This window comes from Streptomyces sp. NPDC030862 (assembly GCF_055571835.1).
The window spans coordinates 460,583-516,276 of record NZ_JBVIEN010000002.1; the positions used below are offsets into that span (position 1 = coordinate 460,583).

A 55,694-nucleotide genomic window follows, 5' to 3' on the forward strand; every position below is an offset into this window, starting at 1 on the left:
TGCGGCGGCAGCAGCAGTGGCAGCAGCAGCAGTAGCAGTAGCAGCAGCGGCGGCACCGACGGCGGCACCAGCACCAGCGGCGGCTACGACGGCTCCACCGGGTCCACGGACTCCACCTCGGGCTCGACCTCCGGCTACGGCGACAGCGGCTACACCAGCGGCTACACCACCAGCGGCACCTCGACCAGCAGCAGCGGCAGCAGCAGCGGCGGCAGCAAGGCCAAGCCCGGCGACGACAAGGGCGTCTCCATCACCGAGTGCTTCTACGACCCGAGCCGGGGCATCGTGGCGAGCGTCAGCGCCCACAACACCAGCACCTCGGAGCAGTACACCTACAAGTTCCAGGTCCGCTTCACCGACCCGGAGCGCAACGTCCTCGGGACCCGGGACTCCATGATCCCGTGGGTGCAGCCGGGCAAGCTGGAGAAGACCGACGTCGCCACCCCCTACTGGGCCAAGGACGGCGACGGCAGCGGCGGTTCCTGCGAGCTCGTCAGCGTCAGCCGCACCACGCTCTGATCCACCTCGTGCGGCGGCGCGTCACCTCGGATTCGCGCCGCCGCACACCGTCTACGCGTCCCGCCGCTTCAGCACCACGTACCCGCCGGCCAGCGCCGCCGCCACCCACAGCACCATGATGCCGAGCCCGCCCCACGGGCCGTACGGCGCCGGATCGCTGCCCATCGCACCCGGCACCACCTGCATGATCGTGGAGCCCGCCTGGTCGGGGAAGTACTCCGCCACCTCCTTCGCCTTCGGCACGGCCGACAGGATCTGGGAGATGAGGAAGAAGAACGGCACCAGGATGCCCAGCGACAGCACCGTCGAGCGCAGCATCGCCGCCACGCCCATCGAGAACACCGCCATCAGGCCCATGTAGAGACCGCCGCCGACCACGGCGCGCAGGACGTTCTCCTCGCCGATGCCCGTGCGGTGCTCGCCCAGCAGCGCCTGGCCCAGGAAGAACGAGGCGAAGCTCGTCAGCAAGCCGACGGCCAGCGCGAGCACGCCCGCCACCGCGATCTTGCCGAAGAGGAACGTACCGCGCCGGGGCACGGCCGCCAGCGAGGTGCGGATCATGCCGGTGCTGTACTCGGTGCCGACCACCAGGACCCCGAACACCACCATCGCCAGCTGGCCCAGCAGCATGCCGGAGAAGCTGACCACGGTCGGGTCGAACGTCGCCTGCTCGATGGGCGGCATGTCGTCGAAGGTCGCCTTCACCAGCGCGCTGAGCGCCGCGCCCATCGCGACCGTCACCACGAGCGCGCTCGCCAGCGTCCAGACCGTCGACGAGACCGTACGGATCTTGGTCCATTCGGAGCGCAGGACCGCGGGGACCGATGCCATCGTCGTCAGACCTCCCTCGGGGCCCACTGCGGGGCGTCCGCGGCATGCGCGTGGTACTCCACCGCAGCCGCCGTCATCTGCATGAACGCCTCTTCGAGCGAGGCCCGCTGGGCGCTCAGTTCGTGCAGCGTGATCCCGTGCCGGCCCGCCAGCTCGCCGACCGCCTCCGTCGTCGCGCCGTCGACCTCCAGCGTGCCGCCGGCCGTCTCGGTAGCCGTCAGACCGGCGCCGAGCAGGGCCTCGCGGAGCTCGGCGCGCTGCGGGGACCGTACCCGGACGTAACTTCTGGAGTTCTGGTGAATGAAATCCGCCATCGATGTGTCGGCGAGCAGCTTGCCCTGCCCGATCACGATCAAGTGGTCGGCGGTCAGCGCCATTTCACTCATCAGATGGCTGGAAACGAAGATCGTCCGCCCTTCGGCAGCCAGCGTCTTCATCAGATTGCGGATCCAGTGAATTCCCTCGGGGTCCAGACCATTGACGGGTTCGTCGAAGAGGAGAACTTGTGGATCACCCAGCAGCGCGGCGGCGATTCCCAGCCGCTGGCCCATTCCCATCGAGAAACCTTTCGGTTTCTTCTTGGCCACGGCGGTGAGCCCCACAAGATCGAGAACTTCGCCCACCCGGCGCTCCGGAATGCGATTGGACTGGGCCAGGCAGAGCAGGTTGTTGTACGCGCTGCGCCCGCCGTGCATGGCCCTCGACTCCAGCAGCGCGCCGATGTACTTGAGCGGCTCGTCCAGGTCCCGGTAGTGCTTGCCGTCGATCCGGACCGTCCCGCTGGTCGGATGGTCCAGACCGAGCATCATCCGCATGGTGGTCGACTTGCCGGCGCCGTTCGGCCCGAGGAAGCCCGTCACCACGCCGGGGCGTACCCGGAAGGAGAGGTGGTCGACCGCCGTCTTCGTACCGAACCGTTTCGTCAGCCCCTCGAGCTCGATCATCCGACCACGCTACGGGCGCACGAAGCCCCCCGCCACCGGTACGCACCGGAAAGTCGGGGGGCCGTGAGGAGCGATCAGCTCGTACGCCGCCGGGTCAGCGGCCCTGCTGCGCCGGGACGCCGCGCGAGACCGGCTCGTCGTCGACCGGGGAGCCCGCCGCGGCCACCGCCGCGCCGGTCAGCGTGGCCAGCATCTCGCGGACGTTGGTCAGCTGGGCGTTGATGGAGTCGCGACGGTTCGTCAGCGCCGCCAGCTCGCGCTCCGATTCGCTGCGGATCCGGTCCGCCTTGGCGTTCGCGTCGGCCACGATGTCCTCGGCCTGGCGCTGCGCGGTCTCCACCGTCTGGCGGGCCCGGCGCTCCGCGTCCGTACGCAGCTTCTCCGCCTCCAGGCGCAGCTGCTCCGCCCGATGCTCGATCTCGGCGAGGCGCTTCTCCGCCTTGGCCTGACGGGCGGCCAGGTCCCGCTCGGACTGCTCCCGCCGCTTGGCGAGGTTCGTCTCGAAGTCGGCGGCGGCCTGCGCGGCCTTCGCGCGGGTCTCCTCGAAGAGGGCGTCCGCCTCCTCGCGCTTGGACTGCGCGTCCTTCTGCGCCTCGGAGCGCAGCGTGTTCGCCTCGCCCTGGGCCTTCTCGACGATCCGGACACCCTCGTCCTCGGCCTTCGCCTTGCGCTCGGCGGCGAACGCCTCGGCGTCGTTGCGCACCTGCTGCGCGGCCGCCTCGGCCAGCTCGCGGTGCTGCTCGGCGGCGCGACGGGCCTCCTCGCGCAGGTCCTTCGCCTCCTCCTCGGCCAGGCGGAGGATCTTCTCGACCCGGGCACCGAGGCCGGCGTACGACGGCTCGGCGTCGCTGACCTGGGCCTGGGCGTTCTGGGTCTCGAGGTGGAGCTCCTCGATGCGCTTTTCCAGAGAGGTGATACGGGCCAGAGCACTGTCTCGGTCGGCGACGAGCTTGGTAATGCGGTCGTCCACCTGACCGCGGTCGTAACCACGCCGCACGAGCTCGAAGCCGAAGGGGGAGGAAGTGTCGCTCATGGGGTTCCTGTCGAATGAGACCGGTGAGGTGTTAGGGGGAATCCTAGGGGCCGAGGCGGCGTGTCTTCGAGCGGATGCCCGTTCAAACTACAGAATGTCCAGCCTTTTGAGTGGCTTAACCGTCGGATGACTTGCTACTCGAACGGGTAACCCCGGCCGTCGCGCCCGCCTTGACTCCGCTGTCCTTCGTACCCCCTGACGGCGCTTCGAACGACTCCAATGCCTCCAATACGTCCTGAACGCGCGAAATCTCCGCCTGAATGTCCTCGCGCCTGCGCACCAGAACCTCCAGTTCCCGCTTCCCTTCCGAGATCATCTTCTCGGCTTCGCGCTCCGCGTCCGCCTTGATCTTTTCGGCCTGACGGGTGAGCTCGGCCTTCTTCTGCTCGGCCTCCTTGAGCAGCCCTTCCGCCTTCTTCACCGCCGAGATACGGACCTTCGCCGCCTCCGAATTGGCGTCCGACAGCAGCTGCTTCGCCTTCTCCTCCGCCTCGGCGCGCTGCTCGGTGGCGGCCTTGACCAGCTTGTCCACCCGTTCGCCCGCCGACTTCATCTGTTCGGCGGCCTCCCGACGGGCCCGTTCGTGCAGCTCCTCGATCTCCGACTCGGTCCGGGAGCGCAGCTCCTCCGTGCGCTCCCTTATGGCCGTGGCGTCACCGCGCGCCTCGCGCAGCAGCTCGTCCGCGTCCGTCCGGGCCTTCTCCACGAGCGTGTTGCCCTCGACGGTCGCCTCGGAGACGATCCGCTCGGCCTCCTTGCGGGCCACGCCCACCATCGTGTCGGCCTGCGCCTCCGCCTCGGCGGTGGCGCGCAGCGCCTCCTCCTGGGCCTTCGCGATGAGCTGGTCGGCCTGCTCGGCCGCGTCCGCGCGGCGCTTCGCCGCCGCCTCGCGCGCCTCGTCGACCACCCGGTCGGCCTCGGCCCGCGCCTCGGCGCGCATCCGCTCGGCGGCCGCCTCCGACTCCGCGCGGTGCCGCTCGGCCTCCGCCCGCATGCGCTCGGCCGCCTGCTGCGCCGAACCGACCGTCTCGGCCGCCTCCGCCCGCAGCCGCTCGGCCTCGTCGGTCGCCTCGTTCCGTACGCGCTCGGCCTCGCGCTCCGCGTCGGCACGCAGCCGCTCCGACTCGCCCGTCGCCTCGGCGACCAGCCGCTCCGCCTCCGCCGTCGCCTCCGCGACCAGCCGCTCGGCACGCTCGGCCGTCTCGGCGCCGACGCGCTCCGCCTCCGCGGTGGCCTCGCCGATGAGCTGGTCCGCCTGCGCAGCCGCGTCGGCGCGCCGCTTGTCGGCGGCCTTGCGGGCCTCGTCGAGGACCTGCTCGCCGTCCGCGCGGGCGGCGGCGCGCAGCGCCTCGGCCTGCGCCTCGCCCTCCGCCTTGACCTGCTCGGCCTCGGTACGCAGCCGTGCCGCGTCCTGCTCGGCGGTCGACAGCAGCTCGGCCGCCTCCGCCGTCATCCGCTCGGCCTCGCTCGTCGCCTCGCCCACCAGCCGGTCGGCCTGCGTAGCGGCCTCCGACCGGATGCGGTTGGCGTCCTCACGGGCGTCCGCGCGCGTCCGCGCCGCGTCCTGCTCGGCCGACGCGAGCGAGTCGGACGCCTCGGTCCGCACCCGCTGGGCGTACTCCGCGGTGTCCTTCTTCAGCCGCTCCGACTCGGTGATGGCGTCCGCCATCGTCCGCTCGGCCAGCGCCTTGGCGGCGTCCGTCTCCTCCTGCGTACGGGCGCGCAGCTGGGCCGCGTCCTCGGCGGCCCGCTCCCGCTCCGCGTACGCGTCGGCGCGGACCCGGTCCGCCTCCTCCTGCGCCTCGGTGCGGGTGCGCTCCGCCGCGTGCTCGGCGGCCGACCGCAGCCCGGCGATCTCCTCCTCGGCCTGCTCCTGGAGCCCGGCGACCGAGTCCCGCACCTGCTGCGCGGTCTGCTCGGCGGCGGCGACCATCTCGGTGGCCCGCCGGTCCGCCTCCTCCACCAGCCGCTGGGCCTCGGTCTGCGCCTCCTCGACGCGCTTGCGCGCCGACGCCAGCAGCTCCTCGCTCTGCTCGCGGGCCCGCTGCCGCTCCTGGTCGGCCTCCGCGCGCGCCGAACCGAGCGTCTCCTCCGCCTCGCGGCGGCGCCGGTTCGCCTCCTCCTGCGCGGCGGCCAGCTCCTCGGCGGCCTCCGCCGTGACCCGCTCGGCCGCGGCCTGCGCCTCGGCCCGCACCCGGTCCGCCGACTCCTGCGCCTCGCTCTTGAGCCGCTCGGCCTCCGCGGCGGCCTCCGAACGCAGCAGTACCGCGGCGTTCTCCGCCTCCGCGCGGGCGGCGGACGCGTCCGCCGCCGCCTCCGTACGCAGCCGCTCGGCCTCCTGCTCGGCCTGCGCCTGGAGCGTACGGATCCGCTCGGCGGCCTCCGTGCGCTGCCGCTCGGTCTCCTCGGCGGCCTCCCGGCGCAGCCGCTCGGCGTCCGCCCGGGCGTCGGTCAGCGCCTGCTCGGCGGCCGTGAGGCGGGCCTCCGCCTCCGCGTGCAGCCGGGCCAGCTCCTCGGCGGCCTCCGCCTGCCGGGCCGCGATGCCCCGCTCGGTCTCCTCGCGCAGCGCGGCGGCGGCCTCCTCGGCCGCGGCCCGCACCGAGTCGGCCTGCTCCTCGGCCTCGCCGCGCAGCTGGTCGGCCTCCTCGCGGGTGCGCTCCAGCGCCTCCTCGGCCTGCCTGCGCAGGGCCGTCGCCCGCTCGACCGCCTCGGTACGCAGCCGCTCGGTCTCGGCGGCGGCCGCCGTGCGCAGCTCGTCCGCGTCCGCCTTCGCCTTGGTCAGCAGCTCCTCGGCGGTCTTCGCCGCCTCCTCGATCTGCTGGACGGCCTCGCGCCGCGCCTCGCCCCGGATCCGCTCGCCCTCGGCGATGGCGTCGGCCCGCAGCTGCTCGGCCTCCCCGCGCAGCCGGCGCGCCTCCTCCTGGAGCTCGACCGTCTTGGCGCGGTACTCCGCGGTGTCGTCCTTCGCCGCGCCCTTGAGCTCCTCGGCCGTGTCGTGCGCCTCCGCGCGCAGCCGGTCCGCCTCGGCCTCGGCCTCGCGGCGGATCCGCTCCGCCTCCTCGGCCGCCTTGCGGGTGGTCTCCCTCGCATCATCGGACGCCTTGGACAGGACCTCCTCGGCGGTCCGCGCCGCCTTGGCCAGCTGCGCCGCCGAGTCCTCGGCCGCCTTCGTACGCGCCTTCTCGGCGGCCTCCGCGACGAGCTTCTCGGCCGCCGCGCGCGCGTCGGCGAGCGCCTGCTCGGCCTCCGCCTTGAGCGCCTCGGACTCCTTCGTCGCCTCCGCGACCAGCCGGGCGATCTCCGCCTTGGCCGTACGCGTACGCTGCTCGGTCTCCGACTCGGCGGTCGACAGCCGCTTGGCGGCCGCGTCCCGGGCCTCCGTGACGACCTTGTCCGCCTCGGCGCGCGCCTCGCGCAGCCGCTCGTCGGCCTCCTGGAGCCGCTGCTCGGCCGCCCGGCTCAGCTCGGTCGCCTGCTGGCGGGCCTGCTCGGACTCCGCGGTCGTCGCGCTGCGCAGCTGCTCGGCGTGGCTGGTGGCCTCCGCGGCCTGCGTGGAGGCGGCGTTCAGCAGCCGCTCGGCGTCCTTGCGGGCGCGCAGCAGGATCGCCTCGGCCTCGGCACGGGCGGTCTCCGTCTGGGAGCTGAGCCGCTGGCGGGCCTCCTCCGCGAGGCGGGTGGCCTCGGCGCGGGCCGCCGCCAGGGACTGCTCGGCCTCCGCGCGGGACTCCTCCAGCAGGCGGCGGGCCTGCGCCTCGGTGCGGGCGCGCAGCTGCTCGGCCCACGCCACGTTCTCGTTGACGTGCGCCTCGACGGTCTGCCGGCGCTCCGCGAGCTCCTGGTCCAGCTGCTGGCGCCGCTGCACCGCCTCCGCGTGCAACTCCGCCTGGAGCCGGGCCTGGTGCTCGGCGTGCTCCTGGAGGATCCGCTGCGTCTGGGCGCGCGCCTCGCGCAGCTCGCGCTCGGCGTCCGAGCGCAACTGCTCGGCCTGGATCTGGGCGTTGCGCAGCAGCTGCTCGGCCTGGTAGCCGACGTCCGCGCTGTCGTAGGCGGGCCGGGTGGCGATGGTGCGGCGCGCCTCGTGGAGCTTGGCGCGCAAGACCTCGACCTGGTAACCGAGGTCCTCGGCGTGCTGGACGGCCTTCTCCCGCTCGGTCTTCAGCCGGTCCATCTCGGCTTCGAACCGCGAAAGGTGGTCGTCAGCCCGGTGGCTCTCCTGGCGTTCGTAGCCCCGCACTGCGCGGTCCCATCCGTCCCCTGGTCGCAACTCTCTTGTACGAGCACCGTTCGCCGGCGAACGGCCCCCCGGGGAATGGTGTCAGACCACTGTCGGGGACGCGGCGCGGCCCCGGTCCGTCCCCGGCCCGGAGCCGCCCACTCTACCGGGCCGGGAATCCGGAGGTCAGTGCTCCGTTGAGGACTGGTCAGAGGACGGCTTCGCCGATGTGACGAGTTCGGTCAGGACCCCGTGGCAGTCCTTGGGGTGCAGGAACGTGATCCGCGACCCCATGGAGCCGATGCGCGGCTCGTCGTACAGCACCCGCACCCCCTTCTCCCGGATCGCCGCGGCGTCGCCGTCCACGTCCGCCGTGCCGAAGGCGATGTGGTGGACGCCCTCGCCGTTCTTGGCCAGCCACTTCCCGACGGCCGAGTCCTCGCGGGTCGGCTCCAGCAGCTGCAGGTAGGAGGCGCCGCCGTCGGACGTCTCGTTGATCTTGAGCATGGCCTCGCGCACACCCTGCTCTTCGTTGACCTCGGTGTGGAAGACCTCGAAACCGTACGTGTCACGGTAGAACTCGACGGTCTTGTCGAGGTCGAAACAGGCGATCCCGATGTGGTCGATTCGCGTCAGCATGGGACCAGTGGAGCGCCGAAGGAGGTGGTTACGCAACGTGCGCGCGATCACACCGACTGCCCGGTGACCGGGCCCGTACCGCTCAGTACATTGGCAGTAAACCCTCGTTCACTCCTCAGCCCCCGTGCTGGAAGGGGATCGTGCCTCATGTCTGGAACGACCGGTACCACCTCAGTCATCGTCGCGGGCGCACGCACGCCCATGGGCCGCCTGCTCGGCTCCCTGAAGTCCTTCTCGGGCGCGGACCTCGGCGGCTTCGCCATCAAGGCCGCGCTGGACCGTGCCGGGATCGGCGGCGACCAGGTGCAGTACGTGATCATGGGGCAGGTGCTCCAGGCCGGCGCCGGCCAGATCCCCGCCCGGCAGGCCGCCGTCAAGGCCGGCATCCCGATGAACGTCCCGGCGCTCACCATCAACAAGGTGTGCCTCTCCGGGCTCGACGCCATCGCGCTCGCCGACCAGCTGATCCGCGCCGGCGAGTTCGACGTGATCGTCGCCGGCGGCCAGGAGTCCATGACCAACGCGCCGCACCTGCTGCCCAAGTCCCGCGAGGGCTACAAGTACGGCGCGATCGAGATGCTCGACGCCATGGCGTACGACGGCCTCACCGACTCCTTCGAGGGCATCGCCATGGGCGAGTCCACCGAGAAGCACAACACGCGCCTCGCCATCCCCCGTGAGGCCCAGGACGAGATCGCCGCCCTCTCCCACCAGCGCGCCGCAGCCGCGCAGAAGAACGGTGTCTTCGAGGCCGAGATCACGCCCGTCGAGATCCCGCAGCGCAAGGGCGACCCGGTGATCTTCTCCAAGGACGAGGGCATCCGCCCCGAGACCACGGCCGAGTCGCTCGGCAAGCTCCGCCCGGCCTTCGCCAAGGACGGCACCATCACGGCCGGCTCCTCCTCGCAGATCTCCGACGGCGCCGCCGCCGTCGTCGTGATGAGCAAGGCCAAGGCCGAGGAGCTCGGCCTGGAGTGGATCGCCGAGATCGGCGCCCACGGCAACGTGGCCGGGCCGGACAACTCGCTCCAGTCCCAGCCGTCCAACGCCATCGCCCACGCCCTGAAGAAGGAGGGGCTGGAGGTGTCGGACCTGGACCTGATCGAGATCAACGAGGCGTTCGCGGCGGTCGCCGTCCAGTCAATGAAGGACCTCGGGGTGACGCCCGAAAAGGTGAACGTCAATGGTGGCGCGATCGCCCTCGGGCACCCCATCGGCATGTCCGGTGCCCGTCTCGCCCTGCACCTGGCGCTGGAGCTCAAGCGCCGCGGCGGCGGGATCGGCGCCGCGGCGCTGTGCGGTGGCGGCGGCCAGGGCGACGCCCTGATCCTCCGCGTTCCCGGCAACGGCAAGTAAGGGAGTTGTGTAAGTGATGGTGGACGTCCCCGCACTGGTGGCCCAGGCACGGGAGGGCCGGCCGCGCGCCGTGGCCCGGCTGATCTCGCTCGTGGAGGGGGCGTCCCCGCAGCTCCGTGAGGTGATGGCGGCGCTGGCCCCGCTGACGGGCCGGGCGTACGTCGTCGGCCTGACCGGCTCGCCCGGTGTCGGCAAGTCGACCTCGACGTCGGCGCTGGTCTCCGCGTACCGGCGGGCCGGGAAGCGGGTCGGCGTCCTCGCCGTCGACCCCTCGTCGCCCTTCAGCGGCGGCGCGCTCCTCGGCGACCGGGTGCGGATGTCCGAGCACGCGTCGGACCCGGGCGTCTACATCCGCTCCATGGCCACGCGCGGGCACCTCGGCGGCCTCGCGTGGGCCGCCCCGCAGGCCATCCGCGTCCTGGACGCGGCCGGGTGCGACGTGGTGCTGGTGGAGACCGTGGGCGTGGGCCAGTCGGAGGTGGAGATCGCCTCCCAGGCCGACACCTCGGTCGTGCTCCTCGCCCCCGGGATGGGCGACGGGATCCAGGCGGCGAAGGCGGGCATCCTGGAGATCGGCGACGTGTACGTCGTCAACAAGGCCGACCGCGACGGCGCCGACGCCACGGCGCGCGAGCTGAACCACATGCTCGGGCTCGGCGAGTCCCGCGGGCCCGGCGACTGGCGCCCGCCCATCGTCAAGACGGTGGCGGCGCGGGGCGAGGGCGTCGACGAGGTCGTCGAGGCCCTGGAGAAGCACCGCGCCTGGATGGAGGAGCGGGGCGTCCTCGCGGAGCGCCGCCGGGCGCGGGCGGCGCACGAGGTCGAGACCATCGCCGTCACGGCCCTGCGCGAACGCATCGGGGACCTCCACGGCGACCGCCGCCTGGACGCCCTTGCCGAACGCATCGTGACGGGCGGCCTCGACCCGTACGCGGCCGCCGACGAACTGGTGGCGGGCCTGACGGGCAACTGACCGCCGACGCGGCGAGGCCCCGTCGCGGGGCCTCGCCGTGCGCCGGGCGCGGGGCGCGTCAGTCGTCCTGACCCTGGCCCTGGTCCTGGTCGTCGTCGTGGTCGTCGGCCTGGTCCTGGTCGTCGTCCTTGTCCTGCGTGGCCTTCGCCGTCGTCGCGTCGACCGTCCACTCCTGGACCTTGCCGTCCTTGGTCAGCAGCTCGACGTCCCAGCCGTCCTTCTCCAGGTCCAGCGAGACCACCGTCCCGTGGCCCGCCACCGACTTCAGGGCCTGCTCGGCCGTGACCTTCGACGCCTTCAGGATGTCTTCCGAGGCGTCGTCGTCATCGTGGTCGTCCGTGACCACCTGCGTCGCGGTGTGCTTCGCCTTCGGGGCCTCCTCGTCCGTCGACGCGGCGAACGCCGCCGCCGTGCCGCCCGTCAGCAGGGCCGCCGCGGTGACGGTCGCGATGATCAGGTTGCGCTTCATGGAGTGGCCTCCCATGGGTGGGTCGGTGATTCCTGCGGTACGGCAACCACCCTGCGCCCCGGCGGCTGAACGCAGCCTGAAGCCGCCTGAAGCCTTCTTCAGCTTCCGTTTGCGACCCTGAACCCATGCGCCTGTTGATCGTGGAGGACGAGAAGCGGCTCGCCCTGTCCCTCGCCGCCGGACTGCGCGCCGAAGGGTTCGCCGTCGACGTCGTGCACGACGGACTCGAAGGGCTGCACCGCGCCGGCACCGGTTCGTACGACCTCGTCGTCCTCGACATCATGCTCCCGGGCATGAACGGCTACCGCGTCTGCGCCGCCCTGCGCGCCGCCGGGCACGACGTGCCGATCCTGATGCTGACCGCCAAGGACGGCGAGTACGACGAGGCCGAGGGGCTGGACACCGGCGCCGACGACTACCTGACCAAGCCGTTCTCGTACGTCGTGCTCGTGGCCCGGGTGAAGGCCCTGCTCCGGCGGCGCGGCCGCACCGCGTCGCCCGTGCTGCGGGCCGGGCCGCTCACCGTGGACACCGCGAGCCACCGCGTACGCCTGGACGGGACGGAGGTGGGCCTGACGGCGAAGGAGTTCGCCGTGCTGGAGCAGCTCGCGACCCGGCCGGGCGAGGTGGTGTCGAAGGCGGAGATCCTGGAACACGTCTGGGACTTCGCGTACGAGGGCGATCCGAACATCGTCGAGGTGTACGTCAGCGCCCTGCGCCGCAAGCTGGGCCCGGAGCTCATCACGACGGTGCGCGGCGCCGGCTACCGGCTGGAGGAGCGGTGAACCTCCTGCGCTCCGTGCGCGCCCGTACGGCCCTGGGCGCCACGCTCGTCGTCGCGGTCGCGCTCGTCGTCGCCGGGGTGACGCTGCTGGCCGTCCTCCGTTCCCACCTCGTCGACCAGGCCGGGCTCCAGGCCGAGGTCTCCGCGCGGTCCGTCGCCGCCCAGATCGCCGGGGGCACGCCCCTCGGCCGGCTGGACCTGCCCGACGACACCGAGGAGCACCCGGTCCAAGTCGTCGACGAGGACGGCCGCGTGGTCGCCATCGGCGAGGACATCCAGGCCATCGGCGGGACGGCGAGCACGGCGACCCGGGCCGTCCCCCCGGCGGACGGGGAGGGCGAGACGGAGGCCGGCGAGGTCTCCGACGAGGCCGCGTACTCGACCGGCGACGTCACCGTGGACGGCGAGACGGCCACCTACCGCTTCGCCGCCGTGCAGGCGTCCGGCCCCCAGGGCGAGGCCACCGTGTACGCGGGCGCCCCGCTGGCGACCACGTCGGCGACGGTCGCGGGCGTACGCGGCGCGATGCTCGCCGCCCTCCCGGGCCTGCTGCTCGTCGTCGGAGGCGTGACGTGGCTGGTCACCCGGCGGGCGCTCAAGCCCGTGGAGGGCATCCGCCGGGAGATGGCGGCGATCACGGCCTCCGAGGACCTGTCGCGCCGGGTGCCCGAGCCGTCCACGCACGACGAGGTCGCCCGGCTGGCCCGGACGACCAACGAGACGCTGGCCGCCCTGGAGGCGAGCGTGGAGCGGCAGCGGCGGTTCGTCGCGGACGCCTCGCACGAGCTGCGCAGCCCCATCGCCAGCCTGCGCACCCAGCTGGAGGTGGGCGCGGCCCACCCGGGGCTGCTGGACGTGCCGGGCGCCGTCGCCGACACCGTACGGCTCCAGCAGCTGGCGGCGGACCTGTTGCTGCTGGCGCGCCTGGACGCGGGGGAGCGGCCGGGGCGGACGCGCCTCGACCTGGCCGAGCTCGTACGGGAGGAGGTCGCGCGGCGCGGCGGCGACCGGGTACCGGTGCGGGTGGCGGCGGCGCCGGAGGGCGCGGCGGTCGACGGGTCGCGCGGACAGCTGGCGCGCGTGCTGGGCAACCTTCTGGACAACGCCCAGCGGCACGCGGCCACACAGGTGGCCGTGACCGTACGGTCCGAGGGGCGCGAGGTCGTCCTGGCCGTCGAGGACGACGGGGCGGGTGTGCCGGAGGGCGAGCGGGAGCGGATCTTCGAGCGGTTCGTCCGGCTGGACGACGCCCGCAGCCGCGACGAGGGCGGCGCGGGACTCGGCCTCGCCATCGCCCGGGACGTCGCCGCCGGGCACGGCGGCACCCTCGCGGTCCGCCGGTCCCCCTCCGGCGGAGCGCTGTTCGAACTGCGGCTGCCCGGTGCCCGTTAGGGCTTGCCGCGCAGACCGCGCAGCTGTTCCGCGATGGGGTGCAGGGAGGCGTGGAGCTGCTCCAGCGCGTCCGGGTTGAGCAGGTCGATGAAGTGCTTGCGCACCGACTCGACGTGGTGCGGCGCGACCTTCCGCATGGTCTCCATGCCCTGGTCGGTGAGGACCGCGTACAGCCCGCGCCGGTCCGACTCGCAGTTCTCCCGGCGGACCAGGCCCGCGTTCTCCATGCGGGTGATCTGGTGGGAGAGGCGGCTCTTGGACTGGAGCGTCGCCGCCGCCAGGTCACTCATCCGCATGCGCCGTTCGAGGGACTCCGAGAGGTTCACCAGGATCTCGTAGTCGTTGATGGTCAGGCCGAACGGCTGGAGGTCCTTCTCCAACTGGTACGTCAGCAGCCTGTTGACGTCCAGATACGTACGCCAGGCCTGCTGCTCGGCATCGGTCAGCCAGGGGATGGCCGTCTCGGTCTCCATGTATGGATTCTACCTAAGAAGTTGAATGCTGGACGAAATGAGGGTCAGTGACGCCGGGCTTCTCCGGCCCCCCGTCCTCGACGGCTGGGTGGCGGTCCCGTGACAGGGGGTGCCACGGGTGCCAAGGGTGCAGACGTTCGAGGGCGTCACACTCCGCAGACTACCGCTCACAGCCCGAAGCGACGCTGGAGGTCCCCCAGCTGACCGGGAAGGCGCGGTACGGACCCGTGCTGACCGTGGCCGGATCCATGCGTTCCGCCGCCGCCCGGAACCCCCGGCTCATGGGGCACCGCCCCGGTCGCCTGCTCCGCCATCAGCGCTTCCGAGGACTGCAGCAGCACCGTGCCGGCCCCCACGAACTCGAACTGGTGCTCCTCGCCGGACGCCCCGCCGATCCCCGTCAGCTGCCGCAGCCCGCCCATGACCCCGCTCATGTAGCCGTGGTCGTAGTGGTGGCAGGGCGACGGGCAGTCCGCCCAGCCGACCAGCGCCTGCGGGTCCACGCGCAGCGGCGGCTCCATGAAGACCACCGGCCCGTTCGACGCCGCCACGAACTTCCCCGTGCCGATGAGGGTGAGGAACCCCGGCACGATCGACTGCTTCAGGGCGAGGCTCGGCTGGAAGGCCAGGAGGTTGCCGGCCCGGATGGTGAGGTTGCCCTCGTCCAGGTCGTACGAGTTCACGTCGAAGGCCCGGTCCGCCAGCAGCATCTTGCCGCTGCCCTCCGCCACCACCCAGTCGCTCGCGTGGAGCGGCGAGTGGAAGGAGGTGCGCACGAGCCGGTCGAGACGGCCGTGACCGATGCCGTTGAAGTCGATGCGCCCGTAGTAGGCGATCATCTTGCCCTTCTGCAGGAACCACTGGGAGCCCTTCAGCTCCACACAGAAGGTGTACGGATTGACGTTGTCGTCGCTCGGCAGGGTCGAGGGGTCGTGCATGACAAGTGCGCTGCTCACAGCTTCTCCTCCGACGCCTGGACGTACACCACTCCGTTGCCGCTCAGCTCCAGCTGGAACGCCTCGCCCGAGCCGCGCCCCACCATGTCGCGCCAGCCCAGCGCGGTGGAGAGCTTGTTGCGCACGTCGCCGCGGTGGGCCACGTACGCCTGCGGGTCGACGTGCACCGGGCGGGACGGGTCGATCGGCAGTTCGATGACCCCGCCGTGGGCCATCACGGCGACCGCGCCGTGGCCCTTGAGGGTGGTGGTGAACAGGCCCTGCCCGGTGACCTGGCCGCGCACCATGCCCATGACGCCGCCCTGTGCGCCCATGAACATCGTGCCCTGCTCCAGGGTCCCGTCGAAGGCGAGGAGCCGGTCGGCCTCCACGTACAGCGTCTCGCCGGACAGCCGGATCACCTGGATGTGGTGGCCGCCGTGCCCGAACATCACCGTGCCGCTGCCCTCCACCGTCATGAGGGGAGTGGCCTCACCGGCCACGCGGCGGCCGATCATCGACATCAGGCCGCCCTGGCCGCCGGCCATGTTCGGCGTGAAAGTGACGTCACCGCGGTACGCGAGCATCGCGCCGCGCTGGCTGAACATCTTCTGGCCCGGCGCGATCGTCGCCTCGACCATCTTCGCGTTGATCTCGCGGAACGGCATCAGATCTCGCCCCCCACGGTGTTGCGCTCGCTCGGCTGCACGTAGACCAACCCGTCGCCCTCGAAGCGGATCTGGAACGCCTCGCCGCCGCCCTCGCCCAGGAACGTGCGGAACGTCACACCGGACTGGAAGCTCTGCTGCACGTTGCCCTGGTGCGCGATGTACGCGCCGGGGTCCACGGACAGCGGGTACTGCGGCGTCACGCGGAGCACGACCGCCGGGCCGTCCGACATGATCGCCGCCTGGCCCGAGCCCTCGACGGTCGTCGTGAACAGCCCGGTGCCGGTGGCCCCGCCCCGCAGCCCGGTGAAGCTGGTCCCGGTGCGCAGCCCGGCGTCCGCGCACAGCAGGTTGCTGGACTCGACGTAGAGCTTGTCGCCCTGGAGCCGCACGAGGTTGATCTCGGAGGCGCGGTCGGCGAAGAAGCAGGTGCCCTGCCCCTTCACCTCCATCATCTCCATCTGTTCGCCGGTGAGCCGGCGGGTGACCATGCCGCGCAGGCCCTCACCACCGCCGGACATCTTCTTGAAGGCCATCTGGCCGTCGTACGCGACCATCGAGCCGTTCTTCGCTTTGACGGCGTCACCGGTCAGGTCGACGGCGAGCACCTTGCTGCCTTGGAGTCGGAACGTTGCCACGCCATGACGGTAACCGGTGGTCCAAGGCGCGGACAGGGCCCTGGGGAGGATCCCGACCCTGATAAAGCGCAGGCAAAGTCGCCTGGCACAATGGGGCGAACCCGCTTGTGAGTCGATTCACAAGATCGATGACGACGAAGGTGCTGCCCGTGGACATCAAGACCGCCTCCTCCCTCCACCGCCTCCGACTGGTCTCCGGTCCGGAGGCCGTCTCGTTCCTCCTGCTGCTCGTGTGCTCGGTGCTCAAGCGCACGACGGAGTTCAACGCGGTCCCGGTGATGGGTGCGATCCACGGCGTGCTCTTCATCCTGTACGTGCTCTTCTGGCTCGACGCCTGGAACCGCACCAAGTGGGAGCTGCAGACCGCCGCCCTCTACTTCGTCCTGTCGGTGCTGCCCTTCGGCGGCTTCTTCGCCGACCGCAAGCTCAAGCGCGCCGCAGACGACGCGGTCATCGCCTCCCGCGCCCGCCGCAAGGGCGCGGTGGACGCCGCATGATCGTCGCCTTCTCCGTCACCCCGCTCGGCGTCGGCGAGGAGGTCGGCGAGTACGTCGCCGACGCCGTCCGCGTCGTCCGTGAATCCGGCCTGCCGAACCGTACCGACGCGATGTTCACCTCCATCGAGGGCGAGTGGGACGAGGTCATGGACGTCGTCAAGCGCGCCGTCGCCGCCGTCGAGGCGCGCGCGCCGCGTGTCTCGCTCGTCCTCAAGGCCGACGTACGCCCCGGCGTGACGGACGGCCTGACCGCGAAGGTCGAGACGGTGGAGCGGCACCTGTCCGCCTGAGCGTCTCGGTGCGAACCCCGGTCCACGTGGACCGGGGTTTTTCACGCCCCCTGATTGAGCGACTGCTCAAATGCTGTTAGGTTCTTTTTGAGCGGCCGCTCAAAGAGTGGCCCCGGGGGGAGAACGCTGTGCTGTACGTGGAAGCGCGCATCCGCACGGACCTGGACGTGCTCTGGGAACGCACCCAGGACCCGGCCCGGCACCAGCGGTGGGACCTCCGTTTCACGGAGATCACCCCGCTGCCTTCCGCGCCCGGCGCGCCGCAGCGGTTCCGGTACGCCACCCGGGTGCTGCCCTTCCTGACCGTCGCCGGCACCGGTGTCTCCGCGGGGGAGCGCCACCGGGCCGGCGGCGAGCGGGTCTCCGCCCTGCGGTTCTCCTCCCCGCACCCGCTCTCCCTGCTCGCCGAGGGCAGCGGCTACTGGCGGTACATACCGACCCCCGACGGCATCCGCTTCCTCACCGGCTACGACTACCGGCCACGCTGGGGCCGCTTCGGTGCGCTCGCCGACCGGCTGGTGTTCCGGCCCCTGATGGGCTGGGCCACCGCCTGGTCCTTCGACCGGCTCCGCCTGTGGTGCGAGCGCGGCATCAGCCCGGCCCGCTCACTCGCGTACGCGCTCGCGGAGGTGGCGGTCCGGACCGCGGCCATCCTCGCGGGCGCCGCGGGGGTGTCGGCGGGCCTCGCCCCGGGTGCCGGGGGCGGTGGCCCGATGTCCGGGGGCGGTGGCCTGGGTGCCGGGGGCGGTGGCCTGGTGGCCGCCCTCTGCGCCCTCGCGCTCACCGCCGTCGCCCTGCTCGTGCCGCCGTCGCCACGCACCCCGGCCGCCCGCCGCTGCCTGCGCACCCCACCCCCACGGAGCGCGGCGCCCCGCCTCCTCGCCACACTGGAGCACCCCTCGTGACCTCGATCTTCGCCCGCGCCATGGGCGCCGACTTCGACCGCCTCCACCCGCAGCTGCGGCGGCGCTTCTCGGTCGGCCTCGACAGCGGCGAAGCCTGCACCGGCCACGGCGTGATGGACCGGATCTGGCACGGCCGCGCCTTCGTCAAGCCGTTCCTCGCGCTCGGCGGGACGCGCAACATCCTGATCCCGCACACCGGCCGCGACATCCCCTTCACCATCGAGAACGTCCCCTACACCGACTCCCACGGCCGCGAGACGGTCACCTTCGTACGGACCTTCGCGCTGCCCGGCGGGCCCCGGCGCTTCGATGCCACGATGGTGTACAGCGGCGAGCGCGACTGCGTCCTCGACTACCTCGGCACCCACCAGCACCTCGCCAGCGACCTGCGCTTCACCGCCGAGCCCGACGGCTCCCTGCTCATCCGCTCGGGCGAGCACCGCTTCCGTGAGGGGCCCGTGGACGTCCGCGTACCGGAGCTGATCGGCGGTGACGCCGAGGTGCGCGAGTCGTACGACGAGGCGACGGGCCGCTTCCGCATCCAGGTCCGGGTCGCCAACCGCCGCTTCGGGCCGCTCTTCGGCTACGAGGGGTCCTTCACGGCCGCGTACACCGACGTACGCTCACACGGGGTGCGGGCCGGGCTGCGCCCGGTGCGGGAGGAGATACGGGCGTGAGCCAGGACACCAAGGGCCGGGACACCCAGGGCCGGGACGCCAAGGGCCAGGACCGTAATGGCCGGGACGCCAAGGGGCAGGACACCAAGGTCAAGCTGCTGGAAGGCGCGCTGCGCACGCTCGCCGAGCAGGGCATCGCCAAGACCTCCGCCCGCTCCATCGCCGCGGCCGCCGGCGTCAACCAGGCCCTCGTCTTCTACCACTTCGGCTCCGTCGACGAACTCCTCGCCGCCGCCTGCCGCCACGGCGCCGAGCAGCGCGTCGCCCGCCACCGCGACCGCCTCCGCGGCGTCTCCACGCTCGCGGAGCTCCTCGACTGCGGGCGCGAGATGCACGCCGAGGAACGGGCCGCCGGCAACGTCGCCTTCCTGGGGCAGCTGCTCGCCGGCGCCCAGGCCCAGCCGCGCCTGGCACCGGCCACCGCCGCCGGGCTGGACCTCTGGATCGACGAGATCGAGCAGGTCCTCGTCCGCGTGCTGGCGGGGACGCCGATCGCCGAGTTCACCGACTCGGCGGGGCTCGCCCGCGCCGTCGCCGCCTCCTTCATCGGCCTGGAGCTGTACGAGGGCGTCGACGCGGAGGGCGCCGCACGCGCCCTCGGCGCGCTGGAGCAGCTCGCCGCGCTGGCCGCCGCCCTGGAGGAGCTCGGCCCGCTCGCCCAGCGCGCGGTGCGGCACCGGCTGCGCCGTACCGCCCGGTGACCGCGGGCCGGAGCAAGGTCGACCGAAAAGCGAGACGGGGCTGACCAGCATGTGACCACTCGGTAAGGTCGGTGACGTGCCCAAGCCGCTCAGTCTCCCGTTCGACCCCATCGCCCGCGCCGACGAACTCTGGCAGCAGCGCTGGGGCCCCGTCCCCTCGATGGCCGCGATCACCTCGATCATGCGCGCCCATCAGATCCTGCTCGCCGAGGTGGACGCGGTCGTCAAGCCGTACGGGCTGACCTTCGCGCGGTACGAGGCGCTGGTGCTGCTGACCTTCTCCAAGGCCGGCGAGCTGCCGATGTCCAAGATCGGCGAGCGGCTGATGGTCCACCCGACCTCCGTGACCAACACCGTGGACCGCCTGGTCCGCTCCGGCCTGGTGGCCAAGCGCCCCAACCCCAACGACGGCCGCGGCACACTCGCCTCCATCACCGACAAGGGCCGCGAGGTGGTGGAGGCGGCCACGCGCGACCTGATGGCGATGGACTTCGGGCTGAGCGTGTACGACGCCGAGGAATGCGCGGAGATCTTCGCGATGCTGCGGCCGCTGCGGATCGCGGCGCACGACTTCGAGGAGAAGTAGGCTGCGGGTCGGGTCAGCGCGCCTGATCCCCGCACACGCGGGGGTGGTCCGAGGAGAGTGCTCACCCGATACCGGGTGATTGCGTGGTCCCCGCCGACGCGGGGATTTTCGAGCCGGGTAGGCTCGTGGGCATGCGAAAAAGCGTGCTGACCCGCTACCGCGTGATGGCTTACGTCACTGCCGTCATGCTCCTCCTGCTCTGTTCCTGCATGGTGGCGAAGTACGGGTTCGACACGGGCGAGGACGTGACCTTCATGGTCTCCCAGACCCACGGCGTCCTCTACATCATCTACCTGATCTTCGCCTTCGACCTCGGCTCCAAGGCGAAGTGGCCGTTCGGCAAGCTGCTGTGGATCCTGCTCTCCGGCACCATCCCCTTCGCCGCCTTCTTCGTCGAGCGCAAGGTCGTCCGCGACGTCGAGCCGCTGCTGGCCGACGCCGCTCCGGCGGTCGCCAAGGTCTGAGCCCCACCGCCGCGGGCCACGCCCGCGGCGGTCGGCCATCGACATTTACTAGGACGTCCTAGTAAATTCGAAGGTATGGACGCTGACGCCATCGAGGAAGGCCGCCGACGCTGGCAGGCCCGCTACGACGCCGCGCACACGCGCGACGCCGACTTCACCACGCTCTCCGGTGACCCGGTCGAGCCGGTCTACGGGCCCCGGCCCGGAGACACCTATGAGGGCTTCGAGCGGATCGGATGGCCGGGCGAGTACCCCTTCACCCGCGGCCTGTACCCGACGGGCTACCGGGGCCGTACCTGGACCATCCGCCAGTTCGCCGGGTTCGGGAACGCCGAGCAGACGAACGAGCGCTACAAGATGATCCTCGGCAACGGCGGCGGTGGCCTGTCCGTCGCCTTCGACATGCCGACCCTCATGGGCCGCGACTCCGACGACCCCCGCTCGCTCGGCGAGGTCGGCCACTGCGGCGTCGCCATCGACTCCGCCGCCGACATGGAGGTCCTCTTCAAGGACATCCCCCTCGGCGACGTCACCACGTCCATGACCATCTCCGGTCCGGCCGTGCCCGTCTTCTGCATGTACCTGGTCGCCGCCGAGCGGCAGGGCGTCGACCCGTCCGTCCTCAACGGCACCCTCCAGACGGACATCTTCAAGGAGTACATCGCGCAGAAGGAGTGGCTCTTCCAGCCCGAGCCCCACCTGCGCCTCATCGGCGACCTGATGGAGCACTGCGCCGCCCGCATCCCCGCGTACAAGCCGCTCTCCGTCTCCGGCTACCACATCCGCGAGGCCGGCGCGACGGCCGCGCAGGAGCTGGCGTACACGCTCGCCGACGGCTTCGGGTACGTCGAGCTGGGGCTGTCCCGCGGCCTGCACGTCGACGTCTTCGCGCCCGGCCTGTCCTTCTTCTTCGACGCGCACGTCGACTTCTTCGAGGAGATCGCCAAGTTCCGCGCCGCCCGCCGCATCTGGGCCCGCTGGATGAAGGAGGTCTACGGCGCGCAGACCGACAAGGCGCAGTGGCTGCGGTTCCACACCCAGACCGCCGGCGTCTCGCTCACCGCGCAGCAGCCCTACAACAACGTCGTGCGCACGGCCGTCGAGGCCCTCGCGGCGGTGCTCGGCGGGACCAACTCGCTGCACACCAACGCCCTCGACGAGACCCTCGCCCTCCCCTCCGAGCAGGCCGCCGAGATCGCCCTGCGCACCCAGCAGGTGCTGATGGAGGAGACCGGCGTCGCCAACGTCGCCGACCCGCTGGGCGGTTCCTGGTACGTCGAGCAGCTCACCGACCGCATCGAGGCCGACGCCGAGAAGATCTTCGACCGGATCAAGGAACGCGGCCTGCGCGCCCACCCCGACGGGCAGCACCCCATCGGCCCCATCACCTCCGGCATCCTGCGCGGCATCGAGGACGGCTGGTTCACCGGCGAGATCGCCGAGTCCGCCTTCCGCTACCAGCAGGCCCTGGAGAAGGGCGACAAGAGGGTCGTGGGCGTCAACGTCCACACCGGCTCCGTCACCGGCGACCTGGAGATCCTGCGGGTCAGCCACGAGGTGGAGCGCGAGCAGGTCCGGGTCCTCGCCGACCGCAAGGCCCGCCGCGACGACGCGCGCGTCCGGGCGTCGCTGGACGCCATGCTGGACGCCGCGCGGGGCGGCGCCAACATGATCGAGCCCATGCTCGAAGCCGTACGGGCCGAGGCCACGCTCGGCGAGATCTGCGACGCCCTGCGCGACGAGTGGGGCACGTACACCGAGCCCCCGGGCTTCTAGGTCTCCCTAGACTGCGCCGCATGACAGTCCTCCCCGTACCGGTCCCGGGCGTGGCCGTCCGCTACTGGTACGTGGGGGCCTGCGGCCCCTTCGCGCTGTTCGACGCGGACTTCGAGCCGCCGGGACCGGACGGGAAGAGCGAGTTCCTCAACCTGGTCCCGGCGAAGCTGCTGCCGCCCGCGTACGCGGACGCCCTCTGGGAGGGTGTCCGCGAGGGCCTGCGCGGCACGGCCGCCGCCGTGCTGCTCACGCACGCGCGCCACCACGAGCTCGACTCCTCGGAGCGGGCCTTCCGTGACGCCGGCGAGATGGCGGGCCGCGCCGCCCTCGTTCGCGCCGGGCTGCTGCCGGCGGAGGAGGGCCCGCCGGCCAGGTTCGTACGGGCCCCGGCGGCCCGTACCAAGCGCGGGAAGGGCATGCTGGGCCGATGAGGATCACCATCAGGGAAGCCACCGCGGACGACTGGCCCGCCATCTGGCCCTTCTTCCACACCATCGTCGCCGCGGGCGACAGCTTCACCTACCCCGTCGACCTGGGGGAGGAGGAGGGCCGCGGCTGGTGGCTCCTCGCCGCCCCCAACCGTACGGTCGTCGCCGTCGACGACGAGACCGGAGCGGTCGTCGGCACGGCGAAGATGAACCGCAACCAGGCGGGCAACGGCGGCCACGTGGCGAGCGCCAGCTACATGACCGACCCCGCGTACGGCGGGCGGGGCGTGGGGCGGGCGCTCGTCGAGTACTCGCTGGAGTGGGCGCGGGCGGCCGGTTTCCGGGGCATGCAGTTCAACGCCGTCGTGGAGGCGAACGTCCACGCGGTGCGCCTGTACGAGCGGCTCGGCTTCCGCGTCGTCGGCACGGTGCCGGAGGCCTTCCACCACCCCGAGAAGGGGTACGTGGGGCTGCACGTCATGCACCGTCCGCTCTGAGCGGAGCGGTGTGAGGGGCGTCAGTCCCGGGCGGGGGCGGCGGCCGCCGCGAGCCCTCCGAGCAGGAGCGCGGTGAAGCGCTGGACCCAGTCGGCGTCGACGGGTTCGGCGCTCACCAGCGCACGGTGGACCACCGCGCCGGCGATGACGTCGAAGATCAGGTCGTCGGTGCCGGGGGCGGGCCCGGGCGCCGACGGCAGTTCGCCGCGGGCCTGCGCGCGGCGGCGGCCCTCCAGGACGAGCCGCTTCTGGCGCTCGACGATGGAGGTGCGGATACGCTCGCGCAGCGGCTCGTCGCGGGTGGACTCGGCGATGACGGCCATCAGCGCCGTCTTGGTCTCCGGCCGCTCCAGGAGCGCGGCGAACTGCAGGACCACACCCTCGATGTCGGCCATGAGGCTTCCGCGGTCGGGGAGTTCGAGCTCGTCGAAGAGGACGGCGACGGCGTCGACGACGAGTTCGTTCTTGCTCGCCCAGCGGCGGTAGAGGGTGGTCTTGGCGACCTTGGCGCGGGTGGCGACGTCGCTCATCGTCAGCTTGGACCAGCCCAGCTCGACCAGCGCGGCCCGGGTGGCCTCCAGGATCGCGGTGTCGGCCTCGGCGCTGCGGGGGCGGCCGGTACGGCTGCGAGGACTGGTGGGGCTGCTGCACATGACGCCCGACCATACCGGCCAGTAGGTCTCGGCTGCCGGTGCCGCGCGTGTGATCGAGTTCACCGGGGGGTACTCCTGCGGGACCGGCCCGATGCAGTTACGCTACGACCTGTAGCGAAAGGCTTGAGCGGCCCCAGCGACAACCACATCCCGGCGCCACGGTGGGGACCCGGCGCCGAAAACATGTTCAGGATCGCGTACGTCCGTACGCCCGCATTGACCGGCGGAGGGGTTTGCGGACGGCGCGGTTCGGCCGTGGTGGCGTCCGAGTGCGCCATCACGCACCGGTGCTTACCGGTTACGACCGCGGAGGGGGGAGGATGTACCCATGCAGCCTAGGAACATGTCCATGAGCGGCGTCGTCGACCTCGCCGCGGTGAAGGCGGCCGGAGAGGCCAAGGCGAAGGCGGAGCAGGCGCGGGCCGAGGCGGCCCGGCACGGCGGCGCCGGGGCCGTACCCCCGTCCGCGCTGGTGATCGATGTCGACGAGGCCGGTTTCGAGCGCGATGTCATCCAGCGCTCCGCCGAGGTCCCGGTCGTCCTCGACTTCTGGGCCGAGTGGTGCCAGCCCTGCAAGCAGCTCGGGCCGCTGCTGGAGCGGCTGGCCGTCGAGTACAACGGCCGTTTCCTCCTCGCCAAGATCGACGTCGACGCCAACCAGCTGCTGATGCAGCAGTTCGGGATCCAGGGCATCCCGGCCGTCTTCGCGGTGGTCGCCGGCCAGGCGCTGCCGCTCTTCCAGGGCGCCGCCCCGGAGGCCCAGATCCGCCAGACCCTGGACCAGCTGGTCCAGGTCGCCGAGCAGCGCTTCGGCCTCACCGGGCTCACGGTCGACGCGGACGCCGAGGGCGCCGCACCGGCCGCCGCTCCGGCGCGGCCGGCGGGCCCGTACGACGCGCTGCTGGAGGCGGCGGCGCAGGCGCTCGACGCGAACGACTTCGCCGGCGCGATCCAGGCGTACAAGAACGTCCTGGTGGACGACCCGAACAACACCGAGGCCAAGCTGGGCCTCGCCCAGGCGGAACTGCTCGGCCGGGTCCGGGACATGGATCCCCAGCAGGTCCGCAAGGACGCCGCGGACGACCCGGCGGACGTCCGCGCCCAGATGGCGGCGGCCGACCTCGACCTCGTCGGCGGTCACGTGGAGGACGCGTTCGGCCGTCTGATCGAGACGGTGCGCCGTACCGCGGGCGAGGACCGCGACACCGCGCGCCTGCGGCTGCTGGACCTCTTCGAGGTCATCGGCTCGGACGACCCGCGGGTGACGGCGGCCCGTTCGGCGCTGGCGCGCGTGCTCTTCTGACACGCCCGGCGCGTCCGCCCGAGGGCGCGGCGCCCGCCGCCGATTTGGCGACACAGTGATAAAACGCGGCCGCGTTTTGCCAAAACTTGGCAAACGCGGCCGCTGTTACTTCCAGTAAGGCGATGCCAGCCTTATGTCCCTCTTTCTCAGCTGATATCAGCTTCTGTCGAACTGGCCGGTAGCACCCTGAGTGCCCGCGCGACGCCGCCCCGTCGCGGCACGGTTATCCGCCCGTTACTAGTCGGTAACGAGCCCCTTGTGCCCCGGCGCGGAATGCACCACGATCGGCGACGCTCGGTCCAATTCCGTACAGCCCGGCCACCCGCCGGGCCGCGGTCTTGGGTCCCCACCGAGCGGGCCGGCGACGACACGGATGACGCCGGCTCCGGACAGGGGGGTTCCCGCCCTCACCGGCAGGACCTGTCCGATCAGGTTGCGCGAAGGCGTGGCCAGTGGTTGTCGCTCGGGGGTGATCGCCGGTGATCCGGACGCGGCTCGCGCCTGATCCACGGGCGCTCTCCTTCCCGAGGACGTAGCACTTCTCCCATCCCAGGACGGGCCCCCGGCCCTTCCGGAGATGTACGTCCGAGAAGGAGGAACTATGAAGTCCCAGGTTCGTGGTGGGACCAGATGGAAGCGGTTCGCCGTCGTCATGGTGCCGAGCGTGGCCGCGACGGCCGCGATCGGCGTCGGACTGGCGCAGGGCGCGCTGGCGGCGTCGTTCAGCATTTCCGGCCAGGAGTTCAAGGTCAAGGCGAAGAGCCTTGAGGGCACCGGCTTCGTCCAGTACGGCAGCATCGTCAAGGGCAAGGACCTTGAGGGCAAGGGCTTCTGGGAGCCCGTCGCGGTGTCCGGCTTCAAAGAGGCCCACATCACCGAGATGTGCCAGTCCGTCGTGACGCCGATTCCGCTGCTCGGTACGAGCGTCAGCCTGCAGCTGACCGCTGGTACGAGCAAGGAGGCGCTGGCCGGCAACAAGGAACACCAGGTCCACGCCAAGGACATCTACCTGGATGTCTCCGAGCTGGACGCGGACGCCGAGTTCGAGAACATCGACATCGGCGTCGCCGCCGGTTCGCTGGCGAACCCGGGCGTCCAGCCCAACACCGAGGCGAACCCGCACGGCTTCTCCCAGCGTGCGAAGGTCGCGAAGCTCAAGAACGTCGAGCAGAAGGCGTGGGCGACCACGGCCGGCACGTTCAAGCTGCCCGACCTCAGCCTGAAGCTCCACAAGGGCGTCAAGGAGTGCTTCTCCGGCTGACGCCGACAGCCGGGTGGGTGGGGTTGCGCGGTAGGCCGCCCCGCCCACCCGGCGTACCGATGCGCTTTTGTGCCCATCGGTACCTTCTCACCATTTCTTCTCAGCACCACCGCTTCCAGGGAGCTGTTTTCCATGAGCGCCGAGTCCACTGGTTCCCGCGGATTCACCTACTGGCGACTGCGCTTCCGCGCGTGGCGGGGCAACCGGCCCTTCTGGGGCGGGCTGTTCACCATGATCGGTGGCGTACCGATCACCTACTTCCCGTACGCCGACGTGCGGCTCGGCAACATGACGATCGCCATGCAGACCACGGCGGGCTCGGCATCCCTGATCATCGGCGTGCTGCTGATCGCGCTCGGCCTGACGATGTGGTTCCAGCCCATCGTCCGGGTGTTCGCGGGTGTCGCCGCGATCGTTCTGGCGCTCGTGTCCCTTCCGGTGTCCAACATCGGGGGCTTCCTCGTCGGCTTCCTCTTCGCCCTGCTCGGCGGTGCGATGTCCTGCTCCTGGGCGCCGGGCGTGCCGGTGGAGGAGACGGACGCGGGGGAGACCCCGGCAGGCGGCGAGGGCGCTGAGCGTGCCGAGGCGGTCTCCGCGATCCCGGACCAGCGGGCGGGCGGCGTACCGTCCGCCGTCCCGCAGACGAACGCGACCGAAAGCACCATCGAAGCCAACGGCGGGAGGAACAGTGCGGGGTGACGAAACGCAGTCGGCGACGACTGGGGGCGACGACACTCTGGCGAGAAGGGGGCCGCGCCACGCGGCCCCGAAGAAGTCGCTGCTGACCAAGCTCCAGGCACCGGCGGGCAAGGCGATAGCCCTGGCCGCGATGCCCACCGCCGTACTCGTGGGGCTCGGCCTCACGCCCAAGCTGGCGCTCGCCGACGAGAAGGACATCCCCTTCGCGCCCGGCCCGTGCGTGACGCGGTCGGACGAACCGCGGGACGACGAGGAGTCGGCCAAGCCGTCCGCGTCGGAGTCGCCGTCGCAGTCGCCGTCGCCGAAGCCGTCCGCGAGCGCCGGCACGGGTGCGGGCGACGACGACACGGCGACCGAGGAGCCGGCGCCCGGCGCCAGCCCCTCGGCGAGTGCGAGCGCGAGCGGCACGGCGAAGCCGAGCGGGCAGCCGCCGGCCGACCCCAAGACCGGCGCGACGGGGTCCACGGCCCCCAAGCCCACGCCGACCCCGACCCCCACGCCGACGGAGACCAGGAATCCGCTGGATCCGCTGGGCGTCGGTGACGCGATCAAGGACATCTTCGACGGTCCGGACGACGACGAGCCGACGGCCACCCCGTCGACGAGCGCGCCCACCCCGACCACCTCGCCGGCGGCGAAGCCGTCCGCCAAGCCGTCCGCGCAGCCCACCACGCAGCCGGCGGCCAAGCCGTCCACCAAGCCCGTGGACGACAGCCTCGACAAGACCAAGCAAGCCATCAAGGACGCCGCCGACGAGGCCGGCGCCACGGTGGAGGAGCTGCCCGAGGACGTCAAGGGACTCGACCCCAAGAAGGACGAGGACATCCCCGAGGGCGCCAAGCCCCGCTTCCCCTGCCCGACCCCCGACCCCGAGGCCCTCGCGGACGCCGAGCTGGAGCCCGGGATCCCGCTGCTCCCGGACGACCCGTGGAAGCTGGAGAGTTCGCTGCTCACCCTGCGCGGCCTGGACTACCACGGCATCGTGGAGGTCAGGACGAGCAGCGGCAAGGTGAAGAAGGTCCTGAAGTTCACCGCCGACGAGGCCGACATCCACGACCTGCACCAGACGACGGTCCACTCCGAGGGCCGCACCGGTCACGTCACCTCGCGCCCGGGCTCGAAGTCCACGATCCGCGGTGGCACGGTGACGATGTACACCGAGGAGCTGAAGGGCAACCTCTTCGGCATCATCCCGATCACCTTCAGCCCCGAGACCCCGCCTCCGCTGAACGTCCCGTACGCCTTCTTCACCAACGTGAAGGCCACGCAGGCCGCCCAGTTCGGCGGCACGCTGACGGTGCCGGGCCTCAAGAACTTCATCGAGGGCTGACCGGAACGGCCCTGATCGGAATCTCGCAATGCCGTGGCCTCCTTGCCCGAGCCGGGTGGGGAGGCTGCGGCAATGGGCCGTTGCGACAGAGACGTTGACGCAAGCTGTCCCCCGGCGAGATCGCAGGCGACATCGAGTACGGTGCCGGCACGGTGACCATCGTGGAGCGCGGCCGCAGCTTCAGCCGCGCCTGCAACGCTGCCGGAGTGGCGGTCACCACCTGACGGGGACGGAGAACGGCTGTGGGGGCGCTGCCCCGGTTCCCTGCGAAACCGGGGTGGCGCCCCCGTACGCGAGGGGAAACCATGAGCACGCTCTTCGACGATCTCGGCCGGCTGGACCTCGACGCGCATGTGCGCCGGTGGTCGGGCCCCGATGTGGCCGCTGCCGATGGCGAGGTCAACGACTGGATCGCGGCGGCCCAGATGTTCGCCCGCCGACTTCAGGCGGAGTGCGGACAGCTCACAGGCGAGCAGTGGCAGGCCGCGGCCGCGGCCTGGTCGTCCCTGCTGGGAGCGGCCGAGCGGGCGACGGGCCGCCTGGGCAACGAGTGGCTGCTGCGGGACCTGTGGCTGCGTGTGTCCCTGGTGGACAGCGTGGGCCCACGCCCCGACGTTCCGCTGCTCGACGCGGGACGGGTCCTGGACAAGGCCCTCGACGCCATGCCCATGAGCCGGCAGGCCGCATCCGAGCTCGCGGCCCCGGGCTGGCGCACGCTCGATCGTGGGCAGATGCTGGAGCTGCGCAGGATCAAGCAGCTCCTCGCTCCCCCTCGTCACATCGCGCACCTGCTGCGGGAACACCCGCGCAGCGGCGAGTTCGAGGCATGGGAGGACATGGTGCCGCTGCTGCCGTGACGAACGCGATGGTGCCCCTGACGTCCGACCGGACGGCAGGGGCACCGTTACGTTGCGGCGGGAGCCGGACCGTCAGTCCCGGTGCTCCCCGCCCAGGTGGTGCACCCGGACCATGTTCGTGGTGCCCGGGACGCCGGGGGGCGAGCCCGCCGTGATGACCATGGTGTCGCCCGCGTTGAAGCGCTGGAGCTTGGACAGCTCCGCGTCGACCAGGTCGACCATCGCGTCGGTGTTGTCGACGTGGGGGACCACGAAGGACTCGACGCCCCAGCTCAGGGCGAGCTGGTTGCGGGTCGAGGTCTCCGTCGTGAAGGCCATGATCGGCTGGGCCGCGCGGTAGCGGGAGAGGCGGCGGGCCGTGTCGCCGGACTTGGTGAAGGCGACCAGGGCCTTGCCGTCGAGGAAGTCGGCGATCTCGGCGGCCGCGCGGGCGACCGAGCCGCCCTGGGTGCGGGGCTTCTTGCCGGGGACCAGGGGCTGGAGGCCCTTGGCGAGGAGCTCCTCCTCCGCCGCGGTGACGATCTTCGACATCGTCTTGACGGTCTCGATGGGGTACGCGCCCACCGAGGACTCCGCCGACAGCATGACCGCGTCGGCGCCGTCCAGGATCGCGTTGGCGACGTCGGACGCCTCGGCGCGCGTCGGGCGCGAGTTGGTGATCATCGACTCCATCATCTGGGTCGCGACGATCACCGGCTTGGCGTTGCGGCGGCACATCTCGATGAGCCGCTTCTGCACCATCGGGACCCGCTCCAGCGGGTACTCGACGGCCAGGTCGCCGCGCGCCACCATCACGCCGTCGAACGCCATGACGACGTCCTGCATGTTCTCGACGGCCTGCGGCTTCTCCACCTTGGCGATGACCGGGACCCGGCGGCCCACCTCGTCCATCACCTTGTGGACGTCCTTGACGTCGTTGGCGTCGCGCACGAAGGACAGCGCGACCAGGTCGCAGCCCATCCGCAGCGCGAAGCGCAGGTCGTCGACGTCCTTCTCGGAGAGGGCCGGGACGTTGACGGCGGCACCCGGCAGGTTGATGCCCTTGTGGTCCGAGATGACGCCGCCCTCGACGACGATCGTCCGGACGCGGGTGCCGTCGACCTCGGTGACGCGCAGCTCGACGTTGCCGTCGTTGATCAGGATCTGGTCGCCCTTGGAGACGTCGCCGGGCAGGCCCTTGTACGTGGTACCGCAGATGGACTTGTCACCGGGGACGTCCTCGGTGGTGATGGTGAACTCGTCGCCGCGGACCAGTTCGACCGGCCCCTCGGCGAAGGTTTCCAGACGGATCTTCGGGCCCTGGAGGTCGGCGAGCACGCCCACGGCGCGGCCGGTGTCCTCGGCGGCCTGGCGGACGCGGTGGTACCGCTCCTCGTGCTCAGCGTGGGATCCGTGGCTCATGTTGAAGCGGGCCACGTTCATACCGGCCTCGATGAGCGCTTTCAGCTGCTCATACGAGTCGACGGCGGGGCCCAGTGTGCAGACGATTTTGGAACGGCGCATAAGGCGGATCCTATCGGTTTGTTTCACTGCGGAATATTCCGTCTGGTGGAATGTACAAATGGGCGCGTGTGCGCTCAGTCGTCGACCGCGGAGTTGACCAGCGAGTAGGTTTGCCGGGCGATTTCGAGCTCTTCGTCCGTCGGGACCACCGCCACCGCCACCCGCGCGTACTCCGGCGAGATCAGCCGCGGCTCGCCGGACCGTACGGCGTTGAGACCCGCGTCCACCGCCAGGCCCAGCTCCTCCAGCCCGGCGACGGCGGCCTCCCGCACCGGGGCTGCGTTCTCGCCGACGCCCGCCGTGAACGCCACCGCGTCCACCCGGCCCAGCACCGCGTAATAGGCGCCGATGTACTTCTTCAGCCGGTGGATGTAAATGTCGAAGGCTAGCTGCGCCCGCTGATCACCCTCGTCGATCCGGCGTCGGATCTCACGCATGTCATTGTCACCGCAAAGCCCCACCAAACCGCTCTTCTTGTTCAGCAGCACATCGATCTCATCGGTCGACATTCCGGCGACCCGCTTCAGGTGGAACACCACCGCCGGGTCGATGTCACCGGAGCGCGTACCCATGACGAGCCCCTCCAAGGGGGTCAGTCCCATCGAGGTGTCCACGCACCGGCCGCCCGCCACCGCCGACGCCGAGGCGCCGTTGCCCAGGTGCAGCACGATCACGTTCACCTCGGCCGGGTCCTTGCCCAGCAGCTGCGCGACCTTCCGCGACACGTACGCGTGCGACGTGCCGTGGAAGCCGTACCGGCGGATGCGGTGCGCGTCCGCGGTCTCGGCGTCGATCGCGTACCGCGCCGCGTACTCCGGCATCGTCGTGTGGAACGCCGTGTCGAAGACGGCGACCTGCGGCAGGTCCGGCCGCAGCGCCTGCGCGGTGCGGATGCCCGTGATGTTCGCCGGGTTGTGCAGCGGCGCCACCGGCACCAGCCGCTCGATCTCGGCGAGCACCTCGTCGGTGATGACCGTCGGCGCGGAGAACTTCAGACCGCCGTGCACCACCCGGTGGCCGATCGCCGCCAGTTCCGGCGAGTCCAGGCCCAGCCCGTCCGCCGCCAGCTCCTCCGCGACCGCCTTCAGCGCCGCCTCGTGGTCCGCGATCGGAGCCGTACGCTCGCGCTGCTCGCCGCCGTCCGTCAGCGGGGTGTGCACCAGGCGGGACGTTTCTTCCCCGATGCGCTCGACCAGCCCGACGGCCATGCGGGCGCCGTCGTGCATGTCGAGCAGCTGGTACTTCACCGACGACGAGCCGGAGTTGAGGACGAGGACGCGGGTGGCGCCGGTGGCGGAGTTCGAATTCGGGTTGCTCACGACTGCGTTGCCTTCTGCTGGGACTGGATCGCGGTGATCGCGACCGTGTTCACGATGTCGCTGACGAGCGCGCCGCGCGACAGGTCGTTCACCGGCTTGCGCAGGCCCTGGAGCACCGGGCCGACGGCCACGGCGCCGGCCGAACGCTGCACGGCCTTGTACGTGTTGTTCCCCGTGTTCAGGTCCGGGAAGATCAGCACCGTCGCCTGGCCCGCCACCTCCGAGCCCGGCAGCTTCGTCGCGGCGACCGACGGCTCGACGGCCGCGTCGTACTGGATCGGGCCCTCGATCTTCAGCTCCGGGTACCGCTCGCGCACCAGCTTCGTCGCCTCGCGCACCTTGTCGACGTCCGCGCCCGAGCCGGAGGTGCCCGTCGAGTACGACAGCATCGCGATGCGCGGCTCGACGCCGAAGCGGGCGGCCGTCGCCGCCGACTGCACCGCGATGTCGGCGAGCTGCTCGGCGTTCGGGTCCGGGTTGACCGCGCAGTCGCCGTACACCAGCACCTTGTCCGCCAGGCACATGAAGAAGACGGAGGAGACGATCGACGCCTCCGGCTTGGTCTTGATGATCTCGAAGGCGGGGCGGATGGTGGCGGCCGTGGAGTGCACCGAGCCCGACACCATGCCGTCGGCCAGGCCCTCCTGCACCATCAGCGTGCCGAAGTAGTTGACGTCCGACACCACGTCGTACGCCAGCTCCACGCTGACCCCCTTGTGCGCGCGCAGCGCCGCGTACCGCTCCGCGAACAGCTGGCGCAGCTCGGACGTCGCCGGGTCGATCAGCTGTGTGTCCGCGCCGAGGTCGACACCCAGGTCGGCGGCCTTCTTCCGGATCACCTCGACGTCGCCCAGCAGCGTCAGGGCGCACACGTCACGGCGTACGAGCACGTCGGCGGCGCGCAGCACGCGCTCCTCGGTGCCCTCGGGCAGGACCACGCGGCGGCGGTCGGCGCGCGCCTGCTCCAGCAGCTCGTGCTCGAACATCATCGGCGTGACCCGGCCGCTGCGCGCCACCGACAGCCGCTTGAGCAGGTCGGCGGCGTCGACGTGCCGCTCGAAGAGGCCCAGCGCGGTCTCCGCCTTGCGCGGCGTGGCGGCGTTCAGCTTGCCCTCCAGCGAGAACAGCTCGGCGGCGGTCGGGAAGCTGTTGCCGCTCACCGACAGCACCGGCGTACCGGGCGCGAGCCGCGCCGCCAGGTTGAGGACCTCCCGGCTGGGGCGCTCGTTCAGCGTGAGCAGCACGCCCGCGATGGGCGGGTTGCCGGCGGAGTGCGCGGCCAGCGCGCCCACGACCAGGTCGGCGCGGTCGCCGGGGGTGACGACCAGGCAGCCGGGGGTCAGGGCGTTGAGGAAGTTCGGCAGCATCGCGCCGCCGAAGACGAAGTCCAGCGCGTCGCGCGCGAGCCCCGAGTCGTCGCCGAGGACGACCTCGGCGCCGAGGTGGTGCCGGATCTGAGCGACCGTCGGCGCGGAGAGCGCGGGCATGTCCGGCAGGACGTACACCGGCACCGGCAGGCGCGTGGCGAGCCGCTCGGCCAGGGCGTCGCGGTCCTCGGGCGCCACGCGGTTGGCGACCATGGCGAGGACGTCGCAGCCGAGGCTCTCGTACGCCCGGAAGGCGTTGCGCGTCTCGGCGCGCACGGAGTCGGCGTCCTGGCCCTTGCCGCCGACCACGGGTATGACGGAGGCGCCGAACTCGTTGGCGAGGCGGGCGTTGAGCGCGAGCTCCTCGGGCAGCTGCGTGGCGTGGAAGTCCGTACCGAGGACGAGCACCACCTCGTAGTCGCGCGCCACCGCGTGGAACCGGTCGACCAGCCGGGAGACCAGCTCGTCGGTGCCCTTCTCGGCCTGGAGCGCGGACGCCTCGTGGTAGTCCATGCCGTACACCGTGGCGGGGTCCTGGGAGAGCCGGTAGCGGACCCGCAGCAGGTCGAAGAGGCGGTCGGGACCGTCGTGCACCAGTGGCCGGAACACCCCCACCCGGTCCACTTGGCGGGTCAGGAGCTCCATGACTCCCAGCTCGACGACCTGGCGGCCGTCCCCCCGGTCGATCCCCGTCACGTACACGCTGCGCGCCACGCAAGCTCTCCTGTCAGGCCGGTGCGGATAAAAAATCTCTGTTCGGGTGCCCGATACCCTCTTGACAATACCTCTGGCGGTGGGTAGAGCGCCCACCCGGCGCCTGGCTCCGAGGGCGGCGCGGAGAACACGCTGCGTGGCCGAGCCGTGGGACAATTCGGTAAGGCTCACACGTACCACTACGAGCAGGAGACACAGCACGATGCGCATCGGAGTCCTCACCGCAGGCGGCGACTGCCCCGGGCTGAACGCAGTGATCCGGTCGGTCGTGCACCGGGCGCTCACGGGACACGGCGACGAGGTCATCGGCTTCGAGGACGGCTTCAAGGGTCTCCTCGACGGCCACTACCGGCCCCTCGACCTCAACGCGGTGAGCGGCATCCTCGCCCGCGGCGGTACGATCCTCGGCTCCGCCCGCCTGGAGCGGGCCCGGCTGCAGGAGGCCGCCGAGAACTGCGAGGAGCTGCAGAAGCGCTACGGCATCGACGTCCTCATCCCCATCGGCGGCGAGGGCACGCTGACCGCGGCGCGCATGCTGTCGGAGGCGGGCATGCCGGTTGTCGGCGTACCCAAGACCATCGACAACGACATCTCCTCCACCGACCGCACCTTCGGCTTCGACACGGCCGTGATGGTCGCGACCGAGGCCATAGACCGTCTCAAGACCACCGCCGAGTCGCACCAGCGCGTGATGGTCGTCGAGGTGATGGGGCGGCACGCCGGCTGGATCGCGCTGGAGTCCGGCATGGCGGGCGGCGCGCACGGCATCTGTCTGCCGGAGCGGCCGTTCGAGGTCGACGACCTGGTGAAGATGGTCGAGGAGCGCTTCTCGCGCGGCAAGAAGTTCGCCGTCATCTGCGTCGCCGAGGGCGCGCACCCGGCCGAGGGCTCGATGGAGTACGAGAAGGGCGCCATCGACCAGTACGGTCACGAGCGCTTCCAGGGCATCGGCAACCGGCTCGCGAAGGAGCTGGAGCGGCGCCTCGGCAAGGAGGCCCGCCCGGTCATCCTGGGCCACGTCCAGCGCGGTGGCACTCCGACCGCGTACGACCGCGTCCTCGCGACCCGCTTCGGCTGGCACGCGGTGGAGGCGGCGCACCGCAAGGAGTTCGGCAGGATGACGGCCCTGCGGGGCACGGACATCCACATGGTGCCGTTGGCGGAGGCGGTCACGCAGCTGAAGACGGTGCCGGCGAACCGGATGTACGAGGCGGAGTCGGTCTTCTGACCCGCTCCCCCCCGCCCCCTGTGCGTGCGGCCCCGGTCGGCTCCCCCGTGGAGGACCGGGGCCGCGGCCTTTCCGTCGGCCGACGGACGTCGACCGGAATTGCCGGTTTCCACTCTTGAGCCGCGTCGCCGATTCAACAAGGCTTACGCCTGTCCGGGACATGTCCCAGAACGGGGGAGGGCCGAGGTGACCGACGGGGAGAGAGCAGCTCCCGACCCCAGGGAGGCCCGGGACCCTGCCGCGTTCATCGCGCTGCTGCAGGACCTCAAGGGCTGGTCGGGCCTCACCTACCGGGAGCTGTCGGCGCGCGCCGAGGCGCTCGGGGAGGTGCTGCCCCGCTCGACGGTCGCGAACATGCTGGCCCGTACGACGGTGCCGCGCGAGGAGCTCTTGTCGGCCTTCGTCCGGGCGTGCGGGGTGGGCCCCGAGGCGTTGGAGTCCTGGCTCGCGGTCCGCAAGGAGCTGGCGGGCCGCGAGCGGTGGTTCGAGCTGTCGGAGTCGGAGTCGGAGTCAGGGGCGGAGCCGACGTCGGAGCTCGCGCCGGGTTCCGGTCCGGAGACCGGGGAGCGGGAGGAGGAGCCGCAGGCCGCGGGCCGCAGTGCGTTACAGGCGTGGTTCGTCCCGCTCGTCGCGGTGCTGGCGCTCGTCGTGGCCGCGACGACCGTCGTGGCGTTCCTGCGGGGTGGCGACGAGGAGCACGTGAAGGAGGACGCCGCGGCCCCCGCGCCCGGCCCCGTACGGATACGGGCGGTGCACTCCGGGCTCTGCCTGAACGAACGGCCCGGTCAGCAGAGCGGGCAGGTCTACCAGGTGCCGTGCGCGGGGGCGACCGTGCCCCGCTACGCGCTCGTACGGCTCGGCGGCGGACTGTGGCGCATCCGCTCCGACCACCCCGAGTTCGGGTCCGGCTGCTCGGGCATCCCCGTCGAGGTGACGGAACAGCACGGCGCGCCCCTGATCGACCAGGAGTGCGGCAAAAGGGGCCCGCGCGAGGCCTTCCGGATCGAGGGGTTCGGCGACCCCGTGGCGGGCTACCGCCTCAGGTCCGCGCACTCGGACCTGTGCCTGCGCATACGGGACGCCTCGCGCGAGCCGTGGACGGACGTGATCCAGGAGGCGTGCCGGGAGGATGGCGAGGGTCAGCTGTTCAGCCTGGACCCCGCCGACGCGCGGTGATCGGTGATCAGTACTGGACCAGCGCCCAGAAGTGCTCGTCGATCCGCTCCAGGAACTCCTTGCCCGCCTGGCCGTCGCTGCTGTCGGTGAGGTCCACGCCCCAGCTGTTGGTGGACACCATCCGCGCCTGGTAGTCGGCGTGCAGCTGCTGGAGGACCTGCTCCAGGCGGCCGCGGTCGATGGGCAGCAGCTTCGCGAGCGGCCGGACGTACGCCTGCCAGCGGGTGGTGGCGGCGCTGCGCAGCAGGTCCGCGAGCTGCGCGTGGCGGCCCGTGACGGTCAGCAGCTCGCGCGGCCCGAGGGCCAGCGCGTCGGCGAGCGCCGCGGTCTGCCGTTCGTTGCCGCGCCAGCGGCCGGACTCCTCCATGCGGAGGTACGCCTTGGTGTCGAGCCCGATCCGGCGGGCCAGGTCCTCGGGCGCCATGGCCCGCGCGATGCGGTGCTCGCGCAGGGTCGTCGCCGCGGCCAGCAGCTCGCCCGGCGAACACCACAGGACCCCGGCGAGCGCGGTGAGCTCCTGGGAGGTGGGCGCGGCGGTGCCGCGTTCCCAGGCCATCACCGTCTCGGGTGGGACGGCGAGTCCGTACTGCGCGCGCAAGCCGTACGCGACGTGGGCGGGCCCCATGCCGAGCGCCTCGCGCAGTCGGCGCGCGGCGAGCGCGTTGAACGGGGGTGTGGGTGGGGAGGGGTGCACGCGGCACACGGTAGGTGCGGAGGGTCACCTCTGGCTACGGTGCGTTCAGCCAACGCCGAAAGTCGTAGGAACGTCCAGATAAACCACTACCTATTGGTATACCTACGGGTAATTTACCGTACCGCGGTGATCCACCGGTATTGCAGCTCCGGCCGTCCCACCTGCCCGTACTGGGGGCTGCGCGCCGCCCGGCCCGTCTCCACTAGATGCTCCAGATAGCGCCGCGCCGTGATCCGCGAGATGCCGACCGCCGCGCCGGCCTCGGCGGCGGTCAGCCCGCCGGGCGCCTCCCGCAGGGTGCGCGTCACGGCCGCCAGCGTCGGCGCGCTCAGCCCCTTCGGCAGCGCGGCCGGCCGGGGCGTACGCAGCACCGCGAGCGCCCGGTCCACCTCCTCCTGGCCCGACGCCTCGCCGGCCGCCGCCCGGAACTCGGCGTACCGGGCCAGCCGGTCCCGCAGCGTGGCGAAGGTGAACGGCTTCAGGACGTACTGGACGACGCCCAGCGACACCCCCTCGCGGACGATCCCCAGGTCGCGCGCCGAGGTGACGGCGATGACGTCCGCGTGGTGCCCGGCCGCCCGCAGCGAGCGCAGCAGGTGCAGGCCGTGCCCGTCCGGCAGGTAGAGGTCGAGCAGGATCAGGTCGACGGCTACGCGCTCCAGCAGCCGCCCGGCGGCGGCGCGCGTGTGCGCGACCCCGACGACCTCGAAGCCCGGCACCCGGCCGACGTACAGCGCGTGGGCGTCGGCGGCGACCGGATCGTCCTCGACCACCAGGACCCTGATGGCCCCGGCCGCGGTCATGACACCACCTCCACCGGGCGCAGGGGCAGCCGTACGGTGAACTCCGCGCCCGCGTCCGGCCCGTGCCCCAGCTCGATGGTGCCCCGCCCCCGGTGCGCCGCCTGCCGTACGAGCGCGAGGCCGAGGCCGCGGCCCGGGCCCCGGGTGGACCAGCCGCGCTCGAAGACGGCGTCGTGGTCGTCGGTCCCGATGCCGGGGCCGCTGTCGGCGACGCGCAACAGCACCTCGCCGCCGTGGTCGTCGGCGCGCGCGGTGACCGTGACGCGGGCCAGCCTGCTGCCCTGCGCGGCCTCCACGGCGTTGTCGACCAGGTTGCCGAGGATGGTGACCAGGTCCCGGGCGGGCAGGCTCGGCGGCAGGACGCCGTCGTCGATGCGGCTGTCCTCCGTCAGGACCAGCTCGACGCCCCGCTCGTTGGCCTGCGCCGCCTTGCCGAGCAGCAGCGCCGCGAGGACCGGCTCGGCGACCGCGTCCACGACCCGGTCCGTGAGCGCCTGCGCCAGCTCCAGCTCGGCCGTCGCGAACTCCACCGCCTCCTCGGCCCGCCCCAGCTCGATGAGCGACACGACGGTGTGCAGCCGGTTCGCCGCCTCGTGGGCCTGCGAGCGCAGCGCCTGCGTGAACCCGCGCTCCGAGTCCAGCTCGCCCGAGAGCGCCTGGAGCTCGGTGTGGTCCCGCAGCGTCACCACGGTGCCGCGCCGCTCCCCGCCGACCACCGGCCGGGTGGAGACCACCAGCACCCGGTCGGCCGTCAGGTGCAGCTCGTCGACGCGCGGCTCGGCGCAGAGAAGCGCGCCGGTGAGGGAGGGCGGCAGCCCGAGCTCGGCGACGGGCCTGCCCACGGCCTCCGGGTCCAGGCCCAGCAGCTCCCGCCCCCCGTCGTTGATCAGCGCGATGCGCCGTTGCCCGTCGAGCATCACCAGCCCCTCGCGCACCGCGTGCAGCGCGGCCTCGTGGTAGTCGTGCATCCGGCTCAGCTCGGCGGCGTTCATGCCGTGCGTGTGGCGCCGCAGCCGCGCGTTGATCACGTACGTACCGAGCCCGCCGAGCGCGAGCGCCGCGCCCGCCATGCCGAGCAGCGCGGTGACCTGCTTGCTCAGCTGCTCGCTGATCCGGTCGACGGTGATGCCCGCGCTGACGAGGGCGACCACGCGCCCGCCGTCGTACACCGGCACCACCGTCCGCACGGACCGCCCGAGCGTGCCGCGGTACGTCTCCGTGTACGTCTCCCCGCGCCGCGCCTGGTCGATGCTGCCCAGGTACGTCCCGCCGATCCGGTCCGGATCCGGGTGCGTCCAGCGGGTCCCGTCCGGCGCCATGATCGTCACGAAGGTGACGCCCGTGGAGCCGGTGAGGGAGGCGGCGTACGGCTGGAGCGCGGCCGTCGGGTCGGCGGAGCGCGCCGCCGCGACGACGGCGGGGGAGCGGGCGACGGCGGTCGCGGTCGCCGTCACCTGGCGGCGCGCGGTCTCCTCGGCCTGGCGCCGGTCGGTGAGGTACGCGAAGAGCGCGCACCCCGCGACGACGGCGGCCATCAGCACGACCTGCATCGCGAAGAGCTGGCCGGCGAGGCTGCGCGGGCGCGGGCGCGGGCGCGGGCGTGGGCGGCTGCGGGGGCGGGATACGCCGGGTACGCGGGGTACGCGGGGTCTGCGCATGGCGGTAAGTCTGCCTGGCGGGAAAACGCGGCCGGAATCGTATGAACGAAAGGTACGCAACGGTGACCGCGGCCACCGGGTGAGAGATGGTCTCCGGGATCTGATCCAGCAGGGACAGGTCCGAAGGGACGGCTCCACCGGGACAGTGGAGCGACTCACCGAGGAGGGACCCGTGGCCGCACGCCGGGACCGTACCCACTATCTGTATCTGGCCGTCATCGGGGCGGTCGTGCTCGGCATCGTCGTGGGCTTCGCCGCCCCCGGGGTGGCCGTCGAGCTCAAGCCGCTCGGCACCGGCTTCGTGAACCTGATCAAGATGATGATCTCGCCGATCATCTTCTGCACGATCGTGCTGGGCGTCGGCTCGGTACGCAAGGCGGCCAAGGTGGGCGCGGTCGGCGGACTGGCGCTGGGCTACTTCATGGTCATGTCGACCGTGGCCCTCGCCATCGGCCTGCTCGTCGGGAACCTGCTGGAGCCGGGGGCCGGACTGCACCTGACGGACGCGGCGCGCCAGGCCGGCGAGAAGCAGGCGGCGGGGGCGAGCGAGGGCACGGTGGACTTCCTCCTCGGCGTGATCCCCAAGACGCTGGTCTCCGCCTTCACCGAGGGCGAGGTCCTCCAGACGCTGCTGGTCGCGCTGCTCGCGGGCTTCGCGCTGCAGGCGATGGGCCGGGCGGGCGAGCCGGTGCTGCGCGGGATCGGGCACATCCAGCGGCTGGTCTTCCGGATCCTCGCCATGATCATGTGGGTGGCTCCGGTGGGCGCCTTCGGCGCGATCGCCGCCGTGGTCGGCGAGACCGGCGTCGACGCCCTGAAGTCGCTCGCCGTCATCATGATCGGCTTCTACCTCACCTGCACGCTCTTCGTCTTCGTCGTCCTCGGTCTGCTGCTGCGGCTGGTGGCGGGCGTGAACATCCTGGCACTGCTGAAGTACCTGGGGCGCGAGTTCCTGCTGATCCTGTCGACCTCGTCGTCGGAGTCGGCGCTGCCGCGGCTCATCGCCAAGATGGAGCACCTGGGCGTGAGCAAGCCGGTCGTCGGCATCACCGTGCCGACGGGCTACTCCTTCAACCTGGACGGCACCGCGATCTACCTGACCATGGCGTCGCTCTTCGTCGCGGAGGCGATGGGCAACCCGCTCTCGGTCGGTGAGCAGGTCTCGCTCCTCGTCTTCATGATCATCGCCTCGAAGGGTGCGGCGGGCGTGACCGGCGCGGGCCTGGCCACGCTGGCCGGCGGCCTCCAGTCGCACCGGCCCGAGCTGGTCGACGGCGTCGGGCTCATCGTCGGCATCGACCGCTTCATGAGCGAGGCCCGCGCGCTGACGAACTTCGCGGGGAACGCGGTCGCGACGGTGCTGGTCGGGACCTGGACGAAGGAGATCGACAAGGCCCGGGTGGCGGAGGTCCTCGCGGGGCGGGTGCCGTTCGACGAGCAGACGCTGGTGGACGACCACGGGCCGGCGGCGGCCGAGGCGCCGGAGGAGCGCGAGGGCCGCGAGCCGGTCAAGGTCTGAGGGACGCGTGAGACCGCGCGGGAGGAGCGCCCCGAGGGGTGGGCTCCCGCGCGGTTTCGTTCCCGGGCTTACCGCCGGTAACGGAACCGTGTCATCGTGGTGCCGAGCCATTTGGCATGCCCATGAAGGGATGGTCCGATGTTGCGTCTCCCCACCCTGCTCGCCCTCACCCTCACGCTCGCCCTGGGCTCCGTGACCACCTCCACCGCCACGGCGGCCGAACAGCCCCTCAGGGACGTCGTCCTCGTCGGCAACAGCGCCGACGGCACGGTCAGCTTCCTCGACTCCCGCACGTACGAGAACCTCGGCTCGCTCGACGTCATCCCCGACCTCGACGACGTCCTGGACGGCATGGGCCCCCTGCGCCGCGCCGCGTACGAGATCGTCAAGCAGCAGGCGGGCGGCGACAAGTTCGTCGACGACGCCCACCTCTCGCCCGACGGCCGCACCCTGTACGTCTCCCGCGGCAACCTCGGCGACGCCGCCGCGTACGACATCGCCTCCGGCCGCCAGCTCTGGCGCACGCACCTCGACGGCCTCAAGGCCGACCACGCGGCGCTCTCGGCGGACGGCTCCACCTTCGTCGTCTCGGCCATCACGGCCGCCAAGAGCCAGACCCTGGACACCGCGACCGGCCGCATCACCGGCGAGTTCCCGACGGGTACGTACCCGCACGAGAACATGTACTCGCCCGACGGCAGCCGCATCTACAACATGTCCATCGGCGTCACCTCCCTGCCCAAGGCCCTCGACGCCCTCAAGGGCGCCAAGCAGGTGACCGTCGCCGACGCCAGGACGCTGAAGGTGCTGCGCACGTACACCTTCGACAAGGGCGTCCGCCCGGCGGTCATCACGCCCGACGAGAAGACGATGTACGCCCAACTGTCGTACCTCAACGGCTTCATCGAGTACGACCTGGTCGCCGGCCGCACCGTCCGCACGGTCCAGATGCCGTTCAGCGCGGCCGGCGCGGCCCTCAAGCCCGACGACTACCCGCAGAACTCCGCCCACCACGGCATGGCGATGAACGGCACCCACGACAAGCTCTGCATGGCCGGCACCATCGACGACTACACCGCCGTCGTCTCCCGCCCGGGCCTGACCACCGACGGCTTCGTCCACTACGAGCCGGGCGCCCTCCCGTACTGGTCCGTCACGGCCCCCGGCGGTACCCACTGCTTCGTCACGCTCTCGAACCGGGACGAGGTCTCCGTCGTCGACTACCGCACGGCCAAGGAGGTCGCCCGCGTGAAGGTCGGCGACTACCCGCAGCGCGAACGGGCGGCCAAGGTCGCAGAGGACGCCCTGCCGGGGCTCAGGCGGTAGGGCCGTCGTAGCCTCGGGGCCATGAGCGAGGACGCCGGTTTCCGGGTGGGTGACGTACTGAAGGTCGCCTGCCCGTTCGTGGAGACGCGGGTGAAGGACCTGAAGTGGGACTACCTGTCGGTCCCCTGGCCCTGGTGGGAACGGGACCTGGACAGCGAGTCCTTCCACTGGAACGGCATCGTCGCCCTCGGGCTGGACGCGCGCACCCGCGTCTGGGACGAGATGACGTTGTTCCGCACCGACCCGGCTCCTGCGTTCCTGGAGCCGGGAGACGTGTGCCGGGTCGGTGTGCCGCCGACCGTGGTCCATGTGACGGCGGTCGACCACTTCGACCCGCCCCAGGAGACGGGCTGGCTCCCCCGCCCACACCTCGCCGTCGCGGTGCTGCCGCGGGGGCTGTCCTACCGCGAGTACCCGGACGGGGGCCACCTCAACGGCAGAGGCAACCACCTGTACCCGGACAACGGCATCCCGTTCGCCTTCGAGCTGCTGTTCCGCCCGTACGCGTTCCTCCACCCCGGCGACGAGGTGGCCGACGCCGCCGACCGCGCCTGGCGGTTCGACGGCCCCTGGGACTGGTACGCCTTCGACGGCGCGCCGCACTCCGAGGTCCCGCAGTGGCCGCTGGTGCTCCTCACCCGCGACGGCTCACAGTGCGCCCCGGAAGCGGCGCAGGAGGTGGCCCGCGCGACGGCGACCGGCTCTCACGCCGAGACGCTGCGGCGCTGGACGGACCTCACGGACGCGAGCCCCACCCCGGCCGGGTGTTCTTGAGGCGCACCGGGGCGACGCGCGTCGGCTACGGAACGGGGAACCTCCACTGGTAGGCGTCGTGCTCCTGGCAGGGGCCCAGGCGCAGCGTCGTTCCCTCGTGGGTCAGGCATTCCTCGACCCACTTCTTGCTTTCGGCGAGCCGGTTGTGCAGCCGGTAGAAGCCGTCCGGGCGGGACTCCAGCCTCCAGGAGGAGTTGTAGTCGCCGCAGGTCCAGCTCCCCACGATCTTCCGCTGGTGGTGGTCCACACCCATGCCCAGACAGGTGTTCTCGTGGGCGATGACGTCGAAGCGGGCGTAGCCGTCGGAATACTGGCGCATCCTCCACTCCGATGCGCCTCCCTCACATCGGTTCAGGACGACCCGCACGGTGTCCGGATGGAAAACGACGCAGGGGGCGTCGCCGCCGCCGGACCCGGCCGTCAGCTCTCCGCCCGCCGTCTCGATCAGGACCGGGTCCCCCGGATCGGCCGGCGCGTCCCGCTTACCGCCGGAATCCGCCAGCAGCACGAGCAGGGCGAGTACCGCGACCACAGTGGAGAAGGCCCGTGCGGGAGCCACGTGGACGTTGTACTGGTCACCAGCCGCCTGATGGACGCGCCCCTTGCCGGATGCCGTGGCCTTCTGGCGCACGGACGGCTGCCGCTCGTCGGTGCTCATCACCCGAAGTTGATCTGATTGTTCACGGCTTGGTTGATGCGGCCGTTGTCGCGGGCCTCGGCGTACATCTCCACGTACTGGGCCCGCTGCTCGCGCGGAAGGTGGGGCAGGAGCTGATCGGTCACCAGCCGGCGCAGCGCGTCGGCGACCTCCTCGTCTCCGGAGCTCAGCAGCCGGTGCAGCCGGCTCTCCCACTCCGCCCGCAGCCGGCGCAGGGCCTCCTCGTCACCGCTCTCGTGGGCGGCGAGAACGAGCCGCCGGTCCTCGGCCAGGTCCTCGCCCACCGCCTCGGCCCGCCCGGGATGCACCCGCTGCCACAGCGCCGTCATGCCGCGAACCGCCTGCCCCCACGCGTCCGTCGCCATGGCACCCACTAACGCGGTGCTGGCGGTCGCTGCGATCACCGCGATGTCCATGCCCCACCCACCTTTCACCTGACGCCCGTCGGCTCTCCGCCGTGCCCTTCGAGACGCGTCCATCGTCCCGCACGGCGGGCGGATCGCGGCCTGCTTTCCGTCATCTGGCGCGGCACGGCGGCGGGGGAGCGGACGGTGACTCAGGCCAGCCGCAGGTCGATCCACGGGATGGTGTCCCCGGGCAGCAGGTAGCGCTCGGTCTCCACGAACCCGTGCTTCAGCGCGAACCGCAGCCCGTCCCCGTTGGACGCCAGCACGCACGTCTCGACCACCTCGGCCCCGAGCTCCCGCGCCCGCTCCAACCCGCGCGCGTACAGCTCCTCGCCGAACCCCCGCTGCCGGTACGCGGCGAGCACCCGCGCGATCACGGTGGCCGTCACCGAGTCCCCCTCGGGCGGGCGCACGGTGCTGCACCCGATCAGCTCCTCGCCGAGGTAGGCGACTTCGAGACGGTGGCGCCGCGCCCGTTCGCGTACGTCGTCGAGGGAGAGGTGGTGCGTCGGGATGACGGTGTTGTGGACGTGCTGCCAGTCCGTGAACGCGACGTCGTCGAGGGGCTGTTCGAAGCGAAGGTCAGACATCGGGTCAGGAAACCACAGAGGCCCCCCGCCCTCACCACCCCAGCAGCGCCAGCTCCGCCTCCTCCAGCACCAGGCCCGCCGCGGCCGCCGAGGAGCGGGCCGATTCCGGGCGGCTCGCGCCCGGGATGGGGATGACCGCGGGGGACCGGGCCAGGGACCAGGCGAGGGCCACCTGCTGGGGGGTCACGCCCCGCGCCCCGGCCACCTCGTGGAAGGCGGAGAAGCGCGGGTCCGGGGACTGGGAGGAGGAGGGGCCGTCCAGGGAGCTGCGGGAGAGGCCGCCGAGGGGGCTCCAGGGGAGGAAGGCGAGGCCCAGTTCGGTGCAGAGCCGCAGCTCGGGCTCGCTGTCGCGGACGGCGGGGGAGTAGCGGTTCTGGACGGAGACCAGCCGGTCGCCGAGGATCTCGCGGGCGAGGCGGATCTGCGCGGTGTCGGCGTTGGAGACGCCGGCCAGGCGGATGGTGCCCGCGTCCAGCAGGTCGCGCAGCGCGCCGAGCGACTCGGCGTACGGCACCGCGGGGTCCGGCTTGTGCAGCTGGTAGAGGCCGATCGCCTCGACGCCGAGGCGACGGGCCGACGCCTCGGCCGCGCGGCGCAGGTGGGCGGGGTCGCCGTCGACGGTCCAGCCGCCGTCGGGGGTCCGGCCCCGGCCGCCCTTCGTGGCGACGAGCACGTGATCGGTGGGGGCTCCGTACGCCGCGAGGGCGCGGGCCACCAGCCGCTCGCCGTCGCCGGGCTCGCCGTCGAGCGGTGCGTGGTACGAGTCGGCCGTGTCGATGAGCGTGGTCCCCGCGTCCAGCGCCGCGTGGATCGTCGCGATGGCCCGCGCCTCGTCGGGGTGGCCCTCGATGGACAGAGGCATCGCGCCCAGGCCGACGGCCCCGACCTCGATGTCGCCGATGGTCCGCTTCATACCGCAACGCCTCCCAGCGTCTCGTCGATCGCCTGCTCCGGCCAGTCGCCGGTGTGGCGGAAGGTGAACCCGAGCCGCGTGGCGCGGGAGTTGTCCATGGGGTACGCGCGCCGGAAGGAGAGCGGCGACACCTCGCCCACCTCCACCTCCTGGAACACGGTCCGGCCACCGACCCGCGCCTCCACCGCCGCGCAGAGGCCGGCGGTGGTGAGGGGGCCGTGCGAGGCGGCGTTCACCGGGCCGGTGAAGCCGGCCCCGGACGCCAACAGGCGCCGGATGAGGCGCTTTCCGGCATAGCGGCTACCGCCGATCACGCATATGTCAAGCATGTGATCAAGTGTTACGTTGACCGGTCGCAGCCTGAAGGGGGAACCATGGGACATCCGGCCGTCGTACCGAAAGAACAACGGCGTCCGCGCCCCTCCGCCAACGAAACCGCGGCAGCCGGTTTCGACCAGGTCGACCGGCAGATCCTGGAGCTCGTCCAGACCGACGGCCGCATCAAGCTGAGCGAGCTCGGCCGCCGGGTCCGCCTCAGTCCGGCGGCCGTCGCCGACCGGGTGCGGCGGCTGGAGGCGTGCGGTGCCATCACCGGCTACGGCGCCCATGTCTCCCCGGCCCGCCTCGGGTACGGCATCCAGGCGTTCATCCGCGTCAACCCGCACGGCGGCTACACCTTCAAGCACCCGCGGACGCTGGAGCTGCTCGCCCGCCCGGAGATCCTGGAAGCCCACCACGTGGTCGGCGAGGACTGCTGGATCCTCAAGGTGGCGGTGACGGACACGGGCCACCTGGAGGACGTGCTGGAGCAGACGTCGGCGCTGGGCCGGACCACCACCTCCGTCGTGCTGTCGTCGCCGGTGCCCCGTAAACCCCTGTTGCCTTGACGCCGACGTCAAGGCTTACGTTCGAGGGCATGCGAATCGGCGAGCTCGCTCGGCGCGCGGGAACGACCACGCGCACCCTGCGGTACTACGAATCCCGGGGCCTGCTCCCCGCCCGGCGGGCGGAGAACGGCTACCGCACGTACGACGAGACCGACCTGCGGCTGCTCCAGCAGATCCGCACGCTCCAGGACTTCGGGTTCGACCTGGAGGAGACGCGGCCGTTCGTCGACTGCCTGCGCGCCGGGCATCCGGCCGGGGACGCCTGTCCGGCGTCGCTCGACGTCTACCGCCGCAAGCTCGCCGAGCTCGACGGCCTGATCGGCCAGTTGCAGTCGATCCGCGCCGAGGTCGCCGCCCGGCTCACGCTGGCGACCGAAACGCCCGAACCACGCTGCGAATTCGGAGGTACCCCATGATCGAGGTGACGGACGCGGAGTTCGGTACGGAGGTCCTGTCGGCGGACCGCCCGGTCCTGGTGAAGTTCACCGCGACCTGGTGCGGCCCCTGCCGCCAGCTCGCCCCGGTGCTGAAGGAGATCTCCGCCGAGGAGTCCGGCCGGCTGAAGGTGGTCGAGATCGACGTCGACACCAACCCGGAGACGGCGTCGCGGTACGCGGTGCTGTCGACGCCGACGCTGATGGTCTTCGACGGCGGTGAGCCGGTGCGCTCGATGGTCGGCGCCCGCCCGAAGCGGCGGCTGCTGCAGGAGCTGGAGGACGTGCTCGTCTGAACGGCCCTCACCGCTTACGGAAAAGCCCCGGTCCGCAATGGCGGCCGGGGCTCTTTCTCGCGTATATTTGATGGTTCGCATGCGCGCATGAAGAAACGCAAGCGGAAGTCGAGTAAGCGAACTCTATCGCAGCAGGAGTCGAATTGTCAACCGAGGACATGCGGAAAGAGCAGCGATTCATCACCGAGCTCTACGCGCGACTCGACCACCTGCGCGACCAGGCCGAGCGCGCCGTCCAGGCCGCCCTCAAGGACCGCGGCAGCGGATTCCAGGCGCGGCTGGAGCGGGACGTGCTCGTGGCCGAGCAGTCCGGGCTGCTCGCCGCCTTCGACGCCGGGGAGAACGGCCTCTGCTTCGGGCGGCTCGCATTCCGGGACGGACGCGACCACCACATCGGGCGCATCGGCATCCGGGAGGACGACGAGGAGCGCACGCCGCTCGTCGTGGACTGGCGCGCCGACGTCGCCCGGCCCTTCTACCTCGCCACCGGCTACGAGCCCATGGGCCTGAAGCGCCGCCGGCACATCACCACCCGCGGGCGCGAGGTCACCGCGCTGCACGACGAGATCCTGGACCTGCACGACCCCACCCGCACCGGCCACGAGAACCCGGACGCCGACGCCGTGCTCCTCGCCGCGCTCGACGCCGCCCGCACCGGGCGCATGGGCGACATCGTGCAGACCATCCAGGCCGAGCAGGACCGCATCATCCGCGCCCCGCACCACGGCGTCCTCGTCGTCGAGGGCGGCCCCGGCACCGGCAAGACCGCCGTCGCGCTGCACCGCGCCGCGTACCTGCTCTACGCGTACCGCGAGCAGCTCGCCCGCCGCGCCGTCCTCATCGTCGGCCCCAACCCCGCCTTCCTCGGCTACATCGGCGAGGTGCTGCCCGCGCTCGGCGAGACCGGCGTGCTGCTTGCCACCCTGGGCGAGCTCTTCCCCGGCGTACGGGCCACCGGCACCGACACCCCCGAGGCGGCCGAGATAAAGGGCCGCGCGAGCATGGCCGAGGTCCTCGCCCGGTACGTGCGCGACCAGCAGACGGTGCCGCCGACCCAGGCACCGCTGGAAATCGACCACGACGACTACGGCACCCTCCTGCTCGACCGGAACACGGCCGAGGACGCCCGCTGGGACGCCCGCGCCACCGGCCTGCCGCACAACCTCGCCCGCCCGCGCTTCGCCTTCCGGATCATCGACGCCCTCACCGAGCAGCTCGCCGAGCGCCTCGGCGCCGATCCCTTCGGCGGCCCCAACCTCCTCGACGCCTCCGACATCACCCAGATGCGCAAGGAGATCGCCGCCAGCCCCCACGTCCACGCCGCCATCGAGGAACTGTGGCCCACGCTCACCCCGCAGGAGCTCGTCGCCCGCTTCCTCGCGGAGCCCGACGGCTACCTCCCGGACGGCGAGGCCGAGTTCGTCCGCCGGGAGCAGGGCGAATGGACCGAGGCCGACGTACCGCTGCTCGACGAGGCCGCCGAGCTCCTCGGGCACGACGACACCGCCGAGCGCGCCGCCGCCGAGCGCGAGCGCAACCTGCGCATCGCGTACGCGCAGGGCGTGCTCGACGTGTCGTACGCCTCCCGGACGTACGAGTTCGAGGACGAGGAGTCGGAGGTGCTCGGCGCCCACGACATCATCGACGCCGAGCGCTTCGCCGAGCGCCACGAGGAGGCCGACCACCGCAGCGCCGCCGAGCGGGCCGCGGCCGACCGCACCTGGGCGTTCGGGCACGTCATCGTGGACGAGGCGCAGGAGCTGTCCGCGATGGCGTGGCGGCTGCTGATGCGCCGCGTCCCCACCCACTCCATGACCCTGGTCGGCGACCCCGCCCAGACCGGCGACGCCGCCGGCTGCGGCTCCTGGCAGGAGATCCTCGACCCGTACGTCGGCGACCGCTACGAGCACGCACGCCTCGGCGTCAACTACCGCACCCCCGCCGAGATCATGGAGGTCGCGGCCCAGGTGCGACGGGCCGAGGACCCCGGCTTCGAGCCGCCGCGCTCCGTGCGCTCCACCGGCGTCCCGCCCTGGGAGACGGAGACCGACGACCTGCCGGGCGCGGTCGCCGGGGCCGTACGGCGCGAACTGCCCGCCGAGGGGCGCCTCGCGGTCATCGCCCCGGCGGGACACCACCAGGCCCTGCGCGCGGCGCTGCCGGACGCCGCGCACGGGCCGGTGCCCGACCTCACCCGGCCCGTCGTCCTCCTCGAACCCCGGCAGGCGAAGGGCCTGGAGTTCGACACGGTGATCGTCGCCGACCCGGACGCCATCCGCGCCGCCGGGCCGCACGGCGTCAACGACCTCTACGTGGCGCTGACCCGCGCGACCCAGCGACTGGGGATCGTCCGGACCGCCGGGAGCGTCACGCCGGCCTGAGGTAGACCGTCGCAAGCGGCGGCAGCGTGAGGCGGATGCCGTCGTGCTCCGCCTCCCGCTGCACCGGCGAGGCGCTGCGCACGTCGCCGCCGCCGTACTGGGCCGCGTCCGTGTTGAGGACCTCCGTCCACGCGGAGACGCCGTCCGGCGTCCACAGCCGGTAGGCGTCGCGCACCACCGGCGAGAAGTTGCTGACCGCCAGCAGCGGCTCGCCCTTGGCGTCGTACCGCAGGAACGCGAAGACGTTGTCGTCCGCCGCGTCGCCCAGCACCCACTGGAAGCCCTCCGGGACGGTGTCCCGCTCCCACAGCGCGGGCGTCGCGGTGTACACGCGGTTCAGGTCGCGCACCAGGTCGCGTACGCCCCGGTGGTCGCCGGCCGAGTGGTAGTCGTCCGCCAGCAGCCACCACTCGGGGCCGTGCGCCTCGGACCACTCGGCGCCCTGGGCGAACTCCTGCCCCATGAAGAGCAGCTGCTTGCCGGGGTGCGCCCACATGAAGCCCAGGTAGGCCCGGTGGGTGGCGCGCCGCTGCCACCAGTCGCCGGGCATCTTCGTCACCAGGGCCTGCTTGCCGTGCACGACCTCGTCGTGCGAGATCGGCAGGACGTAGTTCTCGCTGTACGCGTACACCATCGAGAACGTCATCTCGTTGTGGTGGTACTTGCGGTGCACCGGCTCCTTGGAGACGTACACCAGCGAGTCGTGCATCCAGCCCATGTTCCACTTCAGGCCGAAGCCCAGCCCGCCGCTGTCGGTGGGGCGGGTGACGCCCTCCCAGGCGGTGGACTCCTCGGCGATCGTGACGACGCCCGGGCAGCGGCGGTAGACGGTGGCGTTCATCTCCTGGAGGAAGGAGACCGCGTCGAAGTTCTCCCGGCCGCCGTACTCGTTGGGCGCCCACTCGCCGCCCTCGCGCGAGTAGTCCAGGTACAGCATCGAGGCGACGGCGTCGACGCGCAGGCCGTCGATGTGGAACTCCTCGCACCAGTACACGGCGTTCGCGACGAGGAAGTTGCGGACCTCGGTGCGGCCGTAGTCGAACTCGAGCGTCCCCCAGTCGGGGTGCTCGGCCCGCCGCGGGTCCGGGTGCTCGTACAGCGGGGTGCCGTCGAAGCGGGCCAGCGCCCAGTCGTCCTTCGGGAAGTGGGCCGGCACCCAGTCCACCAGCACGCCGATCCCGGCCCGGTGGCAGGCGTCCACGAAGTACTTGAAGTCGTCGGGCGTGCCGAGGCGGGCCGTCGGGGCGTAGAAACCGGTGACCTGGTAGCCCCACGACGGGCTGTACGGGTGCTCGGCGACCGGCATCAGCTCCACGTGCGTGAAGCCCAGCTCCTTGACGTACGCGGGCAGCTGCTCGGCCAGCTCCCGGTAGGTCAGGCCCGGGCGCCAGGACGCCAGGTGCACCTCGTAGACCGAGAAGGGCGCCTCGTGGACCGGGCGGTCGCCGCGGTGCGCCATCCACGCGTCGTCCTGCCACTCGTGGTGCGAGGCGGTGACGATGGACGCGGTCTCCGGCGGGCACTGGGTGCGCCGCGCCATCGGGTCCGCGCGCAGCGAGCAGCTGCCGTCGGGGCCCGTGACGGCGAACTTGTACAGGGCCCCTTCGCCGAGGCCCGGCACGAACAGCTCCCACACGCCGGTGGCGCCCAGCGACCGCATGGGCAGGCCGGTGGCCTCGTCCCAGTAGTTGAACTCCCCGACCAGCCGCACCCCGCGCGCGTTCGGCGCCCACACCGTGAAGCGCGTGCCCTCCGTGCCCTGATGGGTCATCGGATGCGCGCCCAGCGCCGTCCACAGCTGCTCGTGCCGGCCCTCGCCGATCAGGTGCAGGTCCAGCTCGCCCAGCGCGGGGAGGTAGTGGTACGGGTCGTCGACCTCGACGACGCCCGACTCGTACGTCACCAGGAGCCGGTACTCCGGGACCTCCGTGAGCGGCAGCACGCCGGAGAACAGCCCGTCACCGTCGTCGTGGAGCTCGGTGCGGGACCCGTCGGAGGCCACGAGCACGGTCACGCCGGCCGCGTACGGGCGCAGCGCCCGGATCGCGATGCCGGTGCCGTCCGCGACCGGGTGCGCGCCCAGCAGCGCGTGCGGGTCGTGGTGCTCCCCGGCGAGCAGCCGCCCCCGGTCGCCGGGGTCGAGGGGCGCGGGGACGACGCCGTCGGCGCCCGCGCGGGGCCTGGGCGTCGCGCCGGGCGGCGGTGTGGGCAGGGCGGTGGCCTCCCCGACGGGGGTCTGCTTCACGGGCCGGGGCTTCTGGGCTGCCGGATTGCGGGTCGGGCGACGGGGGGTCACGGGAAAGGGCCTCCTCGAAGGCGTCAGGGCGTCAGGGGGTGGGCTGTGCGGCCAGACGGCGGATCGCCGCCATCGGGACCGGGAGCCAGTCGGGCCGGTGCCGGGCCTCGTAGAGGACCTCGTACACGGCCTTGTCCGTCTCGTATGCGCGCAGCAGCGCGGGCTCGTCGCGCGGGTCGGTGCCGGAGGCCTCGGCGTAACCGGTGCAGTAGGCGTCGCGGCAGCGCTCCGCCCAGTCCGGGTTCCAGGGGCGGTAGGAGCGGGCCGCGTAGTCGAAGGAGCGCAGTATCCCGGCCACGTCGCGGACGGGCGGCTGCGGGCGGCGGCGCTCGGCGAGCGGCTTCGCGGGCTCGCCCTCGAAGTCGATCACCGACCAGTCGCCGTCCTCCGTGCGGAGCGTCTGGCCCAGGTGGAGGTCGCCGTGCACCCGCTGCGCGCGCCACGTGACGTCCTCGGCGGCGAGCTTGCCGACCGCGTCGAAGGCGGCCCGCAGACCGGGTACGAACGGCAGGAGCGCCGGCACCGCCTGGGCGGCGGCGTCGAGGCGGCGGGTCATCTGGATGGCGAGGTTCTCGGTCTGCGGGCGGCCGAGTGCGACGGTCGGCAGGGCGTCGGCGAGCGCGGTGTGCACCTCGGCGGTGGTCCGGCCCAGCGCACGCGCCTCGGCGGTGAAGTCCCGCCCGGCGGCGAGCGCGTCCAGCGCCAGCTGCCAGCCGTCCTGGGAGCCGCGCAGATACGGCTGGAGTACGCCGAGGGTGCTGGCCTCCGGGTGGTTGTTGACGGTCTCGTACCAGGCGACGGGCGCGGGGACCCGGCCGCAGCCGGCGCGGGCGAGCGCCAGTGGCAGCTCCAGGTCCGGGTTGGCGCCCGACCAGATCCGGCGGAACACCTTCAGGATGTAGGCGTCGCCGTAGACGAGGGAGGAGTTGGACTGCTCGGCGTCGAGCACGCGCGGCGCGAGCCCGTCCGGGATCGCCACCGTGCGCGAGAAGCGCAGCGGGCCCATGGGGCCGGGCGTGCGCAATCGTTCCAGCAGCAGCGAGGCGAGGCGCGGGTCGCTCAGCCCCTCGTACACCGTGCGTCCGGCGAGCGGTCCGTCGGTCACGCGGCCGATGAGGGCGGGGGCCAGCTGCGGCGGCAGATGGGTCCGTACGCCGAGGAGCAGCTGGTAGCAGTCGGCCTGCGCCGAGGGGGCGAGGCCGGGCTGCTGGACGCGCACGAGCAGGTGCAGCAGGCCGGGGCCCGTGGTGTCGACACGGAGCAGCTCGGTGGCGGACACCAGGGTGAAGCCGGTGACGGGGCGTCCCTTTCCGGCGAACCAGCGCTGCCTCGGCAGCCATTCGTGGAGCAGGGGCACCAGGGAAGGGAGCAGGGCGACCGGGGCCCGGGCGGTGGATGCGGTCTCCGACATGGCAGCGCGTCCTTTCCCCGGGCACTACAGAATGCACAGAACGTGCAGAGTGTCCCGGAATGCGGCGATTGCTGTCCGGCTGTGCGGGACGTGTCGGGCGGGGATGGTCCGGATAGACCCGTCGACGTATGAGGGGGAGAGTTCCCAGGGCGGCCCGTCGGAAACGCCCGACCGGAAGGAACCGTCCCGCCTTTGGCCGGGGCCTTGCGGAGCGGATATGCCCCCTCGGTATGCCGCCCGCGCGAGGGCCGGGCGGCCGCCGTCCAAGCCCGTTACGCCGTTGCAGTGACGCGTTGGGGCGGGCCTCCGTGACGCCGTCGGCGGCCCTTCATGACGTCGTTGGCGGGCCCGGTGGGGGTCCGCCAACGGGGAGTCAGCTCGTCGCGGCCCGCGGGTCCGTCGGCCCCTGCGCCGCCGGCTTCGGGGCCGTCGCCTGCGCGGCGCCCGGCTTGATGGACTTCGCCGACTTCTGGACCATGTCCTTCCGCAGCCGGAACCAGTAGAAGCCGTGGCCCGCCAGGGTGAGCAGGTACGGCCACTCGCCGATCGCCGGGAAGCGCACCCCGCCGATCAGCTCCACCGGGTGCATGCCGTTGAACAGACGCAGGTCCAGCTCCGTCGGCTGCGGGAAGCGCGAGAAGTTGTGCACGCACATCACCAGGTCGTCGCCGTACTCCCGCAGGAAGGCGAGGACCGCCGGGTTGGACGACGGCAGCTCGGTGTAGGAGCCGAGGCCGAAGGCCGGGTTCTGCTTGCGGATCTCGATCATCCGCTTGGTCCAGTGCAGCAGCGACGACGGCGAGGCCATGGACGCCTCGACGTTCGTGACCTGGTAGCCGTAGACCGGGTCCATGATGGTCGGCAGGTACAGCCGCCCCGGGTCGCAGGAGGAGAAGCCCGCGTTGCGGTCGGGCGTCCACTGCATGGGGGTGCGCACACCGTCCCGGTCGCCGAGCCAGATGTTGTCGCCCATGCCGATCTCGTCGCCGTAGTAGAGGATCGGCGAGCCGGGGAGGGACAGCAGCAGGGCCGTGAACAGCTCGATCTGGTTGCGGTCGTTGTCGAGCAGCGGGGCGAGCCGCCGCCGGATGCCGATGTTGGCGCGCATCCGCGGGTCCTTGGCGTACTCCGCGTACATGTAGTCGCGCTCCTCGTCGGTGACCATCTCCAGGGTCAGCTCGTCGTGGTTGCGCAGGAAGATGCCCCACTGGCAGTTCGCCGGGATCGCCGGGGTCTTGGCCAGGACTTCGGAGACGGGGTAGCGGGACTCCCGCCGCACCGCCATGAAGATGCGCGGCATCACCGGGAAGTGGAACGCCATGTGGCACTCGTCGCCGCCGGCGGCGTAGTCGCCGAAGTAGTCGACGACGTCCTCGGGCCACTGGTTGGCCTCGGCGAGCAGCACGGTGTCGGGGTAGGCCGCGTCGATCTCCTTGCGCACCCGCTTGAGGAAGGCGTGCGTCGCCGGGAGGTTCTCGCAGTTCGTGCCCTCCTGCTGGTACAGGTACGGCACGGCGTCGAGGCGGAAGCCGTCGATGCCCAGGTCCAGCCAGAAGCGCAGCGCCGACAGGATCTCCTGCTGCACCGCGGGGTTCTCGTAGTTCAGGTCCGGCTGGTGCGAGAAGAACCGGTGCCAGTAGTACTGCTTGCGCACCGGGTCGAAGGTCCAGTTGGACGTCTCGGTGTCGACGAAGATGATGCGGGCGTCCTGGAACTGCTTGTCGTCGTCGGCCCAGACGTAGTAGTCGCCGTACGGCCCGTCGGGGTTCGTGCGGGACTCCTGGAACCACGGGTGCTGGTCGCTGGTGTGGTTCATCACGAAGTCGATGATCACCCGCATGCCGCGCTGGTGGGCGGCGTCGACGAACTCGACGAAGTCGGCCAGGTCACCGAACTCCGGCAGGACGGACGTGTAGTCCGAGACGTCGTAACCCCCGTCGCGCAGCGGCGACTTGAAGAACGGCGGCAGCCACAGGCAGTCGACCCCGAGCCACTGGAGGTAGTCCAGCTTGGCCGTGATGCCCTTGAGGTCGCCGACGCCGTCGCCGTTGCTGTCCTGGAAGGAGCGGACGAGCACCTCGTAGAAGACGGCTCGTTTGAACCAGTCGGGGTCACGGTCCTTGGCGGGGGTGTCCTCGAAGGTGTCGTGGACGGGCTCGTTGACGATCATGATGTGGGTGACCCTCCGATCGGCGGGGACGGTCGCAGGACGAGGATGTGCGCGGGCGTGACGCCCGGTTCCAGGCGCACATAGTTGGCCCTGCCCCAGTGATAGGTCTCGCCGGTGAGCTCGTCGCGCACCGGTACGGTCTCGTGCCAGTCGAGGCCGAGCTCCGGCATGTCCAACGAGACCGTCGCCTCGTGGGTATGGTGCGGGTCGAGGTTGACGACCGTCAGAACAATGTTCGAGCCCGACCGCTTGCTGTAGGCGATCACCGCGTCGTCGTCCACGTGGTGGAAGTGGATCGAGCGCAGCTGGCGCAGCGCCGCGTTGCGCCGCCGGATCCGGTTGAGCGCGGTGATCAGCGGGGTGATCGTCCGCCCCTCGC

55 protein-coding genes (2 of these 55 running past the window's edge) are annotated in these 55,694 nt (G+C 71.8%); 29 read left to right on the forward strand and 26 right to left on the reverse strand.

Translation table 11 applies throughout. The features are described from left to right. On the forward strand, positions 1–519 hold the 3' portion of the coding sequence (locus ACZ42X_RS06390) for a hypothetical protein (RefSeq protein ID WP_468284837.1). The gene continues 87 nt to the left of window position 1, outside the view; the window shows 519 of its 606 coding nt (coding positions 88–606); the start codon falls outside the window, past its left edge; it ends in the stop codon at positions 517–519. 51 nt (positions 520–570) lie between these two features. Here the strand turns inward: ACZ42X_RS06390 and ACZ42X_RS06395 are convergent, their stop codons facing one another. The 5 genes from ACZ42X_RS06395 to mce all read right to left on the reverse strand — a co-directional run bounded on the left by ACZ42X_RS06395 (position 571) and on the right by mce (position 8,179). Then, positions 571–1,350: an ABC transporter permease gene (locus tag ACZ42X_RS06395; protein ID WP_468284839.1), complete on the reverse strand. Its 780-nt coding sequence runs from the start codon at positions 1,348–1,350 to the stop codon at positions 571–573. Positions 1,351–1,355: 5 nt separating this feature from the next. Next, positions 1,356–2,294: an ABC transporter ATP-binding protein gene (locus tag ACZ42X_RS06400; protein WP_468284841.1), complete on the reverse strand. Its 939-nt coding sequence runs from the start codon at positions 2,292–2,294 to the stop codon at positions 1,356–1,358. A gap of 94 nt (positions 2,295–2,388) precedes the next feature. Continuing rightward, entirely contained in the window at positions 2,389–3,327 is a 939-nt protein-coding gene (locus ACZ42X_RS06405) for a coiled-coil domain-containing protein (protein ID WP_361418943.1), read from the reverse strand. Positions 3,328–3,442: 115 nt separating this feature from the next. Continuing rightward, the gene (gene scy / locus ACZ42X_RS06410; protein ID WP_468284843.1) at positions 3,443–7,561 is read right to left on the reverse strand and encodes a polarized growth protein Scy; all 4,119 of its coding nucleotides are present in this window, start codon (positions 7,559–7,561) and stop codon (positions 3,443–3,445) included. Between the two features lie 165 nt (positions 7,562–7,726). Further along, the gene (gene mce / locus ACZ42X_RS06415; protein WP_468284844.1) at positions 7,727–8,179 is read right to left on the reverse strand and encodes a methylmalonyl-CoA epimerase; all 453 of its coding nucleotides are present in this window, start codon (positions 8,177–8,179) and stop codon (positions 7,727–7,729) included. Between the two features lie 147 nt (positions 8,180–8,326). On the opposite strand from mce, the gene ACZ42X_RS06420 reads away from it, so the two are divergent. Further along, the gene (locus ACZ42X_RS06420; RefSeq protein WP_468284846.1) at positions 8,327–9,535 is read left to right on the forward strand and encodes an acetyl-CoA C-acetyltransferase; all 1,209 of its coding nucleotides are present in this window, start codon (positions 8,327–8,329) and stop codon (positions 9,533–9,535) included. A gap of 16 nt (positions 9,536–9,551) precedes the next feature. Then, a complete protein-coding gene (gene meaB / locus ACZ42X_RS06425) occupies positions 9,552–10,508 on the forward strand; it encodes a methylmalonyl Co-A mutase-associated GTPase MeaB (RefSeq protein ID WP_468284848.1) in 957 nt (318 codons plus the stop codon). Positions 10,509–10,566: 58 nt separating this feature from the next. Here meaB and ACZ42X_RS06430 read toward each other — a convergent pair whose 3' ends face one another. Next, complete coding sequence (locus ACZ42X_RS06430) at positions 10,567–10,977, reverse strand: PepSY domain-containing protein (RefSeq protein ID WP_468284850.1); 411 nt, start codon at positions 10,975–10,977, stop codon at positions 10,567–10,569. 125 nt (positions 10,978–11,102) lie between these two features. On the opposite strand from ACZ42X_RS06430, the gene ACZ42X_RS06435 reads away from it, so the two are divergent. Next, positions 11,103–11,762, forward strand: coding sequence for a response regulator transcription factor (locus ACZ42X_RS06435; RefSeq protein WP_468284852.1), 660 nt, complete (start codon positions 11,103–11,105; stop codon positions 11,760–11,762). 5 nt (positions 11,763–11,767) lie between these two features. Further along, positions 11,768–13,153, forward strand: coding sequence for a sensor histidine kinase (locus ACZ42X_RS06440; RefSeq protein WP_468285631.1), 1,386 nt, complete (start codon positions 11,768–11,770; stop codon positions 13,151–13,153). Here ACZ42X_RS06440 and ACZ42X_RS06445 read toward each other — a convergent pair. The 4 genes from ACZ42X_RS06445 to ACZ42X_RS06460 form a co-directional block, all read right to left on the reverse strand. Continuing rightward, positions 13,150–13,626 carry a MarR family winged helix-turn-helix transcriptional regulator gene (locus tag ACZ42X_RS06445; protein WP_361418922.1) on the reverse strand — a complete coding sequence of 159 codons (477 nt, stop codon included), beginning with the start codon at positions 13,624–13,626 and terminating at the stop codon, positions 13,150–13,152. The two genes, ACZ42X_RS06440 and ACZ42X_RS06445, sit on opposite strands and share 4 nt — an antisense overlap. A gap of 167 nt (positions 13,627–13,793) precedes the next feature. Beyond that, on the reverse strand, positions 13,794–14,564 hold the full coding sequence (locus ACZ42X_RS06450) for an AIM24 family protein (RefSeq protein WP_361419781.1): 771 nt from the start codon (positions 14,562–14,564) through the stop codon (positions 13,794–13,796). A gap of 14 nt (positions 14,565–14,578) precedes the next feature. Next, a complete protein-coding gene (locus ACZ42X_RS06455; protein WP_468284854.1) occupies positions 14,579–15,229 on the reverse strand; it encodes an AIM24 family protein in 651 nt (216 codons plus the stop codon). Next, the gene (locus ACZ42X_RS06460) at positions 15,229–15,867 is read right to left on the reverse strand and encodes an AIM24 family protein (protein WP_468284856.1); all 639 of its coding nucleotides are present in this window, start codon (positions 15,865–15,867) and stop codon (positions 15,229–15,231) included. The genes ACZ42X_RS06455 and ACZ42X_RS06460 overlap by 1 nt, the downstream gene beginning before the upstream one ends. A 149-nt stretch (positions 15,868–16,016) precedes the next feature. Here ACZ42X_RS06460 and ACZ42X_RS06465 point away from each other — a divergent pair, with 149 nt between their 5' ends. From ACZ42X_RS06465 to ACZ42X_RS06510, 10 genes are all read left to right on the forward strand, one after another. Next, a complete protein-coding gene (locus tag ACZ42X_RS06465) occupies positions 16,017–16,364 on the forward strand; it encodes a DUF3817 domain-containing protein (protein WP_468285635.1) in 348 nt (115 codons plus the stop codon). Further along, complete coding sequence (locus tag ACZ42X_RS06470) at positions 16,361–16,654, forward strand: MTH1187 family thiamine-binding protein (protein ID WP_361418913.1); 294 nt, start codon at positions 16,361–16,363, stop codon at positions 16,652–16,654. The genes ACZ42X_RS06465 and ACZ42X_RS06470 overlap by 4 nt, the downstream gene beginning before the upstream one ends. A gap of 128 nt (positions 16,655–16,782) precedes the next feature. Further along, a complete protein-coding gene (locus ACZ42X_RS06475) occupies positions 16,783–17,559 on the forward strand; it encodes a hypothetical protein (RefSeq protein ID WP_468284858.1) in 777 nt (258 codons plus the stop codon). Further along, the gene (locus ACZ42X_RS06480; RefSeq protein WP_468284860.1) at positions 17,556–18,236 is read left to right on the forward strand and encodes a DUF4166 domain-containing protein; all 681 of its coding nucleotides are present in this window, start codon (positions 17,556–17,558) and stop codon (positions 18,234–18,236) included. The genes ACZ42X_RS06475 and ACZ42X_RS06480 overlap by 4 nt, the downstream gene beginning before the upstream one ends. Positions 18,237–18,331: 95 nt before the next feature. Then, positions 18,332–18,937, forward strand: coding sequence for a TetR/AcrR family transcriptional regulator (locus tag ACZ42X_RS06485; RefSeq protein ID WP_468285638.1), 606 nt, complete (start codon positions 18,332–18,334; stop codon positions 18,935–18,937). Between the two features lie 76 nt (positions 18,938–19,013). After that, complete coding sequence (locus ACZ42X_RS06490; protein WP_361418901.1) at positions 19,014–19,523, forward strand: MarR family winged helix-turn-helix transcriptional regulator; 510 nt, start codon at positions 19,014–19,016, stop codon at positions 19,521–19,523. Between the two features lie 131 nt (positions 19,524–19,654). Then, entirely contained in the window at positions 19,655–19,987 is a 333-nt protein-coding gene (locus ACZ42X_RS06495) for a DUF3817 domain-containing protein (protein ID WP_468284862.1), read from the forward strand. A 75-nt stretch (positions 19,988–20,062) separates the two neighbouring features. Next, a complete protein-coding gene (locus ACZ42X_RS06500) occupies positions 20,063–21,763 on the forward strand; it encodes an acyl-CoA mutase large subunit family protein (protein ID WP_468284863.1) in 1,701 nt (566 codons plus the stop codon). 20 nt (positions 21,764–21,783) lie between these two features. Next, positions 21,784–22,194 carry a hypothetical protein gene (locus tag ACZ42X_RS06505; RefSeq protein ID WP_468284865.1) on the forward strand — a complete coding sequence of 137 codons (411 nt, stop codon included), beginning with the start codon at positions 21,784–21,786 and terminating at the stop codon, positions 22,192–22,194. Between the two features lie 2 nt (positions 22,195–22,196). After that, positions 22,197–22,688 (forward strand): GNAT family N-acetyltransferase, encoded by a 492-nt coding sequence (locus tag ACZ42X_RS06510; RefSeq protein WP_468285640.1) that lies wholly within the window; start codon positions 22,197–22,199, stop codon positions 22,686–22,688. Positions 22,689–22,708: 20 nt separating this feature from the next. Here the strand turns inward: ACZ42X_RS06510 and ACZ42X_RS06515 are convergent, their stop codons facing one another. After that, on the reverse strand, positions 22,709–23,341 hold the full coding sequence (locus ACZ42X_RS06515) for a TetR/AcrR family transcriptional regulator (RefSeq protein WP_468285643.1): 633 nt from the start codon (positions 23,339–23,341) through the stop codon (positions 22,709–22,711). Between the two features lie 328 nt (positions 23,342–23,669). Between ACZ42X_RS06515 and ACZ42X_RS06520 the strand changes: the two genes are divergently transcribed. The 5 genes from ACZ42X_RS06520 to ACZ42X_RS06540 all read left to right on the forward strand — a co-directional run bounded on the left by ACZ42X_RS06520 (position 23,670) and on the right by ACZ42X_RS06540 (position 28,791). Further along, entirely contained in the window at positions 23,670–24,644 is a 975-nt protein-coding gene (locus ACZ42X_RS06520; protein ID WP_468284867.1) for a tetratricopeptide repeat protein, read from the forward strand. Positions 24,645–25,245: 601 nt separating this feature from the next. Continuing rightward, the gene (locus ACZ42X_RS06525; protein ID WP_468284869.1) at positions 25,246–25,905 is read left to right on the forward strand and encodes a DUF6230 family protein; all 660 of its coding nucleotides are present in this window, start codon (positions 25,246–25,248) and stop codon (positions 25,903–25,905) included. 132 nt (positions 25,906–26,037) lie between these two features. Beyond that, a complete protein-coding gene (locus tag ACZ42X_RS06530; RefSeq protein WP_468284871.1) occupies positions 26,038–26,604 on the forward strand; it encodes a DUF6114 domain-containing protein in 567 nt (188 codons plus the stop codon). Beyond that, positions 26,594–27,934 (forward strand): hypothetical protein, encoded by a 1,341-nt coding sequence (locus tag ACZ42X_RS06535; RefSeq protein WP_468284872.1) that lies wholly within the window; start codon positions 26,594–26,596, stop codon positions 27,932–27,934. The genes ACZ42X_RS06530 and ACZ42X_RS06535 overlap by 11 nt, the downstream gene beginning before the upstream one ends. A 305-nt stretch (positions 27,935–28,239) precedes the next feature. Continuing rightward, on the forward strand, positions 28,240–28,791 hold the full coding sequence (locus ACZ42X_RS06540) for a hypothetical protein (protein ID WP_468284874.1): 552 nt from the start codon (positions 28,240–28,242) through the stop codon (positions 28,789–28,791). A 72-nt stretch (positions 28,792–28,863) separates the two neighbouring features. Here ACZ42X_RS06540 and pyk read toward each other — a convergent pair whose 3' ends face one another. The 3 genes from pyk to pta form a co-directional block, all read right to left on the reverse strand. Further along, positions 28,864–30,294: a pyruvate kinase gene (pyk, locus tag ACZ42X_RS06545; RefSeq protein WP_468284876.1), complete on the reverse strand. Its 1,431-nt coding sequence runs from the start codon at positions 30,292–30,294 to the stop codon at positions 28,864–28,866. A 74-nt stretch (positions 30,295–30,368) separates the two neighbouring features. Continuing rightward, positions 30,369–31,613, reverse strand: a complete 1,245-nt coding sequence (locus ACZ42X_RS06550) for an acetate kinase (protein WP_468284878.1) — start codon at positions 31,611–31,613, stop codon at positions 30,369–30,371. Next, positions 31,610–33,694 carry a phosphate acetyltransferase gene (gene pta / locus ACZ42X_RS06555; RefSeq protein WP_468284880.1) on the reverse strand — a complete coding sequence of 695 codons (2,085 nt, stop codon included), beginning with the start codon at positions 33,692–33,694 and terminating at the stop codon, positions 31,610–31,612. Before pta ends, ACZ42X_RS06550 begins: the two co-directional genes overlap by 4 nt. Before the next feature lie 202 nt (positions 33,695–33,896). Between pta and ACZ42X_RS06560 the strand changes: the two genes are divergently transcribed. Both ACZ42X_RS06560 and ACZ42X_RS06565 read left to right on the forward strand, forming a co-directional pair. Then, positions 33,897–34,922 carry an ATP-dependent 6-phosphofructokinase gene (locus ACZ42X_RS06560; RefSeq protein ID WP_468284882.1) on the forward strand — a complete coding sequence of 342 codons (1,026 nt, stop codon included), beginning with the start codon at positions 33,897–33,899 and terminating at the stop codon, positions 34,920–34,922. 186 nt (positions 34,923–35,108) lie between these two features. Then, positions 35,109–36,098: an RICIN domain-containing protein gene (locus ACZ42X_RS06565; protein WP_468284884.1), complete on the forward strand. Its 990-nt coding sequence runs from the start codon at positions 35,109–35,111 to the stop codon at positions 36,096–36,098. 7 nt (positions 36,099–36,105) lie between these two features. On the opposite strand, the gene ACZ42X_RS06570 is transcribed toward ACZ42X_RS06565, so the two are convergent. From ACZ42X_RS06570 to ACZ42X_RS06580, 3 genes are all read right to left on the reverse strand, one after another. Next, positions 36,106–36,792 (reverse strand): helix-turn-helix domain-containing protein, encoded by a 687-nt coding sequence (locus ACZ42X_RS06570; protein ID WP_361418853.1) that lies wholly within the window; start codon positions 36,790–36,792, stop codon positions 36,106–36,108. Positions 36,793–36,905: 113 nt separating this feature from the next. Continuing rightward, the gene (locus tag ACZ42X_RS06575) at positions 36,906–37,595 is read right to left on the reverse strand and encodes a response regulator (RefSeq protein WP_468284887.1); all 690 of its coding nucleotides are present in this window, start codon (positions 37,593–37,595) and stop codon (positions 36,906–36,908) included. Then, complete coding sequence (locus tag ACZ42X_RS06580) at positions 37,592–39,145, reverse strand: sensor histidine kinase (protein WP_468285646.1); 1,554 nt, start codon at positions 39,143–39,145, stop codon at positions 37,592–37,594. The genes ACZ42X_RS06575 and ACZ42X_RS06580 overlap by 4 nt, the downstream gene beginning before the upstream one ends. A gap of 280 nt (positions 39,146–39,425) precedes the next feature. Here ACZ42X_RS06580 and ACZ42X_RS06585 point away from each other — a divergent pair, with 280 nt between their 5' ends. The 3 genes from ACZ42X_RS06585 (at position 39,426) to ACZ42X_RS06595 (ending at position 42,872) form a co-directional block, all read left to right on the forward strand. Next, positions 39,426–40,772 carry a cation:dicarboxylate symporter family transporter gene (locus ACZ42X_RS06585; protein WP_468284891.1) on the forward strand — a complete coding sequence of 449 codons (1,347 nt, stop codon included), beginning with the start codon at positions 39,426–39,428 and terminating at the stop codon, positions 40,770–40,772. A 138-nt stretch (positions 40,773–40,910) separates the two neighbouring features. After that, entirely contained in the window at positions 40,911–42,098 is a 1,188-nt protein-coding gene (locus ACZ42X_RS06590) for a YncE family protein (RefSeq protein WP_468284894.1), read from the forward strand. 21 nt (positions 42,099–42,119) lie between these two features. Continuing rightward, entirely contained in the window at positions 42,120–42,872 is a 753-nt protein-coding gene (locus tag ACZ42X_RS06595; protein WP_468284896.1) for a hypothetical protein, read from the forward strand. A gap of 25 nt (positions 42,873–42,897) precedes the next feature. Here ACZ42X_RS06595 and ACZ42X_RS06600 read toward each other — a convergent pair whose 3' ends face one another. The 5 genes from ACZ42X_RS06600 to ACZ42X_RS06620 form a co-directional block, all read right to left on the reverse strand. Further along, positions 42,898–43,530, reverse strand: coding sequence for an RICIN domain-containing protein (locus ACZ42X_RS06600; RefSeq protein ID WP_468284899.1), 633 nt, complete (start codon positions 43,528–43,530; stop codon positions 42,898–42,900). After that, positions 43,530–43,946: a hypothetical protein gene (locus ACZ42X_RS06605; RefSeq protein WP_468284901.1), complete on the reverse strand. Its 417-nt coding sequence runs from the start codon at positions 43,944–43,946 to the stop codon at positions 43,530–43,532. The genes ACZ42X_RS06600 and ACZ42X_RS06605 overlap by 1 nt, the downstream gene beginning before the upstream one ends. A gap of 140 nt (positions 43,947–44,086) precedes the next feature. Beyond that, positions 44,087–44,527, reverse strand: coding sequence for a GNAT family N-acetyltransferase (locus tag ACZ42X_RS06610; protein WP_468284904.1), 441 nt, complete (start codon positions 44,525–44,527; stop codon positions 44,087–44,089). Between the two features lie 31 nt (positions 44,528–44,558). Next, positions 44,559–45,440, reverse strand: a complete 882-nt coding sequence (locus ACZ42X_RS06615) for an aldo/keto reductase (protein ID WP_468284906.1) — start codon at positions 45,438–45,440, stop codon at positions 44,559–44,561. Then, a complete protein-coding gene (locus ACZ42X_RS06620) occupies positions 45,437–45,769 on the reverse strand; it encodes a hypothetical protein (RefSeq protein ID WP_468284909.1) in 333 nt (110 codons plus the stop codon). Before ACZ42X_RS06620 ends, ACZ42X_RS06615 begins: the two co-directional genes overlap by 4 nt. A gap of 45 nt (positions 45,770–45,814) precedes the next feature. Between ACZ42X_RS06620 and ACZ42X_RS06625 the strand changes: the two genes are divergently transcribed. The 4 genes from ACZ42X_RS06625 to ACZ42X_RS06640 all read left to right on the forward strand — a co-directional run bounded on the left by ACZ42X_RS06625 (position 45,815) and on the right by ACZ42X_RS06640 (position 49,438). Next, positions 45,815–46,327 carry an Lrp/AsnC family transcriptional regulator gene (locus ACZ42X_RS06625; protein ID WP_468284912.1) on the forward strand — a complete coding sequence of 171 codons (513 nt, stop codon included), beginning with the start codon at positions 45,815–45,817 and terminating at the stop codon, positions 46,325–46,327. Positions 46,328–46,356: 29 nt separating this feature from the next. Next, positions 46,357–46,743, forward strand: coding sequence for a MerR family transcriptional regulator (locus ACZ42X_RS06630; RefSeq protein ID WP_468284915.1), 387 nt, complete (start codon positions 46,357–46,359; stop codon positions 46,741–46,743). Then, positions 46,740–47,057, forward strand: coding sequence for a thioredoxin (gene trxA / locus ACZ42X_RS06635; RefSeq protein ID WP_468284918.1), 318 nt, complete (start codon positions 46,740–46,742; stop codon positions 47,055–47,057). The genes ACZ42X_RS06630 and trxA overlap by 4 nt, the downstream gene beginning before the upstream one ends. A gap of 158 nt (positions 47,058–47,215) precedes the next feature. Then, positions 47,216–49,438: a HelD family protein gene (locus tag ACZ42X_RS06640; protein WP_468285649.1), complete on the forward strand. Its 2,223-nt coding sequence runs from the start codon at positions 47,216–47,218 to the stop codon at positions 49,436–49,438. On the opposite strand, the gene glgB is transcribed toward ACZ42X_RS06640, so the two are convergent. From glgB to ACZ42X_RS06660, 4 genes are all read right to left on the reverse strand, one after another. Continuing rightward, positions 49,425–51,683 (reverse strand): 1,4-alpha-glucan branching enzyme, encoded by a 2,259-nt coding sequence (gene glgB / locus ACZ42X_RS06645; RefSeq protein ID WP_468284921.1) that lies wholly within the window; start codon positions 51,681–51,683, stop codon positions 49,425–49,427. The genes ACZ42X_RS06640 and glgB overlap by 14 nt on opposite strands. 82 nt (positions 51,684–51,765) lie before the next feature. Beyond that, the gene (locus ACZ42X_RS06650) at positions 51,766–53,145 is read right to left on the reverse strand and encodes a maltokinase N-terminal cap-like domain-containing protein (protein WP_361418820.1); all 1,380 of its coding nucleotides are present in this window, start codon (positions 53,143–53,145) and stop codon (positions 51,766–51,768) included. Between the two features lie 373 nt (positions 53,146–53,518). Further along, entirely contained in the window at positions 53,519–55,315 is a 1,797-nt protein-coding gene (treS, locus tag ACZ42X_RS06655) for a maltose alpha-D-glucosyltransferase (protein WP_468284925.1), read from the reverse strand. Continuing rightward, positions 55,312–55,694, reverse strand: the end of a protein-coding gene (locus ACZ42X_RS06660; RefSeq protein WP_468285652.1) for an alpha-1,4-glucan--maltose-1-phosphate maltosyltransferase. It continues 1,603 nt past the right edge of the window; 383 of the gene's 1,986 nt are visible here — the last part of the coding sequence; its start codon lies beyond the right edge, outside the window; the stop codon is at positions 55,312–55,314. The genes treS and ACZ42X_RS06660 overlap by 4 nt, the downstream gene beginning before the upstream one ends.

Bases quoted from the DNA above. Each gene is read 5' to 3' on its own strand.
- ACZ42X_RS06560 (WP_468284882.1), top strand. From the start codon at position 33,897: ATGCGCATCGGAGTCCTCACCGCAGGCGGCGACTGCCCCGGGCTGAAC.
- ACZ42X_RS06530 (WP_468284871.1), top strand. From the start codon at position 26,038: ATGAGCGCCGAGTCCACTGGTTCCCGCGGATTCACCTACTGGCGACTG.
- ACZ42X_RS06520 (WP_468284867.1), top strand. From the start codon at position 23,670: ATGCAGCCTAGGAACATGTCCATGAGCGGCGTCGTCGACCTCGCCGCG.
- ACZ42X_RS06505 (WP_468284865.1), top strand. From the start codon at position 21,784: ATGACAGTCCTCCCCGTACCGGTCCCGGGCGTGGCCGTCCGCTACTGG.
- ACZ42X_RS06495 (WP_468284862.1), top strand. From the start codon at position 19,655: ATGCGAAAAAGCGTGCTGACCCGCTACCGCGTGATGGCTTACGTCACT.
- trxA (WP_468284918.1), top strand. From the start codon at position 46,740: ATGATCGAGGTGACGGACGCGGAGTTCGGTACGGAGGTCCTGTCGGCG.
- ACZ42X_RS06650 (WP_361418820.1), bottom strand. From the start codon at position 53,145: ATGTCGGAGACCGCATCCACCGCCCGGGCCCCGGTCGCCCTGCTCCCT.
- ACZ42X_RS06395 (WP_468284839.1), bottom strand. From the start codon at position 1,350: ATGGCATCGGTCCCCGCGGTCCTGCGCTCCGAATGGACCAAGATCCGT.
- ACZ42X_RS06500 (WP_468284863.1), top strand. From the start codon at position 20,063: ATGGACGCTGACGCCATCGAGGAAGGCCGCCGACGCTGGCAGGCCCGC.
- ACZ42X_RS06435 (WP_468284852.1), top strand. From the start codon at position 11,103: ATGCGCCTGTTGATCGTGGAGGACGAGAAGCGGCTCGCCCTGTCCCTC.
- ACZ42X_RS06615 (WP_468284906.1), bottom strand. From the start codon at position 45,440: ATGAAGCGGACCATCGGCGACATCGAGGTCGGGGCCGTCGGCCTGGGC.
- ACZ42X_RS06620 (WP_468284909.1), bottom strand. From the start codon at position 45,769: ATGCTTGACATATGCGTGATCGGCGGTAGCCGCTATGCCGGAAAGCGC.
- ACZ42X_RS06445 (WP_361418922.1), bottom strand. From the start codon at position 13,626: ATGGAGACCGAGACGGCCATCCCCTGGCTGACCGATGCCGAGCAGCAG.
- ACZ42X_RS06605 (WP_468284901.1), bottom strand. From the start codon at position 43,946: ATGGACATCGCGGTGATCGCAGCGACCGCCAGCACCGCGTTAGTGGGT.
- ACZ42X_RS06640 (WP_468285649.1), top strand. From the start codon at position 47,216: ATGCGGAAAGAGCAGCGATTCATCACCGAGCTCTACGCGCGACTCGAC.
- pyk (WP_468284876.1), bottom strand. From the start codon at position 30,294: ATGCGCCGTTCCAAAATCGTCTGCACACTGGGCCCCGCCGTCGACTCG.
- ACZ42X_RS06430 (WP_468284850.1), bottom strand. From the start codon at position 10,977: ATGAAGCGCAACCTGATCATCGCGACCGTCACCGCGGCGGCCCTGCTG.
- ACZ42X_RS06630 (WP_468284915.1), top strand. From the start codon at position 46,357: ATGCGAATCGGCGAGCTCGCTCGGCGCGCGGGAACGACCACGCGCACC.
- ACZ42X_RS06515 (WP_468285643.1), bottom strand. From the start codon at position 23,341: ATGTGCAGCAGCCCCACCAGTCCTCGCAGCCGTACCGGCCGCCCCCGC.
- treS (WP_468284925.1), bottom strand. From the start codon at position 55,315: ATGATCGTCAACGAGCCCGTCCACGACACCTTCGAGGACACCCCCGCC.
- mce (WP_468284844.1), bottom strand. From the start codon at position 8,179: ATGCTGACGCGAATCGACCACATCGGGATCGCCTGTTTCGACCTCGAC.
- ACZ42X_RS06625 (WP_468284912.1), top strand. From the start codon at position 45,815: ATGGGACATCCGGCCGTCGTACCGAAAGAACAACGGCGTCCGCGCCCC.
- ACZ42X_RS06580 (WP_468285646.1), bottom strand. From the start codon at position 39,145: ATGCAGGTCGTGCTGATGGCCGCCGTCGTCGCGGGGTGCGCGCTCTTC.
- ACZ42X_RS06405 (WP_361418943.1), bottom strand. From the start codon at position 3,327: ATGAGCGACACTTCCTCCCCCTTCGGCTTCGAGCTCGTGCGGCGTGGT.
- ACZ42X_RS06450 (WP_361419781.1), bottom strand. From the start codon at position 14,564: ATGCACGACCCCTCGACCCTGCCGAGCGACGACAACGTCAATCCGTAC.
- meaB (WP_468284848.1), top strand. From the start codon at position 9,552: ATGGTGGACGTCCCCGCACTGGTGGCCCAGGCACGGGAGGGCCGGCCG.
- ACZ42X_RS06590 (WP_468284894.1), top strand. From the start codon at position 40,911: ATGTTGCGTCTCCCCACCCTGCTCGCCCTCACCCTCACGCTCGCCCTG.
- ACZ42X_RS06595 (WP_468284896.1), top strand. From the start codon at position 42,120: ATGAGCGAGGACGCCGGTTTCCGGGTGGGTGACGTACTGAAGGTCGCC.
- ACZ42X_RS06400 (WP_468284841.1), bottom strand. From the start codon at position 2,294: ATGATCGAGCTCGAGGGGCTGACGAAACGGTTCGGTACGAAGACGGCG.
- ACZ42X_RS06540 (WP_468284874.1), top strand. From the start codon at position 28,240: ATGAGCACGCTCTTCGACGATCTCGGCCGGCTGGACCTCGACGCGCAT.
- ACZ42X_RS06455 (WP_468284854.1), bottom strand. From the start codon at position 15,229: ATGCCGTTCCGCGAGATCAACGCGAAGATGGTCGAGGCGACGATCGCG.
- ACZ42X_RS06470 (WP_361418913.1), top strand. From the start codon at position 16,361: ATGATCGTCGCCTTCTCCGTCACCCCGCTCGGCGTCGGCGAGGAGGTC.
- ACZ42X_RS06600 (WP_468284899.1), bottom strand. From the start codon at position 43,530: ATGAGCACCGACGAGCGGCAGCCGTCCGTGCGCCAGAAGGCCACGGCA.
- ACZ42X_RS06610 (WP_468284904.1), bottom strand. From the start codon at position 44,527: ATGTCTGACCTTCGCTTCGAACAGCCCCTCGACGACGTCGCGTTCACG.
- ACZ42X_RS06420 (WP_468284846.1), top strand. From the start codon at position 8,327: ATGTCTGGAACGACCGGTACCACCTCAGTCATCGTCGCGGGCGCACGC.
- ACZ42X_RS06575 (WP_468284887.1), bottom strand. From the start codon at position 37,595: ATGACCGCGGCCGGGGCCATCAGGGTCCTGGTGGTCGAGGACGATCCG.
- ACZ42X_RS06525 (WP_468284869.1), top strand. From the start codon at position 25,246: ATGAAGTCCCAGGTTCGTGGTGGGACCAGATGGAAGCGGTTCGCCGTC.